We start from the raw sequence: 56649 nt of genomic DNA, 5'->3' as shown, positions 1-56649 counted from the left end.
TATTATTTTTAGTGTCTTTGTGGGTATTTATCTACGTCGTCATGGATCATTTTGGTATTTATTAATTGTTTGGCCACTTATTTTTTGTCTAGGCGTTGTTTTAAATCTATTTCCAGATGCATATGGATACTATTTTGGAATTGTATATTTTATTATTGAACTTTATGCATACACGATGGGACAAGAATCTGAAGTTGATATTGATGACCAAATCCCAATTGATGGGGGAATTAAAGAAGTTAAATAGATGAAAATTAATTATAACAAGATCTGATTCTAAGAAAGAATTAGGTCTTTTTTTGATAAAACGTATAAAAATTAATTGAATATAAATATTCTTAAACGTTTTTTAACATTTGAGCTTAACCGAATTATACGCATAGGAATAGGCTTTTAAAAAAAAATTGCAAAAACTATTCCACTGAATGGTGAATGGCGGTGGTTTAGAGTGGTATTAAGTGGTGTAAAGTGGTAAATTATACATATTGAAAAGCAATTAATAAATTTAAAAATATGCTCTAATTCAAGTGTAAAGAAGGGATAGTTAAATGTTTATGGGAACATACCAACATACGTTGGATTCTAAAAATCGTTTAATTATTCCGGCTAAATTCCGAAATCAATTAGGAAGTGGTTTTGTTATTACCAAAGGGAATGAACATTCTTTACATGCATATAGTCAGGCTGGATGGGAGACCTACCAGAGTAAGTTGAATCAATTACCATCAAATAACGCAAAAGTGCGTCAATTTAAGCGAATTATTTTAGCTGGGGCAACAGAGGTTGAATTTGATAAGCAAGGCCGAATTGTTTTACCTAATAATTTAAAAGAACACGCCTTGTTACAAAAAAGCATCACCATTATTGGTTATGGAGATGATGAATTTGAAATTTGGGATACTGAACGTTTTGAGCAATACAATGCTGATGTTACGGATAACTTTGATGACATTTCAAATGAGCTAGCTGAATTAGGCTTTGATATTTAACTGAATGGATGAAGGGAAATAGTATGACGGAATTTAAACATATCACGGTCCTTTTAGACGAGGCAATTGAAAATCTGGCAGTTCAGCCAACAGGTACCTATGTTGATGCAACTTTAGGCGGAGGTGGACATTCTAAGCTTTTAGCCAGTGAGTTAACGACTGGAAAATTATGGTCATTTGATCAAGATCAAACGGCAATTGATTATAATCAAGAACATTTAAAAAATGAAATTGAAACAAATAAAGTTTCTTTAATTCAAAATAATTTTAGAAATCTAATGACAGCTTTAAATGAGGTTGGTGTACAAAGCATTGATGGAATTGTTTATGATTTGGGTGTCTCATCGCCTCAATTTGATGATGGTCAACGTGGGTTTTCGTACAATTATGATGCACCGTTAGATATGCGAATGAATCAGAAGCAAACTTTGAATGCTCGAACAGTAGTTAATGAATGGTCTTTCAATGATTTGATGCGAATTCTATCACGTTATGGTGAAGAAAAATTTGCTAAAAGAATTGCCCGTGCTATTGAACGGGCTCGTATGGAACAACCAATAGAAACCACGTTTGAATTGGTTGATATTATTAAGTCAGCAATTCCTATGGGAGCTCGGCGAACAGGTGGTCATCCTGCCAAAAAATCATTTCAAGCAATTCGAATTGCCGTAAACGATGAATTAGGGGCAGTTGAAGAATCACTCCAACAAGCATTAGATATGTTAAACGTTAATGGCCGGATTGCAGTGATTACTTTTCATAGTTTAGAAGATCGTTTGGTTAAAACGATGTTTAAAGAAAAAACACAGTTGCCAGATTTACCATCGGGACTACCAGTAATACCAGATGAGATGCAGCCCGATTTTAAATTAGTCAATCGCAAGCCAATTTATGCTAATGAACATGAATTAGAAGAAAACCGTCGAGCACATTCGGCTAAATTAAGAATAATTGAAAGAATTCGCTAAATCGGGTATGAAAGGAATGAGACTATGGCCCAAAATGCGCAACAATGGCAACCGCAACAACCAAATCCAAAGCAACGGCCAAAGAAAATGCCAGCACAACGGGTTCGATATGCTAAAACGCCTTGGCGTAATGAAATAAAACATATTATTTGTGCGATTCTCATTACGATGTGTTTTGGAGTAGCCAGCGTCTGGATTTCTAACCGAGCTACGATTCTAAATGAGGTTGCTCAAGCTAACTCTACGCAACTAGACAATGTTAGAAATAAAAATAATGATACTAAGGAACAAATTAGTAATTTAACGACACAACAACGACTCAATGAAGTCGCACAGAAGGCGGGAATGTCGTTAGAGAATAGTAATATTAAGAATGTTAAATAACAACAGAGGAAAACGGATGTTAAATAAAGGAAACATGAAGCGATCACATGGCGCAATTATTTTTATGCTGTGTATTCTGACAGGAGTGATTTTCTATATTGGCTCCCGTTTTTTTAGTGTTGCCGTAACTCACTCAGTTGATCACGTTAATTTGGAGCAACGAGCCCAAAATCTTTATGAAAATCAAGACCAAGAATCGGTTAAACGAGGACAAATTTATGATTCAATTGGAAATGTGTTAGCCGAAAATTCTTCAGTTTACACGGCTATTATTGTCTTACAAAAAGATCAGCCTAAATATTTAAAAAATAGCCAAGTTAACACTGTTTCAAAAGAGCTTGCGCAAGAATTAGGCGGCGATGCTTCATATTATAAAAAAATAATCAAAAATGGAATTAAACATCATTATTTTCAAGTTCAGTTTGGAAGTAATGGGGTTAATATTTCTCAAGAAAAATATCGTACTATTAAGAAAAAAAATATTCCTGGATTGATTTTTGAAGCCCATCCGGCACGTCTTTATCCAAATGGACAATTTGCTTCAGATTTAATTGGTGAAGCCAGTTCGTCTGGTTCAAATAAGATTAAAGGGGTTTCGGGAATAGAAGGTTCGTGGAACAAACAATTAACAGAACAGTCTGGGGTTAGTGCTAATAATATTAAAAATGGTAATCTTAGTCAAAAAACTAAAAATGTGGAAGCTAAAAATGGTTATGACATATACACAACTCTGAATACTAAACTTCAGTCGACTCTTGAAGATAAAATGAATGCATTGCAAGCCGATATGCAACCAAAACAGGCGTTTGCAGCGATAGTTGATACTAAAACGGGTGATATTGTTGCTGAGACGCAACGACCGACCTATAACGCGACGACTAAATCTGGCTTTGGTAATTTTTGGTCAAATTTGTTAGTACAGGAACCTTATGAACCAGGATCTGTCTTAAAGGGAATTACTTTAGCTTCAGCGATTGATACAAACAATTGGAATGGGGATAATACTTATTCTTCTGGGAAAATTCAAGTTGATGACAAGGTTGTTAAGGATTGGAACAACGGTGATGGTTGGGGAAGAATTTCATATACTGACGGAATTGCACTTTCATCGAATGTGGCAATGGTTTTAACTGAGCAAAAAATGGGTTCTAAAACTTGGGGTAAGTACTTGGATCGTTTCCAATTCTTAAAACCTACTGACATGGGGTTTAGCTCCGAAACATCAGGATCAATGAATTTTCGCTATCCAATTGAACAGGCGAATACTGCATTTGGTCAAGGAATTAAAGTAACGCCGGCTCAGATGATTCAAGCCTATTCAGCAATTGCTGGGAATGGTGAGGAAATTAAGCCCAATATTATTTCTAAGATTGTTGATCCTAACACACAAAAAGTTATCTATAGCGCAAAACGAACAAAAGTGGCTAAGCCAATTAAAGAGTCAACGGCTAAAGCAACTCGAAAAGAATTAGAAAATGTTATTTATAACCCTAAGGGATTAGGTGCAATGTACGCAATTCCGAATGTTAAAACGACTGGTAAGTCTGGAACGGCTCAAATTTCAACATCAGCTGGATATACTCAACCTGGTGATAATACTAACGAAATACATTCTTGGATGGGAATGGCTCCATCTGATAATCCACGCTACATGATGTATATTGTTGTTAAAGAACCACAATCTAATACCGATAATATTTCCAAGGATATGTCGAATGTATTCGTTTCAACGATGGAACAAGCTTTGCAAATGAACACTTCAGATAAAAAAGCAGTGATCAGTGATAAGCAGCAGACGAAAATTCCAGCTGTTAAAAATGAGTCAATGAAAAAAGCTAAATCTGAAATTGAAGCTAACCATTTAAAACCTGAAGTGATTGGTGATGGTAAAGTTGTTAAAAATCAGTACCCATTAGGTGGAGGGAAAACCTTGTTGAATCAACGGGTATTTATTGTATCTGGAGGAAACGTTAAAGTCCCTAATATGCAAGGTTGGTCTAAAAAAGATGTTAAAAATTGGGGACGATTAGTGGATATTAAAATCAATTCAAGTGGTGAAGGCTTCTTAGTAGAACAGTCGGTTTTGCCCGATACTAGAATTGCTGACGGAATCCATGAAATTACTGTTAAATTTAAAACCCCGTGATTAAAGAATGTTAAAATTAATAATAATAATTTTGGAGGAGTATGAATAATGATCGAAAAGTGGTTACCTGAGCTTTTAATTGCCTTTTTAGTTTCCCTAGGAGGAACTTATCTATTAAAGAATTGGTTTAATAAAATAAAGTTTCAACAATTAGTGATTCGAAATTCTGAAAAAGGTCCTGATCATCAAGCTAAGGCAGGAACACCCACAATGGGTGGAGCAGGTTTTATTTTGACGATTACAATTTTATTTGTCATTAAGCAAATTTTCTTTGGATCAATGAACCCTACTAGTTGGGCAATTTTGTTAGCAATTTTATTGTATGCCTTAGTTGGTGGTTTTGATGATAGTGTAAAAATATTTGAAAAACGGGATGAAGGTTTTCGATTTTTGCCAAAATTGTTTGCTGAGATCTTAGCAGCGTTAGTTGCTTTTTCACTTTTGTTATTGGGTAACTTTGATTTTGTCCTACACCTAGGTTTTGTTAATATTCAAAATGTGGTTATTTTTGGATTGTTTACGATTATTTGGTTGGTCGGATGGTCTAATTCAGTTAATTTTTCTGATGGATTAGATGGTTTGGCAACTGGATTAACAGTGATTGCTTATGGTGCTTACTTAATTGTGGCTTTAAAACAAGGAAATTATGACGTTGTGGCATTAAATGCCTTAGTAATTGGAGCTTTGTTAGGCTTCTTCGTTTGGAATCAAAATCCTGCTAAAATTTTCATGGGGGATACTGGATCTTTGGCCTTGGGGGCTGGTTTAGCAATGAATTCTTTAGTTTTAAATATTGAATGGTCATTGCTGATTATTGGATTAGTATTTATGCTAGAAACTTTATCTGTTATGATCCAAGTTGGAACTTATCATTTCTTCAAAAAGCGGGTCTTTTTGATGGCACCGATTCATCACGCCTTTGAAAAAGGTGGTTGGCGAATGGATCCTAAGCATCCTTGGAATGAATGGCAAGTTGACACATTATTTTGGGCAGTTGGTCTTCTAGCAGCAATTTTATATCTTGTGATTTGGTTATAAAGAATAAAAATGTAATTTTAATAGTAAGAAAAGGGGCGTTGATTGATGACTAAGCAAGTATTAATAATTGGATTTGCACGTTCAGGTGCTGCAGCAGCGAAATTATTAAACCGTGAAGGGGCAAATGTACTTGTTTCAGATCCAAATTTGGATTTGGAAGATTCGCATATTCAACAATTAAGAACTCAGGGAATAAAATTCACTCAGCAACAAGGAGTGGAATTGTTGGATAAAATTGATTTAATTATTAAAAATCCAGGAATTCCTCATACGATTCCGATTTTACAAGCAGCCCAAGAACGTGGTATTAAGACTGAAGTTGAAGTAGCAGAAGCTCAAAAATATATCAAAGGTAATTGGATAGCTATCACAGGCTCAAATGGTAAAACGACTACGACAGAGATGATTGCCGCCGTGATGCGAGCAATGCCAAATGCTAAGGGTCACACCTTGGTTGCAGGAAATATTGGGACCCCTGTGAGTGAAGTGACACCAGATTCATCAAAAGACGATGTCATTGTTACTGAATTGTCGAGTTTTCAACTGACTGATACCCCAAATATACATCCGCATTTTGCCGTTATTACCAATATATTTTCGTCTCATTTGGACTGGCATAAAACACGTGAATCATATGTATCAGCGAAAAGAAAGATTACAAGCAACCAAACAAATGATGATTATTTGATTATTAATTGGGATAATGATGAATGGCAGACGCTTGCACGGACTAGTCATGCTCAAATTATTCCATTTTCTCGGAACAATCTAACGCAAACAGGTTCGTATTTGAAAGATGGTTGGCTTTATTTTAAAGATGAACAAATTATGGCTGCTGATCAGATAGGCGTTCCAGGTGATCATAATATAGAAAACGCACTGGCCGCGATAGCGATAGGTCGTTTAAATCAAGTTCCAGCCTCGATTATTGCTAAAGTGTTACATGAGTTTAGTGGAGTTAAGCATCGTTTGCAATTTGTTAGTGAATATAAGAATCGTAAAATTTATAATGATTCCAAGGCTACTGATATTGAAGCCACACAAAAAGCCCTCTCTGGATTTACTCAACCGGTTATATTATTAGCTGGTGGATTAGATCGAGGAGACGATCTATCACGGCTATTGCCAGATATAAAAGAGCACGTTAAAGCAATGGTGACATTTGGTCAAACAGGTTCGAAACTAACAAAGTTGGCGTCTGAATTAGACATTCCGGTGGTTGAAACTGAGAGCGTCAAAGATGCTTTTGTACCTGCTTTTGAGTTTAGTGATGAAGACGATATTATTTTATTTTCACCAGCAGCAGCTTCGTGGGATCAATTTGACAACTTTGAAATTCGCGGTGATATTTTCGTAGAATCGATGCAGGAATTCATTGCGCAAAAGGAGCAAAATTAATGAAAGTTGTATTTTCAGGCGGTGGAACAGGCGGACATATTTATCCAGCATTGGCGACCATTGATGAATGGTCGAAACAGGATTCATCCGTCGAATTTCTTTATATTGGTGGTGAACGGGGGTTGGAAAAAGAAATTGTTCCAGCAGCAGGTATCTCTTTTGAATCAGTTAAAATTCAAGGATTTGTGCGTAGTCTTTCATTGGATAATTTCAAAACCGTTTACTTGTTTTTAAAAGCTGTAACCAAAGCAAAAAAATTGCTAAAAGCCTTTCAACCGGATGTTGTTGTGGGGACAGGTGGATATGTAGCCGGACCAGTCCTTTACGCAGCTCAGTTATTAAAAATTCCGACAGTGATTCATGAACAAAATTCAGTTATTGGAGTTACAAATAAATTTTTAAAACGCAAGGTGAGCAAAGTTGGAATCGCATTTCCAGCGGCAGAACAATTCTTTGATACAGCTACATTAGTTGGTAATCCACGAGCGCAGCAGGTGGTGACTGGTAGTTTGAATTCTAAATTTAATTTTGATGAACTTAATTTATCAAATGATTTACCAACTGTTTTAGTTTTCGGTGGTTCACAAGGAGCACCAAAAATAAATCAAGCTATGGTCGAAGCATTACCAGCATTTAATGAGCAAGATTACCAAATTATTTTTGCTACGGGTAAGAATAGATTTCAACAAGTTCAAGATCAAATCATGTCTGAAAAACTAACAGTAAAGCATAATATTAAAATTGTTCCGTATATTGCAAACATGCAAGATCTTATGCCTCGTGTTGATTTGGTTATCGGGCGATCAGGAGCAACAAGCTTGGCGGAACAAACAGCATTAGGTAAACCAATGATTCTAATTCCTAGTCCGTATGTTACAAATGATCATCAAACGAAAAATGCGCAAAGTATGGTTGATGCTGGTGCAGCGTTGATGATTCGTGAAAATGAATTGACAGGCGGGACGTTAGTTAATAAAGTTAATCAATTAATGTTAAATAAGGATCAACGAAAAATAATGGCTCAGCATGCTAAAGAATTGGGTGTAACAGATTCTGCTGATCAATTTATTACTCTAATTAAGTCAGCTATCTAAATATCAAAAAGGAGGGGAGGAGCACTTATGAATGAAAAAAATAAAAATGATGAATCGAAGCATCAAGAAGATAAATTACAAGATCAAAAAATGTGGAATAGGATCAATAAGTTTTTTTCGAGAAGTATAGGACAATCAGCTAAACGTGCTCCGAAACCTAAGGCTATTTCAAAATCACAATCATTTCGAATATTAAATCGATTTAATGCGATGGAACGAAATAGCATACATATGATCGTGATACTATCAATTATTTCGTTGCTTTTAATCTTGTTATTATCACCTTTGATGCGTTTTCAAAAGGTGGAAATCACGGGTAATCATGACTTAACTAAGGCAGAAGTTTTAGCAGCAAGTGGTATTAATAAAAAAATACCAGCCTGGCAACTTCTCAGTGAACAGCATTATTTTATACAGCGTGCAGAAAAAAATTCACAAATTAAAAAAGTTAAAATTAGTTATTTGAACATGCAAGTTGCTCAAATTAAAATTGAAGAGAATTCCAAGGTGGGGTTAGTCACCAAAAAAGATAAGAATTATTATATTTTAGCTGATGGTAAATTTATCCCTGCTCAATCCGTAGGCGAAAAACCACAACGGCTCCCTAATTATGAGAAATTTCCAAATGACAAAACAATAAAAAGAGTTGCGATGCAATTTAATGGTATCTCTAAGGCATTGCAAAATAGTGTTTCAGAAGTAATCTGGAGCCCAGATCATGAAGATGATGAGAAAGTTATTTTGATCATGGATGATGGTAATAAGGTTTTAATTAAAGCGTCTGATATTAAAAATAAATTAAAATACTATCCAGGTATGGTTGCCCAGATCGATAAAAATGGAACATTTAATTTCCAAGTGGGAACTTATTTTCAGCAATATTAAATGAAAACGCATCATTTGTTTTGAAAAAACATGAATGATGCGTATAATTAATAGGATTTATCCAGTTATGTATGGTATTATTTTAAGTATAAAACTGAAAATAATATAATAAAAAAATAGACGGTAGAGGAGGATCGGCAATGGCTAATCACGGCGTTATTGTTGGTCTTGATGTAGGAACTAGTACAGTTAAGGTTTTAGTTTCTGATGTTAGAGATCAACAAGTGAATGTGATTGCGGTCGGGAGGTCAATTTCCCACGGCGTAAAACGAGGAGTTGTTGTTGATATAGACGCTACGGCGCAGGATATCAAAGCAGCTTTATCGCAAGTTAAAAAACAGACAAATCAAGAATTTACTGAAGTTATTGCAAGTATCCCCGCCAATTCAATTCAAATGAGGTTGGTGCGTGGAACAGTAACAACACAAGATTCACAACATATTTCTTACCAAGATGTAGTAGCTGCAACAAAAGCTGCCGTTAATATCCCATTGGAACATGATCAAACTGTATTAGATTTAACGGCTCAAGAATTCACTGTTGATGATTTAGGTGGGGTTCTTGATCCAAATGATATGGTTGGAACGCATTTAACATTGAGTGCCACGGCCTATATTGGTCCACGTCTATTGGTTTCTAACTTACGCTCGGCAATTCAAAAGGCTGGTCTAAATCTTCGAGATTTGGTTTTGGCCCCCTTGGCTGCAAGCCAGACCATTGCAACAGATGCCGAACAAGAATTTGGCACAATTTTGCTGGATCTGGGTGCAGGTCAAACGACTGCCACAATCGTGCAAAATCATCAAATTAAATTCATTTCAACCTATGGGGCTGGTGGATTTAATATTACTAATGATATCAGTCAGGTCTTGAATATCAGTAATCAAGATGCGGAACAACTTAAACTAGATGCTGGAGTGTCGGCACCACAATATGCTAATGAGGCACATTTACTAACTGTTGAACCAGTTGGTAAAAAGCCGATTCGAATTTCTGAATTAGAATTAAGTGAAATTATCGGTGCTCGGATGCAACAAATTGTAACTAAGTTAGGTGAACGTTTAGATACTATTTCGGCCTTTCAATTACCTGGTGGTATGATCGTGTCAGGAGGGAGTTCTTCCTTGCGATACACCCAAGATATTTTACAAGCAGCATATGGGATTAATGCAAAATTATTTATGCCTCATGAAATTGGTTTGCAGAATCCGGCATACGTTGGGGCTTGGGCTTTAGTGAATTATGCAGCACAACAAAATAAAGTTGCTTTAATTGTAAAACAGGCGATGCTAGGGTTACCATTTACAGTTGAGCCTACAAATGATGAATCTAAGAAATATGAAAAAAATGTTGTTCGAGTTCCAAATGAACAGATTATAGAAGAAGAACAACTGATTCAACCAAGTATTCCAAATAACTCAATAAACAATGATAGTAAACCTGGTATTATGGATAGAATAAAAAATTGGTTTAGTGAGTTGTTTAATTAAAGAATTAATTTATGAAAGAGGATTATCCGAATGGAAATGCAAATCGAAAATCAACCGGTAGGAGCAGCAATTAAAGTAATTGGTGTTGGTGGTGGTGGTGGAAACGCAATCGCTCAGATGGTCGCCAGTGGTGTTAGTGGTGTGCAATTTATTGTTGCCAATACCGACGCTCAAGCCCTCGCTAGTTCACCAGCGGAAATTAAAATCCAAATTGGATCAAAAGAGACTAAAGGATTAGGTGCTGGTGCTCGACCAGAAGTTGGAGCCGATGCGGCATCTGAATCTGAAGCTGAAATTGCAGAAGCTTTAAACGGTGCTGATATGGTCTTCGTTACTGCTGGAATGGGAGGTGGTACAGGAACTGGGGCTGCCCCTATTATTGCCCGTATTGCTAAAGAAGCAGGTGCTTTGACTGTTGGGGTTGTAACCCGACCATTTAGTTTTGAAGGCCCTAAGCGTGGAACAGCAGCAGCAGAAGGACTTGCCAATCTAAAGAAAAATGTTGATTCATTAATCGTTGTTTCAAATAACAACCTTCTTCAAGTTTTGGATCGAAATACTACAATGGTTGACGCCTTTAAAATGGCCGATTCTGTCCTCGTAAATGGAGTTAGTGGAATTTCACAATTGATCACGAATCCAGGACTAATCAACGTCGACTTTGCTGACGTTAAAACGGTAATGGAGAATAAGGGAACTGCTGTCATGGGAATTGCTTCAGCTAGTGGAGAAAGTGCAGCAACCGATGCCACTAAGGCTGCCATTAAGTCACCCTTATTAGAGTCTAAGATCGATGGAGCAACAGACGTCTTGCTCTCTGTTAAGGGAAGCTACAGTATGCCATTGTTTGCGGCTCAGCAAGCAGCTGATGCAATTAAAGAGGCTGCTGGGGATGATGTCAATGTTATCTTTGGTACCACTTTGGATGAAGCTTTGGGTGAAGAAATTGTTGTGACGGTTGTTGCAACTGGAATCGATCGAGAAGCACAAACTAAGCCAGAATTAAATTTAAATCAAGCAAATACTAATAATACTGCAGCAGCGACAGATGGTAATTCTTCTATCAATAATAATGTCAAAACTAATGATCCTTTTGATGGATGGAATGCTTACGATACGAATCAAAATATGAATTCAAATCCAGCGGATGCAACAAAAATGACTGACCCTAATGCTGGGACTCAATCATTTGATACTTTTTCATCAAATGACACAGTAGATGACGAAGAAGTAGAACGTCCACCATTCTTTAACTGGAAAAACCGGGGTAACAACTAACGGAGAATAGGATATGAGCTTTATGCAAAAAGTTTCTAATTTTTTTAATTCTAATGAAGAAGACTATGAATATAATTCATCATCACAAGAGTATTATGATGAATCAAATAATAATGAAGAAGAGCCATCCACTAATACTGGAAATGCTAATACAGCTAATAATGCGGATTCACGACCAAAGCCTAAAGTGCAACGGCCAAATGTGTTAGCTATGGATGCACAATTAGGAGACACAGCTAAAATAGTGGTTTTTGAGCCACGAATTTATTCTGATGTTAAAGAAATTGTAAATGAGATTTTAAATGGTAATGCAGCATTGATCAATTTTAGTTCAATTGATAATTCTCAATCAATGAGGATAGTAGATTATTTAGCTGGAGCTGCACAATCTGTTGAAGGTAGTGTCCAAAGAATTGGAGAATCTATTTTCCTAGCGACACCACATAATTTTGAAATTTCAGGAACGATTTCACAAAATCTAGGAAACTCTTTTGAAAATTAAATAGGGGTATTTATGAATTTAATCTTTGCTTTATTACACTTTGCAATTTCTGGATTAGAATTATTAATTGTAATTACTGCTTTGATGTCATGGTTTCCAGGTGCCTTACAAAGTAAATTTGGTCAATGGGCTACATGGATGAGTGATTTAATTGTTGAACCAGTTCGAAAACTTTTACCTAGAACTGGTATGTTAGATTTTTCACCACTGATTGCAATTTTAATTTTAGAAGCAGCTGAATTCGGATTAAGAATGCTTAGCCAAATGTTTTATTAATTAAAAATGAAATGAGATGAGAAAATGGTTGATAAAATTAAACAACATTTTCGACCTTATGAATCAGAATTTATTGATTTTGCTGAAGGACTTTTACGACAAGCGCATGATGAATATCGACCTATCCTGACCGATTTTTTGAACCCTCGTCAACGTTATATTTTGGAAACGTTGATTAATGGTGATGATGAAATTAAAGTTAATTTTTGGGGCGGTTATGAAGACGCTGAAAGCCAACGTGGTTTATTAGTTCCTAGTTATTATGATTGGAATATTAATGATTTTGATTTGAAAGTTATACAAATTAATTATCCAATCAAATTTGCTGAATTACATCACAGTGATATTTTAGGGGCATTAATTAATTCTGGTTTACAGCGAAATAGAATTGGCGATATTATTACCGACGAACAGAAAAATTGGCAAATTATTGTCACTAATCCAATTGCACAATTTGTTCAACAATCACCTGATTTAGAGCGGATTGGACGGGTTAAAGTTCGATATTTAGAAGTAGATATCAGGGACGTATTACACCCCTTACAGGATTACTTACTAGAAGAAACGTTGGCAGCTTCGTTAAGGTTGGATATTATTGTCGCAAATGGGTATAATATATCTAGGTCCAAAGCAAAAGAGTTGATTGAACATGGTTCAGTTAAAATCAATTGGACCGTAATGGATCGCCCGGATGAGGTCGTAGCAATTAACGATTTGATTTCGGTCCGGCGCTATGGCCGATTAAAAATAACTGAAATAAATGGACAAACAAAAAAAGATAAATGGCGAATTAGCTTAAATGTTATCAAAAAATAGGAAGAGGTTAGAGATATGGCATTAACACCACAAGAAATTCATTCAAAAGATTTTACTAGTCGCGGTCGCGGATTCGATAAAGTTGAGGTTAATGACTTTTTGGATCAAATTGTAATTGATTTTGAAAATTTGATTAATGAGAATCAAACTTTGAAGACTAAGGTGGCTGATGCAGAAGCCAACGCCCAACAAGTAGAGGAAATGAAACAATCAGTTAATTCCTCAATCTTGATTGCGCAAGAAGCTGCCGAACGTTTGAAGAAGCAAACTGAGTCAGAGGTGGAAGCAACTCGTTCACAAGCCGAATCTCAAGCTCAAAAGACTGTTTTGGATGCTACTTCAAAGGCCAATGAAATTATTACTAAGGCCAATGGAGATGCAGATAAAATTAAGAATGATTCACAAGTTGAAATTGATCGTTTGAAAGCCGAGAAAGATGCTTTAACTCAAGAAATGTTATCATTTAAAAGTAAGTTGACAGGAATTCTTAAAAATCAAATTGATTTAGTGAATAATGATAATGGTTGGTCTGAAATTGAAGGCTTAACAGTTGGTTCAGCAGCGAATGAAAAATTAGTAGCCGCATCTTCAGCAGCTACTATGCCAACATCTTCAGCTGCGGTTAATCCAATGTCTTCAGCAGCTACTATGCCAATATCTTCAACAGCTGATTTAGATTTTGAGTCTGCTGTACAAGCAAAGTTAGCAGAATTTTCTGATGAAGCTAAAGCAACGTCTAAATCTGATGACGTTGATACTGTAGTTGTTCTACCTGAAAAAGATCAAAATCGGGATCAATTCTTGAATAAAGATTAATTTTAGTTTATTATAAATAGAGTTTTTTAACCAAACGGTATTAAGAGTACTTTTAAGCGATTTCGGGATGGTGTGAGCCGAAAAAGTTAAACTTAATACTTATCACTAAAAGACCAAATTAAAGATGATAATATTTTGAGGCCTTTTGGCGAACTCGGGTGGTACCACGTTAATAAACTAACGTCCCGCATTGATTATTAAGTTAATCAATGCGGACTTTTTATTTAAAAATACAAAATAGGAGTGCTAAATTAATGAAAATTAAAAATACATTGAATATCGGTAAAACTAAATTTCCGATGCGTGGTAATTTACCCGTCAATGAAGTACGACGTGAAAAGATTTGGGCAGAGAATAAAGTCTATGAAGCTCGTCAGAAATTAAACGAAGGAAAACCTACGTTTATTTTGCATGATGGACCTCCATACGCCAATGGAAATATTCATATTGGACATGCGATGAACAAAATTTCTAAGGATATTATTGTTCGTTACAAGTCAATGAACGGATTCCGTTCACCATTTATTCCTGGTTGGGATACACACGGTTTGCCAATTGAACAACAATTGACCAAGATGGGAAAAGATCGTAAAGCAGTTGGACCAGTAATTTGGCGTAAAATGGCCGATGAATTTGCTCACAAGCAAGTTAAAAAGCAAATGAATGACTTTAAGCGCTTGGGAATTGCTGCCGATTGGGACCACCCATATCTTACCTTAATGCCTGAATTTGAAGCAGCTCAATTGCGAGTCTTTGGTGACATGGCTAAAAAAGGTTATATCTATAAAGGTAAAAAGCCAGTCTTTTGGTCATGGTCTTCTGAATCTGCTTTGGCTCTTTCAGAAATTGAGTATCATGATGTAACTTCACCAACTGCATATTATGCAGAACAAGTGAAGGACGGTAAGGGACTTCTAGATAATGATACTTACTTTGTGGTTTGGACGACAACTCCTTGGACCATTCCTGGTTCTCGTGGAATTTCATTGAATGCTGAATTTAAGTATTCACAAGTAAAGCCATCTGGATCAGATAAGAAGTATATCATTGCTACTGAATTGTTAGCTCATGATGCTGAAATATTTGGTTGGTCAGACTATGAAGTTTTGGCTGAATTTACTGGAAAAGATTTGGAATATATTACTGCACAACATCCATTCTATGATGATGTTGAGTTATTAGTAATGTTGGCAGACTTTGTTACTCTTGATGCAGGGACCGGATTAGTTCATACTGCGCCTGGATTTGGGGAAGATGATTTTTATGTTGGGCAAAAGTACAACCTAGAAATAGCAGTACCGGTAGACTATCAAGGTAAAATGACTGAAGAAGCTGGAGTTGACTTTGCAGGTGTCTTCTATGAGGATGCAAATGCAATCTCATTAAAGAAGTTATCTGATCAAGGGGTTCTCTTAAAGCAAGAAGATATTACGCATTCATATCCGTTTGATTGGCGAACTAAGAAACCAGTTATCTATCGAGCTGTGCCACAATGGTTTGCTTCAGTAGCTGATTTTAGAGATGATTTACTATCTGAATTGGATAATGTTACTTTCTCACCAGCTTGGGGTAAAAAACGCCTTTACAATATGTTGAAAGATCGTGGTGATTGGGTAATTTCACGACAACGTGTTTGGGGCGTGCCTCTTCCAATTTTCTATGCAGAAGATGGAACAGCAATCCTAGACCCAGATATTATTGAACATGTAGCCAAATTAGTGGAAGAGAATGGTTCAACTTATTGGTTTGAAAAAGAACCTAAGGAACTTTTGCCAGAAGGTTATACAAATGAACATTCACCAAATGGTCAATTTACTAAAGAAAATGACATTATGGATGTTTGGTTTGATTCAGGGACTTCTCATCAAGGTGTTTTGGCAACGCGAGATAATTTAGAGTTCCCAGCTGATCTTGTCTTGGAAGGTTCTGATCAATACCGTGGATGGTTTAACTCATCAATTATTACTTCGGTTGCAGCAACTGGTCATGCACCATACAAGAGCGTTCTTTCACAAGGATTCACTTTAGATGCTAATGGTGAAAAAATGTCTAAATCCATTGGAAATACGATTGAACCAAATGAGATTACTGATAGTATGGGAGCTGATATTATTCGTCTTTGGGTATCAACGGTTGATACATCTCAGGATGTCCGTGTTACCATGGATGGGTTTAAGCAAACTTCAGACAGTTATCGTAAGATTAGAAATACAATGCGATTCTTGCTAGCTAATACTAGTGACTTTGATTCTCAGAAAGATCAAGTCGCTTTTGCTGATATGACACCTGTTGATCAATATTTCTATGCGCGTTTTAATGATCTAGTTGCTGAATTGAAGTCTGCATATGATCGTTATGATTTCCAAGCCGTTAATAAATCATTAATGAACTTTATTAATGTTGATTTGTCAGCATTTTACTTGGACTTCAACAAGGATGTTTTGTATGTTGAAGCACCAAATGGTATTTTACGTCGCTCAGTGCAAACAGTTTTGTATAAAATCTTAGTGAGCTTAAATAAACTGATGCTACCAATTTTGCCTCATACAGCAGAAGAAATTTTTGAATATTTGCCTAATGAGACAGGTGAATTTGCTTATTTGACAGATATGCCTGAAGTGGAAGATTTGGATCATGATAGCGAATTGTTAACGCGTTGGACTAAGTTTATGGATATCCGATCAGCGGTCAATAAAGCCTTAGAAGTAGCTCGTAATAATGACTTGATTGGTAAGCCAGCTGAAGCCGCTGTAACTTTGTATCTACAACCAGAACAAAAAGAATTAATCGATAGTTTGGGTCAAGACATTCGAGTTCTTTTGTTGGTATCACAGTTGGAATTGAAGTCAATTGCAGATAAGCCAGACACCGTTGATCAATTTGATGATTACTTTGTTGAGGTGGAACATGCTGCTGGTGAAATGTCACCACGTGATCGAATGTATCACTTGGATCTTGGTCAAGATTCAGACTTCCCAATGCTGTCTAAACACGAAGCACAGATTGTTCGTGATAATTTCCCAGAGGCATTGGATGAAGGTTTAGAATAATTTAATAAATAATTCTATCATTTGATAAATTACTGAATAGAAGAGAAGCGATCGGAATTTTTTTACCCGGTCGCTTTTATCTTTACGATGATATTTGACAAAAAATAAATATCACGTTAAGATGAAGTGTCGAATATTTAGAAGTTCAAATTATCGGATGTTTCTAGATAATTTGATAGAAATAAGGATGGTGAAAATGGCGGATAAAATTTCTTTTGAAGATGTGAATACTTCACTTGTTGATGTTTTTAATAATGCAATGTGGATAGAAGAGGCCTCACTGCGTGACTCTGAGTTTAGTGATATTACACTAAAGGATATGCACATTATTGCGGCGATTGGTGGACAAGGTGAAGTGGCCGCATCAAAACTAGCTCATATTGTACATGTAACACCAAGTACAATGACTAGTTCGATTGATAAATTATTCCGCAAGGGTTATGTTGAACGTCAGCGTGATGATGTTGATCGACGTCTTGTTCTAATCGTTTTAACTGCCAAAGGACAAGCAGTTTGTCGTTCCCATGATGCTTTTCACCGGGGACTTACACATACGATGTTTAGTGACCTTGATAGTGAAGAATCAAATACAGTACAAAATGCTATTTTTAGATTACAAGACTATTTGAAAAATTTAGTTGATTAATTAAAAATATAAAAATACCCTTACCGTTGGAGTTTAACTTTCAATGGTAAGGGTATTTTTATTAATTATATAAAAAATTATATTGTTCTTAGATTGTTCGAGGTACCAACCAATAGTGTTGAATGGTTAAGGCTTTAACTTGAATAGAATACAGTTCCTCGGGTCTTTCTAATTCTATAGGGTCTAATGCCTGCGAAGACAAGTTAAAATTGCTTCCAGCAAAGATAGGGGAAACCAACTGTTGGTTTTCATCAATCATTATAAGTTCAGTCACAGCGTTAGAAATGCATTGATAGGCCTTTGTTGGTTTAAATTGAAGTGGTCGATTTGATATCTTTTGATCTAGCCTGGTCATAATATTATTAAAGATACGTTCAACATCTGTTGGAACACCACGTAATTCGAAGTTGTCAATTAAAGGAACACCAAATTTAATAGCATAACGTCGAGCAGTTAAAACATATTGCGCATTAAAATTTTTGTTGCCTGATCCAATGACGCCTAAAATATTTTTAGTATCAGGTAGATCTTCAAGAAATTCAAAGAGTGGAGTAGTGAGGATCTCTTTCACACCGCTATGAATGCCATTACCACCATCTAAATAGGTTGGGACAAAAACAAAACTTGGGTGATCTAAAGTGTTTAGTTGTGTGTTTGCAGAAATTTCAATAGCTTTAAATTGATAATTAATTTCGTTATGTTGTGAGAATTCAATTAAATTATCAATGAATTTTTTAGTATTTCCAGCAATTGAGGTATAGATTAAGTTGATAATCATTTGAGGCTCCTTGTTAAATATAATAGTATAAAGATACTCCATTTTTAAAAGTTAAACAACTCTTTTGCATAATAAATATAACATTGCGTTAGATTTAGTTTCTCAATAACGTTTGTTGTTAAATGGCTTTAAATAGCTAATTAAAGCGGTTTATTTTATCCTTAACACGAAAATGATTTAATTTCAATATTGCTTTATGTTATTTTCGTAGGTATACTAAAGCACATAAAGCATTCCGAAAAAGGTGCAAATAAAAGAAATAAATTGGAGGATTTTAACCATGTCAGTCACAGTTTATACAAAGAATAATTGTGTGCAATGTATGATGACTAAGAAAACATTAATACAGTACGGGATTGAATTTACTGAAAAAAATGTTGAGGATGATGCTGAAGCAATGAACTTTTTGAAAAGTGCAGGTTATCAAGCTGTCCCAGTTGTTTTTGCAGATCAACAAGAGCCCATTAAGGGATTCCGACCAGATTTATTAAAGAAATTACGTATGGCAATCTAAATTAAGATGCAATTAATACAAAATATTAATTGAGTGGTTGGTTTATAAAGAGGGCCAAAGTTATTTTAACCATTGGTCTTTTTTATTTGATCTGATAATAAGGGAGTATATGAAATGGCATTAGACACGTTGAATCAAGATGAAGTAACTTATTTTGATTTGAATAATGAATTAAATATTCCAAAAAATGGGATGATTCAAATTGACAAAGATCGTGAAGCATTAGAAGCATTTTTAAAAGAAAATGTTATTCCAAATACACTTAAATTTGATTCTTTAAAAGCTAAATTTGATTATTTACTAGAGAACGAGTTTATTGATAAAGATATGTTGAATCAATATGACTTTGCTTTTATTGAACAACTATATGCTTTCCTCAAGTCAGAACAATTTAAATTTAAATCATTTATGGCAGCATACAAATTTTATGCACAATATGCATTAAAAACAAACGACCAACGTTTCTATGTTGAAAATTATATTGATCGTGTGGCCATGAACTCTTTGTTTTATGCCAATGGTGATGAGACATTAGTAATGAATTTAGCTAATGAAATGATTCATCAACGATACCAACCAGCTACTCCATCATTTTTGAATGCTGGAAAGGCACGTCGAGGAGAATTAGTTTCCTGTTTCGTCTTGCAGACGACTGATGATATGAATTCCATTGGACGCGTCATTAATTCAGCATTACAGTTATCTAAAATGGGTGGCGGAGTTGGAATTAATTTATCTAATTTACGAGAAGCAGGTGCAACGATTAAAGGGACTGCTAATGCTGCATCCGGGGTTGTACCAGTGATGAAGTTATTAGAAGATTCATTTAGCTATTCCAACCAAATGGGTCAACGCCAAGGAGCAGGGGTAGTATATTTATCAGTTTTCCATCCAGATATTATGCAATTTTTGTCGACTAAAAAGGAAAATGCTGATGAGAAAATACGGGTTAAGACCCTTTCTTTGGGGCTTACTGTTCCAGATAAGTTTTATGAATTAATCAAAAAAGACGCTATGATGTATCTTTTTTCACCTTACGATGTGGAAAGAGAGTATGGGGAACCTTTCAACTATATCGACATAACTGATGAGTATGATAATTTGGTTGCTAATCCGCGTATTAAAAAAACTATGATTAAGGCCCGTGATTTAGAAAATGAAATTTCAAAGTTACAGCAAGAGTCTGGTTATCCATATATTATTAATTTGGATGTAGTGAATCGCGCTAATCCAATTTCAGGTAAGGTGGTTTCTTCCAATCTTTGTTCAGAAATTTTGCAGGTTCAAACGCCAAGCATTATTAATAATAAACAAGAGTATGAAGAAATGGGGACTGATATCTCATGTAATTTGGGATCAACTAATATCGTTAATATGATGGAGACTAATGATTTTGCTTCATCAGTTGAAACTATGATTCGGGCCCTTTCGTTTGTCTCAGATAATTCAAAATTAGATGTTGTACCATCAGTCCAAAAAGGAAATCAAGCACTACATGCTGTCGGTCTTGGTGCGATGGGATTAGCAGCGTATTTTGCTAAAAATAAGATGTATTATGGTGATGAAGAAGCTTTGGACTTTACCAATATGTATTTCATGATGCTAAACTATTACTCATTATTGGCCTCGAATCAGATTGCTAAAGAGCGGAAAATTACTTTTGATGGGTTTGAAGAATCTGAATATGCTAATGGAAAATATTTTGATAAGTATCTACAAAATAATTTCCAACCTAAGACAGAAAAAGTTCAGGAATTATTCAAGCAACACCATATTCCAGATCAAGCTGATTGGCAGTATTTAAAAGAACAAATACAAAAATTTGGACTTTATAACGCTTACCGGTTAGCAATTGCACCGACTGGATCAATCTCATATGTAAATGATTCAACGGCTTCGTTACATCCAATTATTAATAAGATTGAGGAACGACAAGAGAAAAAGATTGGTAAAATTTATTATCCAGCGCCATATTTGAAAAATGATACACTTCCATATTATGAATCAGCGTATGATCTTGATATGAGGAAAGTAATTGATGTTTATTCAACTGCTCAACAACATATTGATCAGGGGATGGCTTTAACTTTGTTTATGCGTTCTACTTTGCCAGAAGGACTTTATGAGTGGAAAAATGGGCGTACCAATAAGATGACCACTCGTGATTTGAATATCTTAAGGATGTATGCTTATCATAAGAATATTAAATCAGTTTATTATATTCGAACTTATACTGATGATGACGGTGAATTGGGTGTCAATGAGTGTGAATCATGTTCAATTTAAGAAAATGATAGGGAGAATTATTAGATATGGCGGAGAATTATCAAGCAATCAATTGGAACGTTATTGAGGATCAGATTGATAAGGCAACATGGGAGAAATTAACTGAACAATTTTGGCTCGATACCAGAATTCCTTTGTCAAATGACTTGGATGATTGGCGAAAAATGACTGAAGAGGAACATTATTTGGTAGGGCACGTGTTTGGTGGTTTAACCTTATTAGACACACTTCAATCTCAAGATGGGATGACCTCATTAAAGGAAAATATTCGAACACAGCATGAAGAAGCGGTCTTAAATAATATCGAGTTTATGGAATCAGTGCATGCTAAGTCATATTCATCAATTTTTGAAACATTAAATAGTTCAGAAGAAATTGATGAGATTTTTTCATGGACTAATCAAAATGAATATTTACAATATAAGGCAAATAAAATTAATGCTGTCTATCAAAATGGAACAGCCCTTCAAAAGAAGGTAGCATCTGTCTTTTTGGAGACATTCTTATTTTATTCAGGATTTTACACCCCGCTTTACTATTTAGGACATAATAAGTTGAACAATGTTGCTGAAATTATTAAATTAATTTTACGTGATGAATCTGTGCATGGAACATACATTGGATATAAATTCCAACTTGGCTTTAATGAGTTGGGTGAAGGTGAGCAAGCTGAATTTAAGAATTGGATGTATGAATTCTTACTAGATTTATATAATAATGAAGAGCAATTTACACATGAATTATATGACCCAATGGGATGGTCAGAATCAGTCTTAACTTTCATTCGTTATAACGCCAACAAGGCTTTGATGAATTTGGGGCAAGATCCTATTTTCCCAGATAGTGCTGATGATGTTAATCCCATTGTTATGAATGGGATTTCAACGACTACATCTAATCATGACTTCTTCTCACAGGTTGGAAACGGTTATAGACTTGGTCAAGTTGAAGTTATGGATGATAGTGATTACAATTATGGGTTAAATTAATAAGTAAAAAAAGACTAGTTAGAGATTGGTTCTAACTAGTCTTTTAATTTGGAGTTAACATATTAAACAGCATAAATTCCTGAAAATTAAGCTCAATTTTCAGAGTTTACAAGAGATATTATTATATTTTAAATTAATCAATAATTCTAAGATCTTTTGATAGATGAGTAAATGAATCAGCACCTGATTCTGTTAATACGATTGAATCTTCAATCCGAACTCCCATGTCACCAGGAATATAAATTCCAGGTTCAATTGAGAAGGCCATTCCAGGTTCAAGTACTAAATCATTTCCACCCATGATTTGTGGGAATTCATGGACAGAAGAACCAAGTCCATGGCCTAGACGATGGACAAAGTATTCTCCATAACCTGCTTTGGTAATGACATCACGAGCAATACCATCTAATTCACTGGCAGTCATACCGGGCTTAACTTGTGATTGAGCAGCAAGTTGAGCTTCTAAGACGACTTGATAAACATCGCGTTGATGGTCCGAAACATTACCAAAAGCGACTGTTCGAGTTGCATCAGAGACATAACCATCATGAATTGTACCTAGGTCAAAGAGCGCCATATCACCCTTCTTTAATTCAGTTAACCCCGTGGCACCATGAGGATCGGCAGCATGGGCACCAAATTGGACTAATGTCTCAAATGACATTCCAGGAATTCCACGTTTCTTAGTCTCAAATTCTAGACTGGCTGCGACTGATAATTCAGTCGTTCCAGTTTGAAGAGCAGCAAAGCCTGCTTCAAATGCCAAGTCGGCATCATCACCAGCTAAATGCATTTTCTTAATTTCATCGTCTGACTTATGCAAGCGCATATTTTGAATTATTTCTGTCAGATCACCTTCAAATTTAATTTCGGGCAATGCAGATTTAATCAATTCGGCGCGAGCCAATGTTAATTGTTCACTTTCAATCGCCCAATGAGTTAAGTGATTGGTATTTTCTTTAATGTGATTAGCAAGGATTTGCCAACCATTTTCATGGTCTTGGTATCCATAAACTGGGAATTGCCAACCTGTTGATTTAACCGCCTCAACTTCTAGCGCCGGAGCGAAAATAATTGGATCATCTTGAGCAAAAACAACTAATGCTAAAATGCGCTCAATAGGGTCCGACTCGAAACCAGTTAAGTATGAGATAGAATGGAAATCCGAAAAATATGCAACATCTAATTGGTTGGTGTTTAGCCATTGTTGAACTTGATTAATTTTTGAAGACATAATATTACTCCTTATCAATATATTAATGTATATTTTACACTTTTATGATAAAATTTTCATTTGATTTACATAATTTAGTAGTTTTTTTAATAAAGACATTGTGAAAATGTTGCTTAGCCCCTGGTAAATTAGGAATGAAAACGGTTGTATTTATTTTCATAAATTGATATAATAGCCTTTATATCAATTAATTTATCAAAAGGAGGTACTTAATATGGAAAAACAAGCGGTTACAATTTATGATGTTGCACGCGAAGCAGGAGTATCAATGGCTACCGTTTCACGGGTTGTCAACGGAAATACAAATGTGCGTAGCGAAACTAAAGATAAAGTTGAAGCAGTTATTGCTAATTTAAATTATCGACCTAATGCAGTTGCGCGTGGATTGGCATCACGGAAAAGTACAACTGTTGGAATCGTGATTCCTGATGTAACAAATATCTATTTTTCAGAATTATCACGTGGAATTGATGACGTTGCACGAATGTACAACTATCAAATTATTTTAGCTAATTCGGAAGAAAAGAATGCATCTGAAGTAGTGGAATCATTATTAAGTAAACAAGTTGATGGTATTTTATACATGGGAAATATCATTGATGATCGTTTACGAGAAGAATTGGATAAGTCTAATGTGCCAGTTGTCTTATCAGGATCGGTAGATTTAAAAAATCAAAAGCCGTCAGTCAACATTGATTATATTTCTGCTGTGCAAGAAATTACAGAAAAATTAATTGCAAGCGGACATAAAAAAATTAGTTTCATTTCAGGACCACTTAATCAAACAATTAATAGTGATTTTAAATTAAAGGGTTATCAAAATGCATTGGAAGATGCTGGAATTGAATATGATGAAGATTTGATTTTTGCTGGTGAATATGAGTATGAGAGTGGTTACCAATTAGGTGATGAAATTCGTGATTCTGGTGCTACAGCATCTGTAGTAGTAGATGATGAAATGGCTGCTGGAGTACTTAACTATATGACTGATAATAATGTTAAGATTCCTGATAATTTTGAAGTAGTTACTGTGAATAATTCACATATTACTCTTATGACTCGACCACAATTGAGTTCAGTTATCCAACCAATTTATGATATTGGGGCTGTTTCAATGCGGATGTTAACAAAATTAATGAATAATGAAGAATTAGAAACGTCTGAAGTCTTGTTGGCACACGGCTATGCTAAACGTGAATCAACAAAGAATTAAGGGTTCTTTTTTTACTTAAATCACATTTGTAATCCATGTCAAATTTAATTTGATGTGGTTTTTTTAGTTGATTCGCTTAAATATTATGGTTATAATTAACTATAGTATTTGTTGGAGATATGGCAGAGTGGTAATGCAGCGGACTCGAAATCCGCCGAACCGGTGTAGAGCCGGCGCACGGGTTCAAATCCCGTTGTCTCCTTAATATAAAAAAACAAATCCCGTTGTATCGCGATAATCGTTGATATGACGGGGTTTGTTTTTTATACATGTGTTCGTTGAAGTCCCCAAATGTTCGCCGAAGTTCGAATAAAAGGGTACCTGAGTGGGTACTTTTTAGAAATTAACTAAACTGGTAAAGATATCAGCAGTAGTTTCCTTCATTTATTCAGTTACAGCAGTATAAATTGCCAAGGTTGTTTGAACATCATCATGCCCCAATTGATATTGAAGTTGCTTGATATTCATTCCAGCTTGAGCTGAAAGAGTAGCATAGGTATGTCTAAATCCATGAATTTTAATACGAGGTAAATCTGCTTTCTTAGTAATTGTTTCACACCATTTACGTGGCTTTTGAATTTTCATATAAGATTGTAGGTCATTATTCGTAAAGACAAATCCTTTAGCCTTTAGACCACTTTTAAGAATAGATGTGGCTTGAATAGCTTGATAATGTTTTAATATGTTAATGGTAATTTTATCAATTTTGACAATACGATTACCAGCTTTTGTCTTAGGCGTACTCAAAATCGTATTGCCATTCTTGTCTACTGATAAGGCTTTATTAATAGCAATGGTACATCCGTCAAAATTAATGTCTTTCCATTCCAAAGCTAAAGCTTCACCTTTACGCATTCCAGAAAACGCTAAGAGACGGAAGAGAGCATACACATGGTACTTTTTATCAGCATATAAAATTTCAGCTGTATCTAAAAATGATTTTAGCTGATCCTTTTTATAATAATCAACTCGGTCCATAAATACTGGAGCAGGTTTTGCTTTTGGAAAAGTAACTTTATCAAATGGGTTCTTCTGAATTACTTCAAGTGAAACCAATGTACTCATGACCTGTTTAAATGGATAAAATTTTCAGCTTTACGATAAGTTGATGGCAAAACTTTTTTAGAATAAATATCTAACCAAGATTTAAAAGCGTCATTTAGCGTCATGTTTGAATTGAACTTATCAAATTCACCATCATCAACTTTATTTAAGATATCACGTTCCCATTTCTTGGCCAAAGTTAGGGAATTGATACTTTTTTATTTTTCTCACGGCGCTTACCTAAATTATCCGAGAAAGTAACTCGAACATTATAAGTTCCGTTAGATTGTTTTTTAATACTCATCTTATTTCTCCTTTAAGGCCCCTAGCCTAAAAAATCTAATAATGAGTAAGTAGTTTTAAAGATATGCTCGGGTCTGGTATAATAAATACTCGAAAGAGCTTTAACTAGTTACTTTCATTTTTTGACGCATATCCTTACTTTTAGCGGAGTTGGGGATATGCGTTTTTTTATTTGTTGTGTTAATTTTCAGACCAGCTATTAGCCAATGACTTGACCTTAAATGGTTCGTACACTTTTGAATTATTCATAATAGTAGATACATTGTAATCAGTTTTAAGTGCATAATTTCCATTAGAATCTTTTATGCTGATAGAAATAGAATCAAAATTATTTAACTTATCACCAGCATTTTTTTGCATATTTTCAAGAATGGCCGCCATGACTACACGAACATCTTTATCAGAAGTTACGGTTATTACTGCATTATATGGATCAGCAACGTAACTACCATTGACCTTTACCTTCTTAAAATCAGAACTAGTACCAACTAAATCTTTAATTGTACTGTTCATATCAGTAGAAGAGTCTGACGAAGTAGATATTTCTGTGGAACTTTGTTCGGAACTCGAACTAGATGTTTTTACATTTTCAACACTCTCACTATATTCTTTTCTTGCTTTTTCATCTTCAACGCTATTTAGTGAACTAACGTAAGATTCATATAGTGGAGATTTATTTGATAAATCAAATGATTTCTTATTTTTAGGAAGTCCTTTTTGCTTTGCAACTACGATGATGTGAAAGCCACCGCTTTGTTCAAAATCTTTTGTTTTAGATAGATCTAAAGTTATTTCAGAATTATCATATTTTTTAGATTCAAAGATAATTTCTTTATTTTTAACTTCACCATTATAAATTGTCAAATGAGTATTTTTATGGGTTTTCGGTTTGAATTTAAATAATCCATTTTTATCAGTATTATGATATGAAAGATCATCATAAGAGAGCAATTTATCAGATATATATAAATAAGTTTTTTGATCATGTTTATGTTCTGTATTTTGTTTACTAGCTTTATCACTCACAATTAGCATGACAATGCTTAACAATACACAAAGCAATGTTATCAAAAAACTTTTCTTCTTAAATATAGATAATATTTTATCTAAATCCATTTCCTGCTCCTTAAAATAAACAGTTTACCGTGGATATTAAGCACGTATGGACCCTGTCGGACTCGAACCGACGACCGAACGGTTATGAGCCGTTTGCTCTAACCAACTGAGCTAAAGGTCCGTGGCAGTTTAACGACTTGCAGGTCAATAATTCCTTACTTTGGTAGGAATTTTTATTTATTATTTTTTCAAATGTTTTTCATAAAAATTAAGCAATATAATGAAAATTATTACGCATAAAAATGTTAGTAAAGCTGTAATTAACATTATATAGGGTGGAGCTATAGTGTTTGAAAAGTGTGTCATATTAAATCCTTGTTATGCCTTTCAATGTAAATATTTATGTATCCCGCAGAGACGGGATGAGGTTACTAGTATTACATGTTTAAAAGATCGGGAATCAAAATAAAGCGGATGGCTATGTTAATAATAACGGATAAAGCTATGGCTAAAATAAATAAGAACAATCCAGCACGATTCCAAGTAGACTGAACTTTTTTAAATTCATCAACAGATGAATAATTACCTTTTTTCCAAGCCCAATCGTTTCCTTTGAATCCGCAAACGAAACGCCAAATGAAACCAAAGATAGGAATTAATGTAAAAAATGTTAGATAAGACTTGTTTCCAAATCCCCAGATCCAACTAAACATAAAGGCTCCCCAACTCCATCCTTTAACTTCTTGCGGCGTTACTTTACTATTTTCTTCATTCATAACTAACTACTCCTTAAAAAGTTTATCGTGAATTTTAAACACGTATATGTATCCCGCCAGAGGCGGGAAGTGGATTAATCGTTCAAATGTTGAATAGCATAAGCTGCTTCTTCTGGAGTGAATTTTTCTCCAGCGTCAGAAGTTAATTGTTCTTGGATTGCATCTGGAGACATTGACATATCATCTTGGTATGACTTTGCTTTCTTCAGAGCATATTTATTATAATCAGCATCTAAATTATCAATTGCATATTGTGCAGCTTCAGCACTAAATTGTTCACCAGCATCAGCGGTTAATTGGTCGTAAATACCTGCCTTAGACATGTTCATCATAGATGAATACGACTTAGCTTTGTTTAATGCTGATTTATATTCAGTTGGAACTGATGAGTCACTTTCTGATTCTGAACTAGATTCAGAATCATTACTAATACTTGAATCAGCAGCTTGTGATGATCCATTTGAACTATTATCATCTGAATCTCCACCCATACTTGAAGCAATAATTGCTACAACAATGATTGCTAATATCCAGAACCAGACGCGCTTATAAAAAGGCTTCTTTTGAACGTATGTGTTTCCGTTCTCGTCAGTGATCTTCTTACTCATAATACCTACTCCTTGAGCCTTTTATTGTGGATGCTTAGCACATGATATTAACTTATAATTTCAAATATAGATTCAGAAATAAAATCGAATTCAGAACTACCAGCATAATCGATTAAATTATTTATATCCATGTATAACATAGAAGACAACTCATCATAATTACCATTTTCATAGTTTTTAATAATGCGTTGTGATTCATAAAAATCGCACTCTTTTTGAGAAACAAGATAATACATTACTCGATGATAAAGAGCAGTGGAGGACATTTCAAAATATTCTGTTATGTCATCCTAATTGTTTTTGAGAGCGAATGCACGCATAAAAGCATACGGATTAACCATTATATAGCTTACTAACGTATCAGCTTCTTGTTCTTCTAAATTTCGTCCATTAAATTCATCGTTAATCAAACTATTAAAGTTTTGAGATTGAAATAAATTATTATTTATATGTAAAATATAGTGGCTCAATTCGTGAGATAGAGTGAAAGGCTGACGAGTTATAGGCAGGTATGGGTTTATTCCAATTCTTGGTTGACCATTTTTATAGACAGTCTTACCAGATAAAAAGTCTTTAATTTCATATGGGAAATACTCTTCACCTATTTTTATTTCTAAGTTTAAGTTGGACATAGTTTTCCCATGTTATTAAGTCAACTTTTGTATCAGTAAAAATTGCCACTTTTAATGCTAAGGATGCTGATTTATTGAATAATGATTTAAATTGAGTATCTAGCATATATATTATTTCCACATATCATCTAAGAGGAAACGTGTATATTTATCTAACGCTTTTTTAATCGTGTCTCTTTCTGACTTTGGGACACGAGAGAGATCTATTCTGTAAAATTCTTCCATGCCATCCTCATCAGCTCGATGGGGATTTTTTTCATCTGTGGTCCCTAAAAGATAATCGGTAGTTACTCCTAATACATCTGCAACAGCTTTCAAAGTATCAACTTTCGGTGTAACCGTCTTCCATTGATAAATTGATTTTTGTGCAATTCCTGCTTTTGTTGCTACATCTGTAAGGGATAAGCCACGTTCTTTAGCTGTTTTTTTAGTTATATCTAAAAGAGACATTTTTAATTCACTCCGGTATTTCTAATAAAAGTACAATTGATTGAAATTAACCCTTTATAATAATCACAAAAGGTTGTACTATAACGTTTGTTAAGACAATTAATTATTTTGAATAACAAATAAAACCTAGAAATATAACAAGAAAGCTTTAGCTGTCATACTATAAAAAGTGCAAGCGTGTTATATATAGGGTTATTTCGTATGCATTTATAGTACAATGTATTGTACTTTTTGTAAATGAATTTATTAATTCAATTAACAAATTAAACAGAAAAGGAGATGAATATATGGCCTCAAGTTCTTTGTACATTCGCATTGATAATGTACTTAATAAAATTAATGGATCATATGAGTGGTTGGCTGGATAAATTTATAACAGCAAGGGAACAACATTAAAAGGTTTTTATTTGAGTTCATTAATTCAAAAAATTCAAAACGATTCAGAATTTACAAAATATGAAAAGAAATACATTGAAGAAATGAAGAATATTTTAAATTTTGCAGATTAGAAAAGATGTTAGGGCGATGAAATACGCATATAAAAATACAGATGGACTTTACTTTCAAGAATATTATTTTATGAGTGGTAAGCGAAGATGGAAGTTTATAGATGATTTACGTAAAGCCTACATATGATAAGAATAAAGATGCAAACCGTTTTTACACCTAATACAATAAAAGAGGATATAAGGGATTAGAGAAAAGAGGTGATACTATGAATAAATTTAAAGTAATGCCAATAGTTATATCTATATTTATTGGAATATTTATTTATACTTTTAAATTTAATATCTTTTCTATGAGTGGAATTAAAGATGGAATGAATTCTATAGTAACTTTTGTGTCTATCGTTTTTGGATTCTATGTTGGCATGTTTGGAATATTAATATCTATAACAAGTACAAACATTATGAAGCGTATTCTAAATGACAAAAAAAGCAGAAGGGAATTAAATAATGTGATGATGATGGCAATAACCAGCTCTTTAATAGTTCTGGTTGTTACTATAGCGATTCAAATTAGTGGTATAAAATATCCGACTTTTGAAATATATCATATTGGAATTAATATGGAATGAAAGAGTATAGAAAAGGTCGTTCAAAGACAGTTAGACGTAATATATCTATTCCAGAATATTTAAATAACATTGCTAAGAAGCAAAATATTAATGTTTCTAAGGTGACAACTGAAGCCCTTGAAGAATTAGTTTTTAACGAATAATTTGGGAGGTAACCGCAGAAAACGTTGTGAAGATAAGCCAGTTAAAGAACATGATCATAGTATGGATGTAATACGTTACTTTGTATTCATGGTTCTTTATAAGAATAGAACAGTAAAGGTGTCAGACAAACCGTCTGGCCTTTTTGGTTAGGAGGAACATTTTGGGATTTCCAATTGATAGAGAATTGGCAGGGGATGTTAATAATCCTAGTCTTAAATTATTAGACTTTATATTGCGAAAACAAGCTCATAACAAGAAACGATTCGATAAGTTAGATCGTTATTATAACGGCAAACACGATGTGTTGACTCGTAAGTTAAGTAATAATAGTAAAGCTAATAAGGTAGTAATAAATCACGCTAAGTATGTTACTGATATGGCTGTTGGATTTGTTACAGGAAAACCATTTAGCTACACAGCAGCACCAGGAAAGAATATTAAAGCCATTCAAGATTCTTTTGATGAGATGGACAATATATCTCACGATACCGAACTGGAAAAAGATTTGTCTGTATTTGGAGTAGCTTATGAGTTGTTATACCTTAAAGCGATTGATGATAAGAATACTGAAGAACGGATTGAATCGATTGATCCACGAGGTGTTGTTCTGGTTACTGATGATTCAGTAGAAAAGAATCCTTTGTTTGGTATTCATTATCAGAAAAAGTTTGATTTGAATGGACGTGAAAATGGTTATTTAATTAAGGTTTATACTGCTAAAGGAGATCGAACTGTTTCAGGTCTCAGAATGGTTATAACCAATGTAGCTAAGCCGAAGTATAAGCAAAATTATTTTGATGGAGTTCCTATTATCGAGTATCGTAACAATGAAGTAAAAAAACTTGTTAATTTGCTGGATCATGATTCAATATATTGATACTATATTATTATCATTGTTAAACTTAATTTGATATTTTATCAAATGTATTTACTTATATTTTTTCTATATAGATAATAATGATGAAATAATTTTTGTTTTTGGGAGTAGATAATGTTATTTAGGGTATTAGGAACAATAATAGGACTTATTATATTTGCCTATTTAGTAAAAAAATTTACTGAAGGATTTGCTAGTAGGGAAGTTCCTTTAATTGATATATGGTCTTTTTATGGCAAAATTGGTAAATCTATTATTTCATTCATTGCAATAATTATTATTGTAACAATGTTATTTCCGCATAATAAAGAAATATCTAAACCTATTAATAATCATGATGTGGGTATTAGTAAAAAGAATAATGACATAAAAATCACTAAACAAGATTTAATAAATTCATTTGACAATGATTATAAAGAAGCATCTAAAAAATATTTAAACAAACAAATACAATTTACAAGTGAAATAGATGATACTAGTGGAGATACAGATAATTTAAGCGATTTCAATTCAAATGAGAATAATTTTTCATCATATCTAATCGGTAAAACTATTGCAGGGAAACAGGTAGATATTGTTATGACGACTGAATCTCATCAAGATTTAGAATTCAATAAAGAGTATACATGGACAGGAAAATTAAGCAAAGTTTCTCAATATGAGGGGCGTCCTAGTGTTTTTGATTTTATTGATGTAAAAGTAAAATAGATACATCATGTCACATTTATTGTTTGAAATAAGATATTTCAGATATTTATTAAATAATGATGTGTTATCAAGTTTAAACTGTATAGCCAATTGGAACAAAATTATTTACACTTTTGAATCTTTGAATACTTATCTTATGTTATTCTGTAATTCCTTTGTCTAAAAGCGAAACAGTTTTAGATCATATTTAGTTCTGTTATAATTAATACCGGAAAGAGCTAGTAATAGTTATTTTCAGTTTTACACATATCCTAACTTTTTGCGAAGTAGGGGCTATGTGTTTTTTGTTTTGTTTTGCTTATTTAAAGTTAATCATAAACGAAACATAAGTAATTATTAATTTATGCTCATTGTTAGTTATATATTTGTAATTGATTCTCTGTTGAATTAACCTTGGTGTAAGGAGGAATAGCACATGAAAAAAGTATTATTTTGGTTCATAATTTCAATTATTTTAACCATAATGGCGTTGATAGCTGTTTACTTTAATAATGAACCTATTTTGATTGAGATGAGCAATGGTGGTTTTAAATTAGAGGGTTCATATTTCTGGCCAATTGTGTTGGTAAATGCGTGGACTGTACGCAAATTTTATAAGAATAGAAAATTGGAAAAAGATAGGGAAAGTTCAAAATAGTTTTTGATACCATTGGGTACGTCTTAGAATTAAAGCAGGAAATGGTTTAAGAAAATTAAATATCAGAATTAGGTACTAGCGAGGATGTTTTTTATAATTTAATTGTTAGTGCTTTTATATTATTAATTGAATTTAACTTCAAATGATGGATGTATCAATTGTTACATATATTTTTTGATATTTAGTTATTATGGATATTGTGTAGTTTTTAACGAATTCTTTTGATATATTGTACGTGCATTTTTTAACAAGCAATTCAATTCTAAATCATTTGAATCGACATTAATAATTTATGGGGCATATGGGGAGTTTAAGAGAGGTTGAATAGATAGACACTTATGTTTAATTTAAAAAATAAAGGATCAATTAATGAACTTATCAATATGATAGAAACTAGATACAGTATTTTTAATTTGAAAATCGAAAATGAAAAAATTAAAATCGATAAAGATATTGATTGGGATTATATTAATTCGCCAAACTTGTTGATTCAAGGTAAAAGTGGCAGTGGTAAGACATGCTTGATTTTATCTATGTTAGTACAAATATTAACTAAGACTAAATTTGTGAATATATTTTATCCGACTTATTCATATATATCTAATTTTAATGATATAGACAGTTTAAAAGATAAAATATTTAATGATAATTATGAAATTAGTAAGCAAATTCATAATATTTATGAAGGAATGATTCGTCGATCTAAAATAAATATGAAAATGAATATTGAAGACAAATTAAATTCTTATACTGAAGATGATGTGAAGACTCAATTTATTGTATTTGATGAAATTAGTCTGTGGATTTTAGATGGCCAAAAATATTCTGATAATTCTGAGGAACGTCAAGCTTATAATTTAGCGTTATCAAATCTTTTTGAAATTTTGATTAGAGGTCGTGCTTTGGGAATTTATGTAATTATTTCTATACAGGATAGTTTATTAAGTGTATTACCCTCAATAATACGGAGCCAGATAAATTTAAATATTTTCATGGGTATGTTAGATGATAATGGAACTGTTCCTGCTTTGTATTCTGAATTAAAAGGTTGGGGTGCTGTAAAGAAGCATGATGGGTCGATGCATACATTCTACTCACCGGAAATTCCAAAAAATAATAATTTGCATGAATTCATCAAATATATTGGAATCTAAGGAAGTAAAAAAATGAAATCATTAAAAATTCAGTTACATTTGATACATCAAAAAATAATAAGCAGTCTATAATCCATAATAAAAGTGGAAGTGAGGGTATTAGATTATGGATGGGGATAAGGTTAAATTTTTAATTGATAACGATTTACTAGATTTATCTAATACAATTTTAGATGAAGTTAAAAAATTCGATGTTTTTGCATCTCATAATTTAAATGATTTGGGTAAAGAGTTAGTTGATAATATTGGTGGTTTATCAGAATTGGTATTGGAAAATAATGAAGAAGAATTTGATTATTATTGTTTTGCTAGGGACCACTTAGAAGATGGAAATATTTTTAAAATCGGTGATACTTATGTTCGAAAAAATAAATAATGTTTGTTGATAGAGCTTTTAATGTTAGGGCTCTTTTTTTGTTTGTTAAAATATAAGTAGGGAGAGAATAATTAAGAATATGTTTTCCAAAACAGAAAATTATCAGGCAAGTTAACAATTAATATGCAAGTGAACAACTTGAAGAAATATTCATCCTGTACCTATATTAGATCAAGTATAAGACGTAAGGAACTATTAGAAAAAATAAACCCCTTATCTTTTAAATAAGGAGTTTATTTTATGTTTTTTTATAAAAAAATATGGTTGATGTTTAGCTAGCTATTAACTTTTAAGTCTCAAATTTGGTTTAACAGCTACTTTTTATATTTATCTTGAAAAACATCTATTTAATCTAATTTTTATGCTTTGTTAAGTCCTTCAAAATTATTTAAATCATCTAAAATGATCTCTTTAAATTCATCTGAAAAATTAAGCTCTGGGCTATCAAATATTTCATTACCATAGGCTTCGTTAATGTTATTTATTTTCTTTTTGTGCATATAAAACTCCTATATAATATTTAGTACACTTTAATATTAATTTAACAGTACAATGAATATGTCAGACTATGATTGGCGATTTGAATATTCATTATTCACGTGTTTTAACCGTCAGATATCAGATAAAGGTACGTAGTAGTTTAACGACTTACAGGTCGAAGACTATATAAAAAATATTAGTATCCGGCTTGAGGTAGCTGACTTTATTTAAATCTAATAAATTATTTGAGGCCAAAGAGTAGTAGCTTTTGTGGCGAATTCATTGATAGAAGCTAATTTGAAATTTCTTCTTTAAAAATTCCCATGATCAAACTATCATGATAATCACCTTCTGCAAAGAAGTGTTTTCTTAATTTACCTTCTTCAACGAAACCTAATTTTTTGTATATGTGAATAGCTGTGGAATTATCTGCATCAACATATAAATAAACTTTATGCATGTTTAAAACATTAAATGCATAATCAATACCAGCACTCATTGCCATTTGTGCATAGCCATGACCTTGGTATTTTGAATGAATAATAATTTGAATTTCAGTATTACGATGGAGCGAGTCAATTTCCATCAATTCAACTACGCCTATAAATTGAGAATCTTCTTCTACAACAAAACGTCTCTCAGTTTGATCGAGTACATGCTTATCATAGAGAGTTTGTAGTTCATCAAAAGACGTATATGGTTCTTCAAACCAAAGTGCCATAATCTTACGTGAATTTTCTTGCGTATAAATATAACTCAAGTCTTTCTTTTCTAACGGTCTTATTTTCATATATTTATCCTTATATTTTAGGGTGTTTGTTATTTTATATATATACCTTTTGATTCTAAATTCAAAATACAATCTAAATAGTAATTATCATTATGCTCAGGATAGATTGGTGAATCAAGAGATGTTTTTTGTAAATTTGTGTGACGTGAAAGTTTCGATCCTCTATAATTTTGATCTAGCCATAATTCATTAGGTTTGTAACCACGTCTTGCCATCTCGGACATAACCTTTTGATGGTACTGAAATAATTTATAAGGAGAGTAATTAAACACATAATCAACGGTAGAGTGCTTCTTTCCCCATCCGCCACCTCTTAAAGCGCAGCATTCCCTATGTTGGCCTAAAAGCTGCTGTCTTGGTAATTTAGAGATTAAATTTTCATGCCAGAGTCTCATGTTCATAATCCTCAATTATTTATAGATAAATATCTTTATTTATGGACCCTGTCGGACTCGAACCGACGACCGAACGGTTATGAGCCGTGTGCTCTAACCAACTGAGCTAAAGGTCCAAAACAGTTTAACGACTTGTAGGTCAAGTTTTAATTTTAATTATTTTATTAAATTATAGCAGTGATAAATGCTAATAGTCCAAAAATGATTCCAGGGACATTTGCGAAAATAATAGACGCATCGCGAGTATGACCATCTTCACCAAAGATACCATGAATTGTCCAAAAAACACAGTTAATAGTAGCAACTAATGGTTGGATAGGATTACCTTGCTCACCACTCAAGTTAGACATGATTTGAGGAATGTAAGAAACATACATAAGCACAGACATGATAGAAGCAATTACAGCGATCATATGTAGTGTTTTATTCTGGTTATTATTCAATATATTGAAACCTCTACTTTTTATTATTTAAGCAGTTTCGAGAAATGCTTAGGAAACTTTATAACCAATACAATTAATATTGAAAAGAGTTGATTGTATTAGTTATGCATTATTTTACATTTTTTTCTTTTCATGATCAAATATATCTTTATTTAGAATACCAAATCTTTATCACTCAATGTTGTAAAACCTTTGTTGAAGGGATCAATATAATCATTTTTGATCGGTCACAAAATTGGTACATAAAAATGAGCAGCATCAATGATATTTTAAGTCATTATTATTAATTATTAACTGAAAATAATGAGTTTGATATCACTATTTTAACTAAGAGCTTAGATGAAAGGACCCTGTCGGACTCGAACCAACGATCGAACGATTATTGAACCATTCGAACTAACTAACTGAGCTAAGAGTCCGTGGCAGTTTAATGACTTACAGGTCAATTAATCTTCATTGATTTTTTATAACAAAACATTTACTGCAAGTAATCTTTGAACATCTTTCAAATCTCCGCCTTTTTTGAAAGTTAAAATTTCAGATGGCTCAGCTTGACCTGAAATCCAAATTTTAACTTCTCCATCCAAGTCAAAATGTCCAGAAGTTTCAGTAGAAAATTTTGAAATAGAGCGGTAGATAATTGATTTATATTCAACTTTTGAAGCAGTAATTCCTTGCTTATTAACAACAATTAATCGTTTGTTAGTAAATATAAGCATATCCCTAACTAACTTGAATGCATGTTCAATTCCCTCATTTGGAATTAGTAATGGTGCTATTTCTGATCGAACACTTTTAATCGATACTTCCGAAGCATTACCCATCAAACCATTGATTAAGTCCATGTTTCATTCTCCTTTTGTCTTTTAACGTGGTTACTTAGCACGTGTTTCTACCTGCTTTAAAAGCGAGCAATAAATATATTAATTCCGAAAACTTTACCTTGATAAATAAATGATAAGTCATTTTCAATATTCATAAATAAAAGTATATCAAAGATATGTTTGTATGTATGATGATTAAAAAATCCAAGGGATAATGGTTGAAATATAATACGATCTATTTGAAATTTACGGATACATTGATTGAAACGATTGATTTTAGATTTTATTTTAATCGGTATAGATAACAAAATTAGAATAAAAATAAACAGGAATAAAGATTTTTTTGCTATAATTTTTCATTAGAGGTGGGATTATGAGCAATATATATGATAATGAAAAGTTTTTTGATGAATATTCAAAAATGAATAGAAGTAAATATGGATTAAATGGCGCTGGTGAATGGGAGCAGCTAAAAAAAATATTACCTAATTTAAAAAATAAAACTATGTTAGATTTGGGCAGTGGTTATGGTTGGCATAGTTTTTATGCTGCGGAAAATGGAGCTAATAGCGTTTTAGGAATAGATAGTTCAGATAAAATGTTGGCTATTGCAAAGCAAAAAAATAAATTTAATAATGTAGAGTTTAAGAAAATTGATATTAATAATTTGAATTCTATGAATGCTAAATTCGATTTAGTATTTAGTATTTAGTTCTTTAGCTTTACATTATGTAGAAGATTTTGAAAAAGTCGTCGCTAATGTTCAAACATTATTGAATCCAAATGGAGAATTTATTTTTTCAGTGGAACATCCAATATTTACGTCTGAAGGAACGGAACAATGGACGTTAAATGAAGATGGGTCAATTAAAAATTTTCCAGTTGATCGTTATTTTGATGAGTCAGTTAGGGAAACAAACTTTTGGGAGACACCAGTTATCAAGTATCACCGTACGTTGGAAACGTATATTGAAACTTTGATTAAAAATGGATTTATAATTCAACATCTAGTTGAGCCAACACCACCAGATTCAATGCTGGATATTCCTGGTATGAAGGATGAGTTCCGTCGTACAATGATGATGATTTTATCAGCAAGAAAATTATAATTTATAAATTGAAACGTCCGATAATTATTATCGGACGTTTTTTATGGAGGATTATCTTTTTAAATGTTCTTCAAGCAAAAGGAAATTGCAATAAATTATTGTAAAAAAATAAACGTCCAAGACGACGTTTTAGAAGTGATGTTAGCTATTTTATTTTATTTATTAAGTCATATACTAAATTATCAATGTCATCACGGGTAGTTCGAAAAACATTTAATATTTGATCATTTGACCCAGTAGCTTGTGCGGGGTCATTTAATGGCCAGTGTTCTTTTTTAACGCTGGCTGGCGTCATAGGACACTTATCTTTTGCATCTCCGCATAATGTAATGACATAATCGCTTGATTGTAAATAATCATTATTAATTAAATCAGATGTGTTGGCGGAAATATCAATGCCACGTTCAGCCATTACCTTAACAGCAATATTATTTAAACCATGTTGTTCGACACCAGCACTTTTAATAATCCAATTTGAAGGGGCATATTGCTTAGCGAATCCTTCAGCCATTTGGCTTCTGCATGAGTTACCAGTACACAAGAAATATATTTGCATATTTTAATCCTTACTTATTTATATTATTAAGTTAATGATACTATACTTTAGCTTAAATATAACAATTTATCAATAACTTAATAGTAAGATATAAATTAATTTCATCCATAATAATAATTTTTTTAATCTATGTAAATATGTGATCAAAATAATTCATATCCAATAATTGTCTTTAAAGGTCTTTTTAACATTTTCAACTAGCTATCCTTGCTTACTGTATTTGAGTATAATACAGATATTTAAAACATTTAATTAAAGGCGTTATGAGCTTTCCGACTTAGTTTAGCAAATAATTTTTAATAAAAAGGAATTAATTTAATGATTATACGACAATACTCCGATAATGATCTCAAGTCTATAATAGATATATTTTTTACGGCAATTCTTTCCATAGATACATCTTACTCTGTGGAGCAATTGAAAGCATGGGGAAATATAGATAAAAGAGACGAATTAATGCTTATATGGCAATATGAGTTACAAAAAACATATACATTAGTTGCGATTAAAGATGATAAAATAGTTGGTTTTTCGAATATCAAAAATGATGGATACATCGATTTAATGTATGTACTTCCTGAATACCAACATCAAAAAATAGCTACAAAAATTTTAAAAGAACTTGAAATCCATGCTTATGAATTAGAGCTAAAAGAAATGACGGTACATGCTAGTGCCATTGCAAAAAGTATGTTCCAAAATCAAGGATTTAAAATTTTGCTTAAGCAATCGGTTATAAGGGACCATGTAGAATTATATAACTATAAAATGTATAAAAAATTATAGAACATGTTTTTATGGGATGACTTAAATCAGGTCAGACTAAATTTATTGGCTTATTGTTCAATTAAATATATTGTTAATGGTTAATTTGAATGTATGACTTGCAAGGAATATAATGATCCATAAACGGGAGATAATAATATGCCATTAATGAGGATTGACGTGATCAAAGGTCATGATGAAAAATATTTAAAAACATTACTTCAAATTGCTTATGAGGTTCAAGTGGAAACTTTTAAAACACCAGTAGCAGACCGATACCAAATTTTGACGCAACATGAAAAGTTTGAGATGCAAATTTTGGATACAGGTTTGGGGATGGAACGTACTGATGATTTTGTTTTATTCAATCTAGTAACACGACCACGTTCGACGAAGGCTAAACAACAATTTTATAGCAAGGTGGTTGAAAGACTACATAATGAATTAGGTATACGTGAAGAGGACATTATGTTTAGCCTTATTCCTAATAATGATGATGACTGGAGCTTTGGAAATGGGGAAGCACAATTTTTAAACGATAAATTATAATTAAATAATTCATTTAGACCCATGTAAATTTAAAAATTGAGTAATCGATTTTAACATACTGGTTCAATATGATATGTTTAAGTTTCATAGAACAAAAGTGTTATGCTTATAATAACGTCGAATGGATTTGTGTTACCCCTCAAGAGACACATATCTAAAAGTATAATTTGACGTTGCGTGGAATTATTGTTCTACATAAAAGTAATGACTTAGGTCGTTGCTTTTTTTGTATATATAAATGGTATTAAGAATATTAAAGTAGTATAATGATCTTAAAATTTACGGAGGCCTACAAAATGAATGATGAATATATTTTTGATACTCAAGCACTGATTGAAGGATCAACTTTAAATGAAGATGATTTAACTGAACAAATAGAAACTAAATTTCCAGGTAATAGTTTAATCGTTGGTGGGGATGATGAACTAATGAAGGTACATTATCATACTGATAATCCAGGACGTGTTATAGATTATCTAATTACTATTGGGACTGTATTTGATGTAGTGATAGAAAATATGGAACGCCAAGCAAAGGGACTAAAAGGTTAATATTTATTCTAAAGAGTTAATCCTACAGCGGCTAATAATGTTTAAATTTTAAATAAAATAGGTATAAATGAATAAACGTGTTATGCTTGCCCAGACGTCGGACGAATATTATTTCTTTTAACTCTATTAAAAAAATATTCGACGTCAGGGACAGCCGTCCATAATGAAAAGCAATGACTTCGGTTATTGCTTTTTTAAATATTTAAAAAGTATGATGACAGCGCTTTCTTGGCTATGATATAATATTAATGTAAATAACGTAACTATGAATGTAAATTCATTTTTTTATTAGAGGAGGATTCTATATGGCTTTAGATGACAAGTTAGATGGAATGAAGGATCAAGCAACAGGTAAGGTTAAGGAAGTCTCTGGTAAGGTTACCGGTGATTCACAAAAAGAAGCTGAAGGTAAAGCTGAAGGCTTAATGGGTAAAGCTAAAGAGAAGTTAGGTGAGGTTAAAGATTCCGCTTCTGAAATGGCTGAAGATGTTAAGGAAAAATTTAAAAACTAAAGAATTAATTTAGGGGGGGCAATATGGGATTAATTTGGACGTTAATTATTGGAGCGATTATTGGAGCAATTGGTGGTGCTATTACCAAAACATCGATGGGATGGATAAGTAATATTGTCGCTGGATTGATTGGTTCATGGTTAGGTGAAACATTACTGGGATCATGGGGACCACATTTAGCAGGAATGGCACTTTTCCCATCTATTATAGGTGCAGTAATTGTTGTAATTTTAGTTTCATGGTTAATGGGACGTAGTAAAAACTAGTTAAATTTTAAAAAGACATTGAATTAGTATTATATATTTCTTAATAGTATTAATACACCGAGATTTTTTAATGTCACATACGAAAAGCAATGACTTCGGTTGTTGCTTTTTTTAATCTATATTTTTGAAAAAGTTGTATAATTTATTTATAAAATTAGGAGGTAAGCAAATGTATATTACTTTCACTGATGAAGCAATGAAAAAAATAAGTCCCATTTTAAATCAAAAGAATGATCGACGTATTGTACTTATGTATGAAGATGGTGTTTCACCCTATTCAATAACAGCAGAAGGAGCAATGCAAATTTCATTAGTCATATTAATTTTGCGAAATGATCAACCACTATTACCATGGTTTGATATGGAAGTCGATTCTAATTATGGAAAGATTCCAGTTAAAGGCTATGCTAAAGAGTACTTAGCAGAAAATATGAAGGTTGAAGTGTCAACGTTTGGTGGACTAGTTATTACTAGTGAACAAGGTATTTTGGATGATAGTGTTATTGTCCGTGATGGGACCATGATGGCATAATAAAGGAGTGAAGAATGGTATATTCAAAAGAAAAGGTATCAAACTGGATAGAAGATTTACACTTAAGCACATGGGGCCCAACTACTATTGATTGGAATGAAAAAGTCCACCGTGTTCACATTAGTGTTGAATATGGACGCTCAGAAGAAGTGCGCAAAGAAATTGAAAAGTCTGTACAGTCTGAAATTGATAATGAAACTACGGATAAAGATAATGCACAGGATTTTTTGGATCATCTTTATGTCACTGATTATATGGTAGAAGATTAAATAAAAATATTTTATGGACGTCTGATAGTCGTAACATACGTTTTTTAAATTTACCAATAAAATAGGTATAATTAGATAAACGTGTTATGCTTGCTCAGGCGTCGGATATTATTCCTCTTTTTTATGTAAGAAGCACTCTCTTTAAAAAGCTTATCCGGCGTCAATGGACATAGTCCATAATGAAAAACAATGGCCTCGGTTATTGTTTTTTTGTTTTAAGATAACAATGACAGCGGTTTCTTTATCGTGTTATAATATAAATATTAGCAGTATTAACTATGGATGAAAATTCATTTATTCAACTAGAGGAGGAATCTATTATGGCTTTAGATGACAAGTTAGATGGAATGAAGGATCAAGTAACAGGTAAAGTTAAAGATGTAGCAGGTAAGGTCACTGGTGATCATAAAACTGAAGCTGAAGGTATGGCTGAAGAATTGATGGGTAAGACTGAGGAGAAGTGGGAAGTGGTTAAAGATAACGCTTCTCAAATGCCAATAATGACTTCAATCATTGTCGCCGCAGCAGTTGCGGCGGTTACAACCGCTGTTTTGGTACATCATAAAAAGAATTAAATTATAAGTATTATATATTAACGTCTGATCAGGTTCAGGCGTTTTTTAAATTGATTAATGAAATAGGTATATATAGATTAAAGTGTTATGCTTGCGGTGACGCTGGGTAGCCTTCCCCTGTTTATAAGATTGAATTAGTTATTAATCTATAAATAAGCTATTCCAGCGTTACTAGTTTAATTATTTTTACACATTAAAGCAGTGACTCAGGTTATTGCTTTTTTGTTTGTATCACTATCAACTTATCAGTGCATAAAATGATTTATTTTATCAATGGAAGTGAAGCAGGTGTTGTTAAATTGTGACGTTACTCTTAAACGTTCCTCGTGTTTTATTCTTATTCCTCCAAATTAAAGTGTTAGGATTAATTTTAGAATCTGCCATATTAATAAAATATACTAAAAAGGACTTTGTTATATTTAACAAAGTCCTTTTTGATATAAATAAATTTATTTTTTCTAACATTAGGAATTATTAACGGTATATGCTACAAAAACATATATCTTGTTCAATAATCTTTTTATAAATGATATTTTAGTTTAAGTTATTTGTTGAATGGCTAAAATTTGATAATCCTAATAGTAATATTATAACTGGAATAAATTGAATTAAGTATCTACTTCTACCACCTTCAAAAATCAAAAGATAAGCAAAACCACCAAGCAAAGCTACTTTAAATAATAGTAAATATAACCGTGAATTTTCGGAAGATGCCTTGGTTAGTAGCAATATTAATAACGCCAAAATCCACAATATTTGTACGATAACGTAAAAGCTATTTAAATACTTACCATTGGGATAAACCCAATTTTGCACAAAATTACTTGGTTGTTGATCTATAAAGTTACCTTCTTGTAGCCATCCAAACGAACCATCAGCGGTATTATTGTAATTTTTATAAATTAAAAATAAACCATATGTATAAGGTGTATATTCACTAATTCGAGTTTGAATATCTTTTTTTGATATTTTTTTCATTTCATCTGAACTATGAGCCGAGTACATAGGCCCTGCGTCAATCTGAGAAAATCCGCCTTCGTCATGCATACCCATAGAGATAAAGTGAATAGCAGGTACCTTTAATTTTTGATCAATATGTACAAATTTTTGATTATTTGTTTTTATTTGGTAACCAAATTGAACACAAAGTGCAGCTATGATAACTAGTATGCATTTTATTATTAATTTTAGATTATCTTCTTTTTTTGTTCGATTAAAAAATAGGTATAATAATTCAACTACGATAATGGCTATTAAAGGTATGACTGCTGTAGGCTTCATCAAATATCCCAACATTGCAAAAATACCAAGTAAGAAAGCACCGATTATTTGTTGACTACGGCTCGTAGCTTTTTTAAGTAGCGTGTAGCCTAAAATATAAGTGCTAATTAGTGGTAATACTGTAGTATCAGTATAAGGGACAATGATATAAGGAAATACACTTAACCATATAAGGAAAATTGACCAAGTTTTAAATGTCTTAGTTTTATCAATTAAATATATTGATATTAAAGAAGTAACCATGAATAAATCAACGCAAAGAAAAGATAGATAACTAAAAGATAACCATGATGCACCGAAAAGGCTACTCCAAAAATATTCTGTATCTAAACCAGTCATTAATATTACTATGATTTACTACTTCAGAAGCAACGATTCCAGCATCAAAACCAATTCCGGTATTCGCTTTATTTATAAAATATATTTGCCATGAAAAAACAATTACAGATATACATAATAGTAAATATATTTTATGTTTTTTAGATGAATTAAAAATGGGCAATGTTAAGGATTTGAATTTTGAGAATTTAAAAGCACCTAATACAATTAATATTAATGCGACCAAACCAGTTATTGTGGATAATCGATAAGGATTATCTAAAGAAAAAAGATGGTCTGAATATAAAGCCCCGATTAAAATGATAAAAATCCAGATAAAAAATAATGTATTTATTATCTTTTCAATAAGGCTAAATATCGACAATTTATTAATATGCAAGTCAACTACTCCTTAAAAATATAATGTTTATTAAACTAAATACTAAAATTTACTGGGTATTGAGCCTGTTCTATAATATCATAAATCATTAATACGTTGGTTTATATTTAATCGATAAAAATGTCTATTGGGCGACTTCCCAATGATATCCAGCAGGAAGAGCGCCACCAGCCGGAATAATATGAGAATGCCCTTTTCTAGTAGACCAATCATAACCGTCTTTAATTGCCCAATGGCTACCAGTTCTAGAACCACCAGAGCTACTTGGTGTGGATTGAACTTGGACTTGCTTGCTGTACTTGAGATGCAGCTGCAGCAACGCTGGAACTTGCGGCTGATTCCGAATTAACTATTCTTTGTGATTCTTCAGCAGACTCACTAGAAGCAATGGATTCAGACTCTAATTGACTTTCAGACTTAGCTTTGCTTTCTGAGGTGGCTTTGGCTTTGCTCTCAGACCTAGCTTTGCTTTCTGAGCTGGCCTTAGCTTTGCTCTCAGAATTAACTTTGCTTTCAGACTCTGCTTTAGACTTTTTAATAGATGATGAAGACGAGATTGGCTCATTTTGGTTCGTAGTGTCTTTATGAAAAGCAGGATTACTTGAGCCAATGATTATAAAAATTAAACCAGCTAATAAAAGATAGTTTGGATTAAATTTTGTTTTCTTTTTTAATAATAATTTTCGTATATACGAAATAAAAGAATAAATTAAACCTATAAAACCAATAAAGACGGCAAAGCTTGGTAAACTATACGCGATAAAAATTGCAATTAGTATGATAACGACTTTAAACCACAATGTAGTGGTCCATAATTCTTTGATCTTATTCATGACGAATTATCTACTCCTTAAAGGGAACAGTTTAACGTGGATATTCAGCACGTATTTATTAAGTAAATGTATATAAGACATTTTATTGAATATTTATGTTTAGACATGAATGATTTTTAGATCTAAATTTTTATTGTAGATCTTTATCCAGATCTACTAAACAAGTTAATTCGTAATTATAGCTTATAGTAATGGTATATGATTTATTACGTAAGTTTAGGGCAGTAATAAGCCAAAACAATTTAATAATATCAAAAAAATGTTAAGTAATAAATAAAAAAATAATCAATATATATTTTTTTAATATTATTAAGAATAAATTGAATGTTTTACTAATTGAAGTTACGGTTAAAGTTCAAGAATTCATCTATGATAATAATTTATAGTCTCATTTAATCGTATAAAATCATGTTAGATTATTCATGTATCTTAAGTACTTATAAATTAGTAACATGATTATTCATTTCTTGAAAAATAAGAAAATAAATCGTAAACTTATTAGATCAAATACTTTAGGAGATTAGACAATGTTATCTGAAAATGAAGTTATGAAAGAACTACTTGCGTTAGAAGAAAAGTACCAAGATCTTGAAAAGCTTCCAGGAGCTCGTTCAGTTTATTTAGCTCATTCATGGTGGACTGAAACACAAATTGATGCAACTTTAGCTACTTATGAAGCATTATTGCAAAACCCAACAATCGCACATATCCATGTTCCATTGTTACATCAATATAAAGGGTTAGTCTTTGTCGAAGGTGGCGAGTTTGAGCCAGATTTCGAATGGGCAACTATGACGTATAAGGCAGATATTCGAGCAATTAATAATGCTGATTTAGTGGTTGCAACGTATCCTGCTGATGCTCCTGATATGGGTGGAGCCATAGAAATTGGATATGCTGTTGGAACTAATAAACCAGTTGTGATAGGTTATTATGGCGATATTAATGAAAATCCAGTTAATTTGATGGTTAGCTTTAGTGCTGATAATTATGTATATAATCCAGATGAGTTTGAATCATTTAATTTCTTGGATATCGCTTCAAGAGCATATGAGGCAAAAATCATTTAATTTTAAATTATATTTAAAGCAATGACTTATGTTATTGCTTTTTTATTATAAAACGATGGCAATGGTAACGTTTTGTTAATTGTGTTATAATTAAGTACAAACAAATGACGCCCTAAATGAAATATTCGTTTACACAACTACAGGAGGAATCTATTATGGCTTTAGACGACAAGTTAGCTGGAATGAAGGATCAGACAACAGGTAAAGTTAAGGAAGTATCAGGTAAGGTGACTGGTGACACTAAGACTGAAGCCGAAGGAAAAGCTGAAGGATTTATGGGTAAGGTTAAAGAAGTTGTAGGTGACGTTAAGGATGCAGCATCAGACATGGATGATAAATTAAAAGAAAAGATCAAAAAGTAAGCGCTAAAAAATATGTTAGGAGGAGTTCTATTATGGGATTAATTTGGACACTTATTATTGGTGCAATTATTGGAGCTATCGGTGGGGCTATTACAAAGACATCGATGGGATGGATTGCTAATATTATTGCTGGGTTAGCAGGTTCTTGGATAGGCGAGATGTTATTTGGTTCTTGGGGACCACAAGTAGCTGGAATGGCATTGGTGCCATCTATTATTGGAGCCGTTATCATTGTAGCAATTGTTTCATGGCTATATGGACGCAGTAAAAATTAAAGTTACAATATATTTAATAAATTGTTACTATAAATTAAAAAAGAGGGGTGGTCATAATGACACCTCTCTTATTTTTATTTACCTTAAAGTAACTTTCTTAATTCTTCTAAAAATGCCGATGAAATTTCTGATAATTCTTTCCCTTTACTCCAAGTAATATCTAGATGAGAAGTTAGATAGTTAGCGAATGGTTTAAATATTAAGCCATTCATTGCCGTTGATTCGATTAATTTGTCTATACCGATGGCAATCCCGATTTCTTTTTGGACTAAAAGGGCCGCATTAAAAATCAGATTATAAGTACCAGTAATCTGTGAATCTAGCAGCGAGTATCCTAGCCATGATTCTAGTTCACTTCTTGCACTACTTTGATTAGAGATAATTAATTTTCTATTTTCTAACATTTCAGGGGTTATTTCATGTTTATTGGCTAGAGAATCATTGGACTTCATTATTATTCCCCAAGAATCTGCCTTTGGGAGACGGATAAAGTTGGCATTTTGGGTATCGTTATTAAGTGATATTACAAAATCAAGGATTCCATTATTCATTTTGAAATTCAAATCTTCTGCATTTCCACTATATAAATGGACACGAATATCAGGGCTCTTTTTCGTAAGATTGCTGATTGCACTTGCAATTATCTCCATACCTTCAGTCTCTGGGGCACCTATATATAATTCACCTGACAATATTTTAGTTTGATGAACTTCTTTTTCGGCTCTATTTAGTAATAATAGAAGTTCTCTAATTCGTTGATAATATATTGTTCCCGCCTCGGTTAATGAAATTTTCCGACTACCTCGATCGAATAATTTAATATTTATTTCTCTTTCTAGTTCAGTCATTTGTCTTGATAAAGTTGACTGTGAAATGTTATTTATTTTGGCAGCAGCAGATATATTCCCTTCGTTAATAACTGAGATGAAATTTTTCAAAGTTTGAATTTCCATAAAATATCCTTATCTATGTATGCGTTTTTTGCATAATTAGACATGCAATATTGATATTATACATCATTAATGAATGGTAGTAAGATATATTTATTGATAAAACTTAATCTAAAAAGAGGAAAAAAATAATGGCAATCGAAAATAAAGTAGTAGTTATAGTAGGGGCTTCATCAGGGATTGGAGCAGCGACGGCAAAATTACTTGCTAGCAAAGGAGCAAAATTAATTCTAGGTGCTAGGCGTGAAGAACGCTTACAGCAACTCGTGACTGAAATTGATGGCGAGATTGATTATAAGGTTACCGACGTAGCAAGTAAAGAAGACGTAAAAAAGCTAATTGATTTTGCAATGACCAAATATGGTCGAGTAGATGTTTTATATAACAACGCTGGTATTATGCCCCGAGAAAATCTTTCAGATGCAAAATATGAAAATTGGGAAAATGAAATTCAAATAAATATTATGGGAGTTTTACATGGGATTGGGGCAGTTTTGCCAATTATGAAAAAACAAAATGATGGTCTCATTATTACGACAGATTCTGTCGCTGGACATGTCGTCTATCCTGAATCAGCTGTATATAATGGAACAAAATTTGCCGTTCGAGCTATTATGGAAGGTCTTCGTCAAGAAGAACGTTTGCATGGAATTAGATCATCAATCGTATCGCCTGGTGCAGTTAATTCTGAACTAAACTCAACATTAGATAACCCAGCACTAGAAAAAGAAATGGCTAAAATGTTTGCGGGGTCTAACCCTGAAGACTTAAGAATGAATGTTCTCGACCCTGAGGATATTGCTAATGCAGTTGCATACATTATTGATCAACCAAAACATGTCACGATTTCAGATATGATTGTACGACCAACGGCTCAAGAGGTTTAATGGACAGATGGAATTTACAAACAAGATTATTTCTGCTAATAGTTCGGAATTTAATAATATAAATGAAATTAAAACAGATAATGAGATATTAATACAACAATTAAATACTAATGTGCAAAGTCCTAAATCAGTTAGGGAAAAAATTTCGATAATAACTAACTCAAATATTGATGAAACTGTAGAAATTAATTTACCGTTTCAAACGGATTATGGAGCGAATATTAGATTTGGTAAAAATGTTTTTGTTAATAAAAATGCGATGTTTGTTGATGTTGGCGGTATTGTAATCGACGATAATGTTCTCATTGCACCAAATGTAACCATTGTGTCTGTGAATCATGCTAAAGATCCGAATAGACGGCGCGATTTAGAATTAAAACCAGTTCATATTAAAGAAAATGCTTGGATTGGCGCAAATAGTACGATTACACCAGGAGTAACAATCGGTAAAAATGCAATTGTGGGTGCTGGTTCAGTAGTTACTCATGATGTCGCGGATGATAGTACTGTCGTTGGTGTTCCAGCACGTCTTTTATCATAGTTAGTAATTATAAATTAGAAGAAAGAAGTAAGAGGCTTTAAAATGAAAAATAAAATTGCAATTGGAACATGGTCATGGGGGGTCGGCGGAGCAGCTGGCGGTAACGTTGTATTTGGTAATAATTTAGGCGTTAATGAATTAAAATCAGTCTTTGATGCAGCAATAGATAATGATCTTAAATTATTTGATACAGCTTATGCTTATGCGAATGGTCAATCTGAAAAAATTTTAGGGTTATTAGCTAAAAATTATATTCGTAAAGATTTAACTATTTCTGATAAATTTACCCCAGGAATGCAGAATGATAATGCCGAAAACCCAATTATGGACATGTTAAATGGTAGTCTTGAACGTTTGGGTACTGATTACATTGATATGTACTGGATTCATAATGCTGCTGATATTGAACGATGGACGCCATATCTTGTAGATGTTGTAAAGTCAGGTAAGGTTAAGCGGATTGGTGTATCTAATCATGATCTGGAACAAGTAAAAAGAGTTCAAGAAATTTTAGCACCACACGGGATAAAACTTGATGCAGTTCAAAATCATTTTAGTTTGTTATATCCAGCATCAATTGATTCTGGTCTATTAGAATATAGTAAAAATAATGACATTGAGTTTTTCTCATACATGGTTTTGGAGCAAGGAGCTTTGTCTGGAAAGTACAATATTGATAATCCAATGCCAGCTGATTCCACTCGTGGAAAAACATATAATCCAATATTCTCTAAGATGGATAATTTGCTAGATTTAATGAATCAGATTGCAGATGTTCACCAAGTCAATCCTGCGCAGATTGCGGTTGCTTGGGCTATTAAAAAAGGAACAACACCCATTCTTGGTGTGACTAAGTTGCCTCAGGTTTCTGATGCAAAACTGGCATTAAATATTCAATTAAGTGATTTTGAGATGAAGCAATTAGAAACGGCTGCTTTGGAAGCAAACGTTAATACTAAAGGCGGTTGGGAAGGCAAAGCTTAAGTAAGTACCCAATATATTCAAATTTAAGTATGTTTATAAAATGGTTAGTTTACCATCGAATATTTTAATTCCACCCAATTAATTTCATAAAAACGAAGAATATGCCTAAAATTAAAAACGTTATTGCTAGATATTTATTAGTACGACTTTTAGTTTGCTGAAATTGAGGTACTTGCCATATAAATAATACAATAGCCATGGCCAGGTAGAGCCAGTCTGCGTCGTACATGAAATTTAAGGTAATTGTTATAATTAGCATAATTATTAAACTAGTATTGATTATTATTTTCAAAGTAACACCTCCCATATTTGAGTTATTGAAGCAATATTTTAATTATCTAAGATAATATCACAACTTAAATGTTAGTTGAAATTAAAAGGCCTACCGATTGAATTGTCAGTGGCCTTTTTTGATTTAATTCATAATGAATACTGATATTGTTAAATACGTTGCAAATAGTATCCAGACAATATAGGGCAATAGTAAATACTTATGATTGCTTCTATCTTTGTAGAATATTATTAAAGTGAAAACATCCATCAAAACAATGATGATTGATGCTAATAGATAATTACCTGTCCCAAAGAATATAGGGGTCCAAATGAAGTTTAGGATTAGTTGAATGTACATCAGCCAATTAAGCTTGACATTATGCTTATTTGAATTAGCTAGATAAATTCCTAAAAGAATGTAGAGAATAATCCAGACTGGTCCAAAAATCCAATTGGGAGGCGAGATTGCAGGCAATGATAATGAACTGTAAATATCTTTTATCGACATATTAGAAAAGATAGGGACGAGAAAAGATGAGATAGAACCTAGAACAATAATTATTATAGAATATAAGAAACTTTTTGATAGAGTATTAGAATGATTCATTAAAAACCTCCATGTTTGTTTGATTATATAAAGCACATAATTAACTAATTTAATTTTAACAATTACACTTTGACTAATCAATATATCTAACATATTAATTTTTATGCCCATTCTAAATAAAAATGTTTTATACCATATTATTTTTATATATTGATATCAGTTAATAATTAAGGCTAGGATAAAATAATCTTTGGATGCATCATAAAGATAGGTAATAAACAGTAAATTATCAATTTTGCGATTAATTTATTACTTATTTAGTAATAAAGATAAGAAGCATTGTGATCATCGCTGGTAAGGATTGAATAAAGAATATTTTTTTCGTCACGGTAAGTGAACCATAGATCCCAACAACTGAAATATAAAACATTAACAAAATTAAGATGGTTTTTAGTTGAGGGTATGGGATTAGAAAATTAGATAGAATAATGGTTACTGCTAACATTCCATTGTAAATTCCTTGATTTCCCAAAGCACTTTTAGCGTAGGGATTTTCTAAGAATGATGTTGGCAAATCAAACGATTTAGATTGTAATTCAGGCTTAGCAAATATTTCAATAAGCATAAAAATAAGATGTTCTAATGCAATAATAGTGGTCAAGAATAAAATCATGTATTTCTCCTTTTGAATGTATTGCTTCTAAAATAATATTATTAATAGAAACTATTAATATCATTAATTATATAAAATTGAATACGTAAAAACATTGTTATCTTTGATAAAGAATAAAAACCGAGGTTACTTTATAAAAGTAACTTAGGTTTCCAATTCTTACTTTAATTTGCGATTTATTTTTTCGGAAGTGTTTTTAATGCGATTAATTTTAAAAGAATTTTTTTCTTGGTATAAATCAAGTTTATGTTGTAAGTCAACAATCGTTTCTTCTGCTTTTGGAATTTCATGTTTCAAATCCGCTTGAGCCTTTTGAAAGTGGTGATTAGCGTCCTTGGCTTGATTAAAAAGGACTTTCCAACTATTAAATTCTTTTTTTAAGCGGCTTGAAAAATTGTTAATAGGCATAAATTAATCCTCTAATTTTTCAATAATGGAATCTGCAATTGTCTGATATTTATCAGTATCATAAAGGTCAGCGTTACTAAATTCAGTAATATTAAAGTCATCATCTTTATATCGAGGTACAATATGGAAATGAGAATGGGGAACAACTTGACCGGCTCCAGTTCCGTTATTTGAAAAGATGTTAATTCCGATAATATCAGGATTGGAAGCACGAATGGCGCGGGCGATGATTGGTAACTTAGAAAGAACTTTAGCGGCCGTTTCATCATCATAATCAAAGATATCAGTAACGTCATTTTTCGGAATTAGAAGGGTATGTCCAGGTGTGATTTGAGAGAGATCTAAAAAGGCAAGGGCATCATCATCTTCATAAATTTTAAATGATGGAACATCACCAGCAATAATTTTATCAAAAATATCAGGCATGATAGGATTTCCTCCGTAGAATAAAAAATTCAATATACGAATATTGTACCATGTTGTTAATTAAATCAGCATAATATTCAGACTTATTACTATACTTAAATTATCGAATGTTTTTAAAGCACTAGATCGTTCAATAATAAATTTAGGTACCAATCTAGTAATTATCTTGTTATTATTGACAATGTTGTGTTTTAATTGGTTTTAGCTTAAAAGTTAGCCAATTTAGATTTATTAGTGCTTAACTATGGCAATTAATGTTGGTAAGAGTTTATCTTATCTGGGACGTTGAATTTTTCATTAGAATCAATTATTGTTATTTACGTGTTGATTCAATTTTAAATTCAGGAAAAGGAAGAAAAATGAGATTAAGAAATAAAAAATGGGCTGATACTTGGTTAACTAATCATGATGAATTAGTTATTACACAAGATCGAGCAACCGGACTTCAAGGAAATTGGATGAATATTTTTGCTCAAGAAGCCCCAATTCATATTGAAGTTGGAACTGGGAAAGGTCAATTCATTATTGGAATGGCTAAAAAATATCCCGATATTAATTTTATTGGGATGGAAATTCAAGAATCAGCAATTGCTGTTGCAGCACGAAAAGCCGATGAAGATGAAGCTGAACTTCCTAATCTTAAATTTATATATGGTGATGGTGCAGGAGTTGAAACCTATTTCTCAAAGGGTGAAGTAAGTAAAGTTTATTTAAACTTTTCAGATCCATGGCCCAAAAATAAACATGAAACCCGTCGATTAACGTATAAATCATTTTTAGCTGGGTATAAGTCAATTTTACCAGCTGGTGGAGATCTTGCATTTAAAACTGACAATCGAGGACTTTTTGAGTATTCACTATATAGTTTTGCTAATTTTGGTATTAAATTTGATCCAAAGGGAATTTCTTTGAATTTACATGAAGACACTGAAAAGATGGAAGATAATATAGAAACTGAATATGAAGAGAAGTTTTCAAGTGCCGGTTTCCCAATTTATCAATTTTTAGGTCATTTTGAATAACCTTAAAAAAGCTTGAAGCATTTTATGTTTCAAGCTTTTTATATAAGATGTTAAATGAATACTTTTGTATAAAATAAGCAATATATTGTTTCAAAAGTTTCATTAATAAAGTATAGATTTAAAAGGGTGAAATTTAAACTGAATTTATGATTTAAGTATGGTAAATTAAGTTAATGGGATAATATGTTACTTTAAAAAAATTCATAATTGGCATAACATTAGCAAATGTTGAAAAAAATGATTTATTTACAATAGTATGGTAATTTTTTATTTTTTATATTATAGTAAGCAAACATAAAGAATAAAAATATTAAAGAAAAGGGGATGAGTACGTGCCAACAACGACAAAAGATAAACCAAAAACTAAAAAGCGTACCACCGCTAAACGAAAGAAAAATTTAGTAATTGTTGAATCACCATCAAAAGCCAAAACTATTGAAAAATACTTAGGATCTGGATATAAAGTAGTTGCCAGTATCGGACATATTCGTGATTTACCAAAGTCACAAATGGGAGTTGATACTGAAAATGACTATAACCCTAAATATATAAATATTCGTGGAAAGGGGGATGTCATAAAAAACTTGAAAAAAGAAGCTAAAGCAGCTAAACATGTTTATTTAGCATCTGACCCGGATCGTGAAGGAGAATCAATTGCCTGGCATTTGGCGCATATTTTAGATCTTGATACTAGTTCTGAAGAAAATCGAGTGGTCTTTAATGAAATTACTAAAGATGCAGTTAAAGATGCCTTTAAACGCCCACGCCAATTGGATATGAATTTGGTTAATGCTCAACAGGCACGCCGAATTTTAGACCGTTTGGTTGGCTACTCAATCTCGCCTCTTCTATGGAAGAAAATTAAAAAAGGACTGAGTGCTGGTCGGGTTCAATCTGGAGCATTGGGTTTAATTATTGATCGTGAGAATGATATTCAAGCCTTTCAGCCTGAAGAATACTGGGAATTACCAGCTGAATTCAAAAAATCTAATAAGAAATTTAAAGCTGGATTTTATGGGGTAGATGGTCAAAAGGTTAAGCGAATCCCAGACAATGAAATGGTTCAATCAATTTTGAAACGAATCGATCAAAATCAAGAATTTGATATAAGTGAAGTCGTTAAGAGCGAAGGAAAAAACAATCCCAGTCCAGCTTTTACAACTTCAACTTTGCAACAGGCAGCTAACACGCAATTGAGTTTTCAAACTCGGCGTACGATGTCTACAGCGCAACAATTATATGAAGGGATTAATCTGGGTGGTAAAGAAGGTTCAGTTGGGTTAATTACCTATATGCGTACCGATTCCACACGAATATCATCCATTGCAAAAAATGATGCATCTAAATTTATTCATGAAGAATACGGTGATGAATATGCTGCAACTAAACCAGTACAAGGTAAATTGCAAGAAGGGGCACAGGATGCTCATGAGGCGGTTCGACCTACTTCAGTTTTCCGAACACCTAAATCAATTAAGGACAAGTTAACTAATGACCAATTTAAACTTTATCAATTGATTTGGTCACGATTTGTGGCCTCTCAAATGACATCAGAAGTTATTGATCGGGTCCGAGTTACTTTGACACAAAATGGGGTTATGTTCAGAGCTAATGGAGCTACGACTAAATTTGCTGGTTATACAAAAGCTTACCCAGCTGCTAAAGCTAAAGATAATGTTCTACCTGAAATGGTAGAGGGTGGTAATGTTAAGCTGGATAAAATTAATCCTGAACAAAAGTTTACTCAGCCCAAGCCACGTTATACTGAAGCTGCGTTGGTTAAAGCTTTGGAAGAAGCTGGTGTTGGACGGCCATCAACTTATGCTGCTACGATTGAAACTTTGAAATCACGAGCATATGTCAAAATGGACGCAAAGAAATTTATTCCAACTGAAATTGGTAAAATGGTTCAAGACGCCGTTCGAGATTATTTCCCTGATGTAGCTGATCTAAAATTTACTGCCCAAATTGAAGGTGAACTAGATAATGTTGAAACTGGGAATGAAGATTGGGTTAAAGTAGTTGATGAATTTTATAAACCATTTAAAGGTGAGCTAGATATAGCTGAATCAGAAATGGAAAAAATTGTTGTCAAAGATAAGTTAGCCGGTGAAAACTGTGAAATTTGTGGGGCTCCTATGTTGGAACGC

The 56649-nt window shown here is 32.8% G+C and carries 67 protein-coding genes, 3 tRNA genes and 1 pseudogene (2 of these 71 running past the window's edge); 46 read left to right on the top strand and 25 right to left on the bottom strand.

What is annotated here, in order from left to right; translation table 11 throughout:
• The 17 genes from JC2156_RS05025 to JC2156_RS04945 form a co-directional block, all read left to right on the top strand.
• A protein-coding gene (locus tag JC2156_RS05025; RefSeq protein ID WP_006845641.1) for a hypothetical protein crosses the window boundary here: on the top strand, positions 1 to 247 show its 3' portion. 140 nt of this gene lie to the left of the window's left edge; the window shows 247 of its 387 coding nt (coding positions 141-387); the start codon falls outside the window, past its left edge; its stop codon occupies positions 245 to 247.
• A gap of 301 nt (positions 248 to 548) precedes the next feature.
• Complete coding sequence (mraZ, locus tag JC2156_RS05020; RefSeq protein WP_006845640.1) at positions 549 to 989, top strand: division/cell wall cluster transcriptional repressor MraZ; 441 nt, start codon at positions 549 to 551, stop codon at positions 987 to 989.
• A gap of 23 nt (positions 990 to 1012) precedes the next feature.
• Entirely contained in the window at positions 1013 to 1957 is a 945-nt protein-coding gene (rsmH, locus tag JC2156_RS05015; RefSeq protein ID WP_006845639.1) for a 16S rRNA (cytosine(1402)-N(4))-methyltransferase RsmH, read from the top strand.
• A 24-nt stretch (positions 1958 to 1981) separates the two neighbouring features.
• Positions 1982 to 2341 (top strand): hypothetical protein, encoded by a 360-nt coding sequence (locus JC2156_RS05010; protein ID WP_006845638.1) that lies wholly within the window; start codon positions 1982 to 1984, stop codon positions 2339 to 2341.
• A 16-nt stretch (positions 2342 to 2357) separates the two neighbouring features.
• Complete coding sequence (locus JC2156_RS05005) at positions 2358 to 4487, top strand: penicillin-binding protein (RefSeq protein WP_006845637.1); 2130 nt, start codon at positions 2358 to 2360, stop codon at positions 4485 to 4487.
• Positions 4488 to 4535: 48 nt separating this feature from the next.
• Positions 4536 to 5525 (top strand): phospho-N-acetylmuramoyl-pentapeptide-transferase, encoded by a 990-nt coding sequence (gene mraY, locus JC2156_RS05000; protein ID WP_006845636.1) that lies wholly within the window; start codon positions 4536 to 4538, stop codon positions 5523 to 5525.
• A gap of 45 nt (positions 5526 to 5570) precedes the next feature.
• On the top strand, positions 5571 to 6923 hold the full coding sequence (gene murD, locus JC2156_RS04995; protein WP_006845635.1) for a UDP-N-acetylmuramoyl-L-alanine--D-glutamate ligase: 1353 nt from the start codon (positions 5571 to 5573) through the stop codon (positions 6921 to 6923).
• Positions 6923 to 8017 (top strand): undecaprenyldiphospho-muramoylpentapeptide beta-N-acetylglucosaminyltransferase, encoded by a 1095-nt coding sequence (gene murG, locus JC2156_RS04990; protein WP_006845634.1) that lies wholly within the window; start codon positions 6923 to 6925, stop codon positions 8015 to 8017. The genes murD and murG overlap by 1 nt, the downstream gene beginning before the upstream one ends.
• Before the next feature lie 27 nt (positions 8018 to 8044).
• Positions 8045 to 8902 (top strand): cell division protein FtsQ/DivIB, encoded by an 858-nt coding sequence (locus JC2156_RS04985; RefSeq protein ID WP_006845633.1) that lies wholly within the window; start codon positions 8045 to 8047, stop codon positions 8900 to 8902.
• Between the two features lie 140 nt (positions 8903 to 9042).
• On the top strand, positions 9043 to 10392 hold the full coding sequence (gene ftsA, locus JC2156_RS04980) for a cell division protein FtsA (RefSeq protein WP_006845632.1): 1350 nt from the start codon (positions 9043 to 9045) through the stop codon (positions 10390 to 10392).
• A 30-nt stretch (positions 10393 to 10422) separates the two neighbouring features.
• Positions 10423 to 11670: a cell division protein FtsZ gene (ftsZ, locus tag JC2156_RS04975; protein ID WP_006845631.1), complete on the top strand. Its 1248-nt coding sequence runs from the start codon at positions 10423 to 10425 to the stop codon at positions 11668 to 11670.
• Positions 11671 to 11683: 13 nt separating this feature from the next.
• Complete coding sequence (locus JC2156_RS04970) at positions 11684 to 12172, top strand: cell division protein SepF (protein WP_006845630.1); 489 nt, start codon at positions 11684 to 11686, stop codon at positions 12170 to 12172.
• Positions 12173 to 12184: 12 nt separating this feature from the next.
• Positions 12185 to 12448 (top strand): YggT family protein, encoded by a 264-nt coding sequence (locus JC2156_RS04965; protein ID WP_006845629.1) that lies wholly within the window; start codon positions 12185 to 12187, stop codon positions 12446 to 12448.
• Positions 12449 to 12472: 24 nt separating this feature from the next.
• Positions 12473 to 13264 (top strand): YlmH family RNA-binding protein, encoded by a 792-nt coding sequence (locus tag JC2156_RS04960; RefSeq protein WP_006845628.1) that lies wholly within the window; start codon positions 12473 to 12475, stop codon positions 13262 to 13264.
• Between the two features lie 15 nt (positions 13265 to 13279).
• Positions 13280 to 14080, top strand: coding sequence for a DivIVA domain-containing protein (locus JC2156_RS04955; protein WP_006845627.1), 801 nt, complete (start codon positions 13280 to 13282; stop codon positions 14078 to 14080).
• Between the two features lie 254 nt (positions 14081 to 14334).
• Positions 14335 to 17130 carry an isoleucine--tRNA ligase gene (gene ileS, locus JC2156_RS04950; protein WP_006845626.1) on the top strand — a complete coding sequence of 932 codons (2796 nt, stop codon included), beginning with the start codon at positions 14335 to 14337 and terminating at the stop codon, positions 17128 to 17130.
• A gap of 196 nt (positions 17131 to 17326) precedes the next feature.
• Positions 17327 to 17776 (top strand): MarR family winged helix-turn-helix transcriptional regulator, encoded by a 450-nt coding sequence (locus JC2156_RS04945; RefSeq protein ID WP_006845625.1) that lies wholly within the window; start codon positions 17327 to 17329, stop codon positions 17774 to 17776.
• A gap of 88 nt (positions 17777 to 17864) precedes the next feature.
• On the opposite strand, the gene JC2156_RS04940 is transcribed toward JC2156_RS04945, so the two are convergent.
• A complete protein-coding gene (locus JC2156_RS04940) occupies positions 17865 to 18554 on the bottom strand; it encodes a class Ib ribonucleoside-diphosphate reductase assembly flavoprotein NrdI (RefSeq protein WP_006845624.1) in 690 nt (229 codons plus the stop codon).
• Positions 18555 to 18834: 280 nt separating this feature from the next.
• Here JC2156_RS04940 and nrdH point away from each other — a divergent pair, with 280 nt between their 5' ends.
• From nrdH to nrdF, 3 genes are all read left to right on the top strand, one after another.
• Complete coding sequence (gene nrdH / locus JC2156_RS04935; protein ID WP_006845623.1) at positions 18835 to 19068, top strand: glutaredoxin-like protein NrdH; 234 nt, start codon at positions 18835 to 18837, stop codon at positions 19066 to 19068.
• 114 nt (positions 19069 to 19182) lie between these two features.
• The gene (gene nrdE, locus JC2156_RS04930; RefSeq protein WP_006845622.1) at positions 19183 to 21354 is read left to right on the top strand and encodes a class 1b ribonucleoside-diphosphate reductase subunit alpha; all 2172 of its coding nucleotides are present in this window, start codon (positions 19183 to 19185) and stop codon (positions 21352 to 21354) included.
• Between the two features lie 26 nt (positions 21355 to 21380).
• On the top strand, positions 21381 to 22343 hold the full coding sequence (nrdF, locus tag JC2156_RS04925) for a class 1b ribonucleoside-diphosphate reductase subunit beta (protein ID WP_006845621.1): 963 nt from the start codon (positions 21381 to 21383) through the stop codon (positions 22341 to 22343).
• Positions 22344 to 22476: 133 nt separating this feature from the next.
• Here nrdF and JC2156_RS04920 read toward each other — a convergent pair whose 3' ends face one another.
• The gene (locus tag JC2156_RS04920; protein WP_006845620.1) at positions 22477 to 23577 is read right to left on the bottom strand and encodes a M24 family metallopeptidase; all 1101 of its coding nucleotides are present in this window, start codon (positions 23575 to 23577) and stop codon (positions 22477 to 22479) included.
• A 214-nt stretch (positions 23578 to 23791) separates the two neighbouring features.
• Between JC2156_RS04920 and ccpA the strand changes: the two genes are divergently transcribed.
• Positions 23792 to 24790: a catabolite control protein A gene (gene ccpA, locus JC2156_RS04915; RefSeq protein WP_006845618.1), complete on the top strand. Its 999-nt coding sequence runs from the start codon at positions 23792 to 23794 to the stop codon at positions 24788 to 24790.
• A gap of 113 nt (positions 24791 to 24903) precedes the next feature.
• Positions 24904 to 24992: transfer RNA gene (locus tag JC2156_RS04910), tRNA-Ser, on the top strand.
• Positions 24993 to 25174: 182 nt separating this feature from the next.
• On the opposite strand, the gene JC2156_RS04905 is transcribed toward JC2156_RS04910, so the two are convergent.
• From JC2156_RS04905 to JC2156_RS04870, 8 genes are all read right to left on the bottom strand, one after another.
• A complete protein-coding gene (locus tag JC2156_RS04905) occupies positions 25175 to 25855 on the bottom strand; it encodes a site-specific integrase (protein ID WP_006845617.1) in 681 nt (226 codons plus the stop codon).
• Positions 25852 to 26031: a hypothetical protein gene (locus tag JC2156_RS04900; RefSeq protein ID WP_006845616.1), complete on the bottom strand. Its 180-nt coding sequence runs from the start codon at positions 26029 to 26031 to the stop codon at positions 25852 to 25854. Before JC2156_RS04900 ends, JC2156_RS04905 begins: the two co-directional genes overlap by 4 nt.
• Before the next feature lie 286 nt (positions 26032 to 26317).
• Positions 26318 to 27253, bottom strand: a complete 936-nt coding sequence (locus JC2156_RS04895) for a hypothetical protein (protein WP_006845615.1) — start codon at positions 27251 to 27253, stop codon at positions 26318 to 26320.
• 47 nt (positions 27254 to 27300) lie between these two features.
• Positions 27301 to 27374 (bottom strand) — tRNA-Ile (locus JC2156_RS04890).
• A gap of 256 nt (positions 27375 to 27630) precedes the next feature.
• Complete coding sequence (locus tag JC2156_RS04885) at positions 27631 to 27969, bottom strand: hypothetical protein (protein WP_006845614.1); 339 nt, start codon at positions 27967 to 27969, stop codon at positions 27631 to 27633.
• A gap of 74 nt (positions 27970 to 28043) precedes the next feature.
• Complete coding sequence (locus tag JC2156_RS04880; RefSeq protein WP_006845613.1) at positions 28044 to 28577, bottom strand: Ltp family lipoprotein; 534 nt, start codon at positions 28575 to 28577, stop codon at positions 28044 to 28046.
• A 290-nt stretch (positions 28578 to 28867) separates the two neighbouring features.
• Positions 28868 to 29209, bottom strand: a complete 342-nt coding sequence (locus tag JC2156_RS04875; protein WP_006845611.1) for an ImmA/IrrE family metallo-endopeptidase — start codon at positions 29207 to 29209, stop codon at positions 28868 to 28870.
• Between the two features lie 111 nt (positions 29210 to 29320).
• Entirely contained in the window at positions 29321 to 29659 is a 339-nt protein-coding gene (locus tag JC2156_RS04870) for a helix-turn-helix domain-containing protein (RefSeq protein ID WP_006845609.1), read from the bottom strand.
• Between the two features lie 715 nt (positions 29660 to 30374).
• Between JC2156_RS04870 and JC2156_RS04865 the strand changes: the two genes are divergently transcribed.
• The 7 genes from JC2156_RS04865 to JC2156_RS04840 all read left to right on the top strand — a co-directional run bounded on the left by JC2156_RS04865 (position 30375) and on the right by JC2156_RS04840 (position 34633).
• Positions 30375 to 30737: a hypothetical protein gene (locus JC2156_RS04865; protein WP_006845608.1), complete on the top strand. Its 363-nt coding sequence runs from the start codon at positions 30375 to 30377 to the stop codon at positions 30735 to 30737.
• Positions 30734 to 30880 (top strand): hypothetical protein, encoded by a 147-nt coding sequence (locus JC2156_RS08995; protein WP_006845607.1) that lies wholly within the window; start codon positions 30734 to 30736, stop codon positions 30878 to 30880. The genes JC2156_RS04865 and JC2156_RS08995 overlap by 4 nt, the downstream gene beginning before the upstream one ends.
• Before the next feature lie 161 nt (positions 30881 to 31041).
• Positions 31042 to 31758, top strand: coding sequence for a phage portal protein (locus JC2156_RS04860; RefSeq protein ID WP_006845606.1), 717 nt, complete (start codon positions 31042 to 31044; stop codon positions 31756 to 31758).
• 114 nt (positions 31759 to 31872) lie between these two features.
• A complete protein-coding gene (locus JC2156_RS04855) occupies positions 31873 to 32466 on the top strand; it encodes an OB-fold protein (RefSeq protein WP_006845605.1) in 594 nt (197 codons plus the stop codon).
• A 415-nt stretch (positions 32467 to 32881) separates the two neighbouring features.
• Positions 32882 to 33103: a hypothetical protein gene (locus JC2156_RS04850; RefSeq protein WP_013989167.1), complete on the top strand. Its 222-nt coding sequence runs from the start codon at positions 32882 to 32884 to the stop codon at positions 33101 to 33103.
• 338 nt (positions 33104 to 33441) lie between these two features.
• Positions 33442 to 34257, top strand: coding sequence for an FtsK/SpoIIIE domain-containing protein (locus JC2156_RS04845; RefSeq protein WP_006845604.1), 816 nt, complete (start codon positions 33442 to 33444; stop codon positions 34255 to 34257).
• A gap of 106 nt (positions 34258 to 34363) precedes the next feature.
• Complete coding sequence (locus tag JC2156_RS04840) at positions 34364 to 34633, top strand: hypothetical protein (RefSeq protein ID WP_006845603.1); 270 nt, start codon at positions 34364 to 34366, stop codon at positions 34631 to 34633.
• A 359-nt stretch (positions 34634 to 34992) separates the two neighbouring features.
• Here the strand turns inward: JC2156_RS04840 and JC2156_RS08990 are convergent, their stop codons facing one another.
• The 6 genes from JC2156_RS08990 to JC2156_RS04815 all read right to left on the bottom strand — a co-directional run bounded on the left by JC2156_RS08990 (position 34993) and on the right by JC2156_RS04815 (position 37586).
• A complete protein-coding gene (locus JC2156_RS08990) occupies positions 34993 to 35133 on the bottom strand; it encodes a hypothetical protein (RefSeq protein ID WP_006845602.1) in 141 nt (46 codons plus the stop codon).
• 272 nt (positions 35134 to 35405) lie between these two features.
• Positions 35406 to 35903 (bottom strand): GNAT family N-acetyltransferase, encoded by a 498-nt coding sequence (locus tag JC2156_RS04835; RefSeq protein WP_006845601.1) that lies wholly within the window; start codon positions 35901 to 35903, stop codon positions 35406 to 35408.
• 29 nt (positions 35904 to 35932) lie between these two features.
• Complete coding sequence (locus tag JC2156_RS04830; RefSeq protein ID WP_013989165.1) at positions 35933 to 36298, bottom strand: TIGR02328 family protein; 366 nt, start codon at positions 36296 to 36298, stop codon at positions 35933 to 35935.
• A gap of 42 nt (positions 36299 to 36340) precedes the next feature.
• A tRNA-Ile gene (locus tag JC2156_RS04825) sits at positions 36341 to 36414 on the bottom strand.
• 48 nt (positions 36415 to 36462) lie between these two features.
• Positions 36463 to 36711, bottom strand: coding sequence for a SemiSWEET family transporter (locus JC2156_RS04820; protein WP_038241142.1), 249 nt, complete (start codon positions 36709 to 36711; stop codon positions 36463 to 36465).
• A 494-nt stretch (positions 36712 to 37205) separates the two neighbouring features.
• Positions 37206 to 37586: a PH domain-containing protein gene (locus JC2156_RS04815; protein WP_006845599.1), complete on the bottom strand. Its 381-nt coding sequence runs from the start codon at positions 37584 to 37586 to the stop codon at positions 37206 to 37208.
• A 352-nt stretch (positions 37587 to 37938) separates the two neighbouring features.
• On the opposite strand from JC2156_RS04815, the pseudogene JC2156_RS04810 reads away from it, so the two are divergent.
• A pseudogene (locus tag JC2156_RS04810) lies at positions 37939 to 38674 on the top strand (class I SAM-dependent methyltransferase).
• A gap of 145 nt (positions 38675 to 38819) precedes the next feature.
• Here the strand turns inward: JC2156_RS04810 and arsC are convergent.
• Positions 38820 to 39230, bottom strand: a complete 411-nt coding sequence (gene arsC, locus JC2156_RS04805; RefSeq protein ID WP_081482761.1) for an arsenate reductase (thioredoxin) — start codon at positions 39228 to 39230, stop codon at positions 38820 to 38822.
• Between the two features lie 318 nt (positions 39231 to 39548).
• On the opposite strand from arsC, the gene JC2156_RS04800 reads away from it, so the two are divergent.
• The 8 genes from JC2156_RS04800 to JC2156_RS04765 all read left to right on the top strand — a co-directional run bounded on the left by JC2156_RS04800 (position 39549) and on the right by JC2156_RS04765 (position 43249).
• Positions 39549 to 40016, top strand: a complete 468-nt coding sequence (locus JC2156_RS04800; RefSeq protein ID WP_006845593.1) for a GNAT family N-acetyltransferase — start codon at positions 39549 to 39551, stop codon at positions 40014 to 40016.
• Between the two features lie 138 nt (positions 40017 to 40154).
• Positions 40155 to 40544 (top strand): tautomerase family protein, encoded by a 390-nt coding sequence (locus JC2156_RS04795; protein WP_006845592.1) that lies wholly within the window; start codon positions 40155 to 40157, stop codon positions 40542 to 40544.
• A gap of 296 nt (positions 40545 to 40840) precedes the next feature.
• Positions 40841 to 41095 (top strand): hypothetical protein, encoded by a 255-nt coding sequence (locus JC2156_RS04790; RefSeq protein WP_006845590.1) that lies wholly within the window; start codon positions 40841 to 40843, stop codon positions 41093 to 41095.
• Between the two features lie 305 nt (positions 41096 to 41400).
• A complete protein-coding gene (locus JC2156_RS04785) occupies positions 41401 to 41607 on the top strand; it encodes a CsbD family protein (protein WP_006845589.1) in 207 nt (68 codons plus the stop codon).
• 23 nt (positions 41608 to 41630) lie between these two features.
• Complete coding sequence (locus tag JC2156_RS04780; RefSeq protein ID WP_006845588.1) at positions 41631 to 41873, top strand: GlsB/YeaQ/YmgE family stress response membrane protein; 243 nt, start codon at positions 41631 to 41633, stop codon at positions 41871 to 41873.
• A 169-nt stretch (positions 41874 to 42042) separates the two neighbouring features.
• Positions 42043 to 42405: an iron-sulfur cluster biosynthesis family protein gene (locus tag JC2156_RS04775; protein ID WP_006845587.1), complete on the top strand. Its 363-nt coding sequence runs from the start codon at positions 42043 to 42045 to the stop codon at positions 42403 to 42405.
• 14 nt (positions 42406 to 42419) lie between these two features.
• The gene (locus JC2156_RS04770) at positions 42420 to 42674 is read left to right on the top strand and encodes a hypothetical protein (RefSeq protein ID WP_006845586.1); all 255 of its coding nucleotides are present in this window, start codon (positions 42420 to 42422) and stop codon (positions 42672 to 42674) included.
• Positions 42675 to 42952: 278 nt separating this feature from the next.
• The gene (locus JC2156_RS04765; RefSeq protein ID WP_420794673.1) at positions 42953 to 43249 is read left to right on the top strand and encodes a CsbD family protein; all 297 of its coding nucleotides are present in this window, start codon (positions 42953 to 42955) and stop codon (positions 43247 to 43249) included.
• Between the two features lie 534 nt (positions 43250 to 43783).
• On the opposite strand, the gene JC2156_RS04760 is transcribed toward JC2156_RS04765, so the two are convergent.
• The 3 genes from JC2156_RS04760 to JC2156_RS04750 form a co-directional block, all read right to left on the bottom strand.
• Positions 43784 to 44869 carry a glycosyltransferase family protein gene (locus tag JC2156_RS04760; protein WP_006845584.1) on the bottom strand — a complete coding sequence of 362 codons (1086 nt, stop codon included), beginning with the start codon at positions 44867 to 44869 and terminating at the stop codon, positions 43784 to 43786.
• Positions 44835 to 45248 (bottom strand): hypothetical protein, encoded by a 414-nt coding sequence (locus JC2156_RS04755; protein WP_006845583.1) that lies wholly within the window; start codon positions 45246 to 45248, stop codon positions 44835 to 44837. Before JC2156_RS04755 ends, JC2156_RS04760 begins: the two co-directional genes overlap by 35 nt.
• A gap of 260 nt (positions 45249 to 45508) precedes the next feature.
• Positions 45509 to 46081, bottom strand: a complete 573-nt coding sequence (locus tag JC2156_RS04750; RefSeq protein ID WP_006845582.1) for a hypothetical protein — start codon at positions 46079 to 46081, stop codon at positions 45509 to 45511.
• 527 nt (positions 46082 to 46608) lie between these two features.
• Here JC2156_RS04750 and JC2156_RS04745 point away from each other — a divergent pair.
• The 3 genes from JC2156_RS04745 to JC2156_RS04735 all read left to right on the top strand — a co-directional run bounded on the left by JC2156_RS04745 (position 46609) and on the right by JC2156_RS04735 (position 47788).
• Positions 46609 to 47151, top strand: a complete 543-nt coding sequence (locus JC2156_RS04745) for a nucleoside 2-deoxyribosyltransferase (protein WP_006845581.1) — start codon at positions 46609 to 46611, stop codon at positions 47149 to 47151.
• A gap of 155 nt (positions 47152 to 47306) precedes the next feature.
• Positions 47307 to 47513, top strand: coding sequence for a CsbD family protein (locus JC2156_RS04740; protein WP_006845580.1), 207 nt, complete (start codon positions 47307 to 47309; stop codon positions 47511 to 47513).
• A gap of 32 nt (positions 47514 to 47545) precedes the next feature.
• The gene (locus JC2156_RS04735; protein WP_006845579.1) at positions 47546 to 47788 is read left to right on the top strand and encodes a GlsB/YeaQ/YmgE family stress response membrane protein; all 243 of its coding nucleotides are present in this window, start codon (positions 47546 to 47548) and stop codon (positions 47786 to 47788) included.
• Between the two features lie 83 nt (positions 47789 to 47871).
• On the opposite strand, the gene JC2156_RS04730 is transcribed toward JC2156_RS04735, so the two are convergent.
• Positions 47872 to 48741, bottom strand: coding sequence for a LysR family transcriptional regulator (locus tag JC2156_RS04730; protein ID WP_006845577.1), 870 nt, complete (start codon positions 48739 to 48741; stop codon positions 47872 to 47874).
• A gap of 128 nt (positions 48742 to 48869) precedes the next feature.
• Here JC2156_RS04730 and JC2156_RS04725 point away from each other — a divergent pair, with 128 nt between their 5' ends.
• Genes JC2156_RS04725 through JC2156_RS04715 form a run of 3 tightly spaced genes read left to right on the top strand, consistent with a single transcriptional unit; the run spans position 48870 to position 51150 of the window.
• Positions 48870 to 49625 carry an SDR family oxidoreductase gene (locus tag JC2156_RS04725; RefSeq protein WP_006845576.1) on the top strand — a complete coding sequence of 252 codons (756 nt, stop codon included), beginning with the start codon at positions 48870 to 48872 and terminating at the stop codon, positions 49623 to 49625.
• Positions 49626 to 49632: 7 nt separating this feature from the next.
• Positions 49633 to 50166, top strand: a complete 534-nt coding sequence (locus tag JC2156_RS04720) for a DapH/DapD/GlmU-related protein (protein ID WP_006845575.1) — start codon at positions 49633 to 49635, stop codon at positions 50164 to 50166.
• Positions 50167 to 50208: 42 nt separating this feature from the next.
• Entirely contained in the window at positions 50209 to 51150 is a 942-nt protein-coding gene (locus JC2156_RS04715; RefSeq protein ID WP_006845574.1) for an aldo/keto reductase, read from the top strand.
• 415 nt (positions 51151 to 51565) lie between these two features.
• Here JC2156_RS04715 and JC2156_RS04705 read toward each other — a convergent pair whose 3' ends face one another.
• The 4 genes from JC2156_RS04705 to JC2156_RS04690 all read right to left on the bottom strand — a co-directional run bounded on the left by JC2156_RS04705 (position 51566) and on the right by JC2156_RS04690 (position 53477).
• Entirely contained in the window at positions 51566 to 52030 is a 465-nt protein-coding gene (locus JC2156_RS04705) for a TspO/MBR family protein (RefSeq protein ID WP_006845573.1), read from the bottom strand.
• A 253-nt stretch (positions 52031 to 52283) separates the two neighbouring features.
• The gene (locus tag JC2156_RS04700; RefSeq protein ID WP_006845572.1) at positions 52284 to 52643 is read right to left on the bottom strand and encodes a DUF1304 domain-containing protein; all 360 of its coding nucleotides are present in this window, start codon (positions 52641 to 52643) and stop codon (positions 52284 to 52286) included.
• A gap of 159 nt (positions 52644 to 52802) precedes the next feature.
• A complete protein-coding gene (locus JC2156_RS04695; protein WP_006845571.1) occupies positions 52803 to 53051 on the bottom strand; it encodes a hypothetical protein in 249 nt (82 codons plus the stop codon).
• Between the two features lie 3 nt (positions 53052 to 53054).
• Entirely contained in the window at positions 53055 to 53477 is a 423-nt protein-coding gene (locus tag JC2156_RS04690) for an HIT family protein (protein WP_006845570.1), read from the bottom strand.
• A 359-nt stretch (positions 53478 to 53836) separates the two neighbouring features.
• On the opposite strand from JC2156_RS04690, the gene trmB reads away from it, so the two are divergent.
• Both trmB and topA read left to right on the top strand, forming a co-directional pair.
• The gene (gene trmB, locus JC2156_RS04685) at positions 53837 to 54499 is read left to right on the top strand and encodes a tRNA (guanosine(46)-N7)-methyltransferase TrmB (protein WP_006845569.1); all 663 of its coding nucleotides are present in this window, start codon (positions 53837 to 53839) and stop codon (positions 54497 to 54499) included.
• A 332-nt stretch (positions 54500 to 54831) separates the two neighbouring features.
• A protein-coding gene (gene topA, locus JC2156_RS04680; protein WP_006845568.1) for a type I DNA topoisomerase crosses the window boundary here: on the top strand, positions 54832 to 56649 show its 5' portion. It continues 324 nt past the right edge of the window; the window shows 1818 of its 2142 coding nt (coding positions 1-1818); it begins with the start codon at positions 54832 to 54834; its stop codon lies beyond the right edge, outside the window.

It is taken from the genome of Weissella koreensis KCTC 3621 (assembly GCF_000277645.1).
The sequence above is the reverse complement of the archived record's forward strand: the minus strand, read 5'-3'. Positions and strand labels throughout refer to the sequence as shown.

Coding starts and splice junctions, on each gene's coding strand:
- mraZ (WP_006845640.1), top strand. CDS start 549: ATGTTTATGGGAACATACCAACATACGTTGGATTCTAAAAATCGTTTA.
- rsmH (WP_006845639.1), top strand. CDS start 1,013: ATGACGGAATTTAAACATATCACGGTCCTTTTAGACGAGGCAATTGAA.
- JC2156_RS05010 (WP_006845638.1), top strand. CDS start 1,982: ATGGCCCAAAATGCGCAACAATGGCAACCGCAACAACCAAATCCAAAG.
- JC2156_RS05005 (WP_006845637.1), top strand. CDS start 2,358: ATGTTAAATAAAGGAAACATGAAGCGATCACATGGCGCAATTATTTTT.
- mraY (WP_006845636.1), top strand. CDS start 4,536: ATGATCGAAAAGTGGTTACCTGAGCTTTTAATTGCCTTTTTAGTTTCC.
- murD (WP_006845635.1), top strand. CDS start 5,571: ATGACTAAGCAAGTATTAATAATTGGATTTGCACGTTCAGGTGCTGCA.
- murG (WP_006845634.1), top strand. CDS start 6,923: ATGAAAGTTGTATTTTCAGGCGGTGGAACAGGCGGACATATTTATCCA.
- JC2156_RS04985 (WP_006845633.1), top strand. CDS start 8,045: ATGAATGAAAAAAATAAAAATGATGAATCGAAGCATCAAGAAGATAAA.
- ftsA (WP_006845632.1), top strand. CDS start 9,043: ATGGCTAATCACGGCGTTATTGTTGGTCTTGATGTAGGAACTAGTACA.
- ftsZ (WP_006845631.1), top strand. CDS start 10,423: ATGGAAATGCAAATCGAAAATCAACCGGTAGGAGCAGCAATTAAAGTA.
- JC2156_RS04970 (WP_006845630.1), top strand. CDS start 11,684: ATGAGCTTTATGCAAAAAGTTTCTAATTTTTTTAATTCTAATGAAGAA.
- JC2156_RS04965 (WP_006845629.1), top strand. CDS start 12,185: ATGAATTTAATCTTTGCTTTATTACACTTTGCAATTTCTGGATTAGAA.
- JC2156_RS04960 (WP_006845628.1), top strand. CDS start 12,473: ATGGTTGATAAAATTAAACAACATTTTCGACCTTATGAATCAGAATTT.
- JC2156_RS04955 (WP_006845627.1), top strand. CDS start 13,280: ATGGCATTAACACCACAAGAAATTCATTCAAAAGATTTTACTAGTCGC.
- ileS (WP_006845626.1), top strand. CDS start 14,335: ATGAAAATTAAAAATACATTGAATATCGGTAAAACTAAATTTCCGATG.
- JC2156_RS04945 (WP_006845625.1), top strand. CDS start 17,327: ATGGCGGATAAAATTTCTTTTGAAGATGTGAATACTTCACTTGTTGAT.
- JC2156_RS04940 (WP_006845624.1), bottom strand. CDS start 18,554: ATGATTATCAACTTAATCTATACCTCAATTGCTGGAAATACTAAAAAA.
- nrdH (WP_006845623.1), top strand. CDS start 18,835: ATGTCAGTCACAGTTTATACAAAGAATAATTGTGTGCAATGTATGATG.
- nrdE (WP_006845622.1), top strand. CDS start 19,183: ATGGCATTAGACACGTTGAATCAAGATGAAGTAACTTATTTTGATTTG.
- nrdF (WP_006845621.1), top strand. CDS start 21,381: ATGGCGGAGAATTATCAAGCAATCAATTGGAACGTTATTGAGGATCAG.
- JC2156_RS04920 (WP_006845620.1), bottom strand. CDS start 23,577: ATGTCTTCAAAAATTAATCAAGTTCAACAATGGCTAAACACCAACCAA.
- ccpA (WP_006845618.1), top strand. CDS start 23,792: ATGGAAAAACAAGCGGTTACAATTTATGATGTTGCACGCGAAGCAGGA.
- JC2156_RS04905 (WP_006845617.1), bottom strand. CDS start 25,855: ATGAGTACATTGGTTTCACTTGAAGTAATTCAGAAGAACCCATTTGAT.
- JC2156_RS04895 (WP_006845615.1), bottom strand. CDS start 27,253: ATGGATTTAGATAAAATATTATCTATATTTAAGAAGAAAAGTTTTTTG.
- JC2156_RS04885 (WP_006845614.1), bottom strand. CDS start 27,969: ATGAATGAAGAAAATAGTAAAGTAACGCCGCAAGAAGTTAAAGGATGG.
- JC2156_RS04880 (WP_006845613.1), bottom strand. CDS start 28,577: ATGAGTAAGAAGATCACTGACGAGAACGGAAACACATACGTTCAAAAG.
- JC2156_RS04875 (WP_006845611.1), bottom strand. CDS start 29,209: ATGTCCAACTTAAACTTAGAAATAAAAATAGGTGAAGAGTATTTCCCA.
- JC2156_RS04870 (WP_006845609.1), bottom strand. CDS start 29,659: ATGTCTCTTTTAGATATAACTAAAAAAACAGCTAAAGAACGTGGCTTA.
- JC2156_RS04865 (WP_006845608.1), top strand. CDS start 30,375: ATGAATAAATTTAAAGTAATGCCAATAGTTATATCTATATTTATTGGA.
- JC2156_RS08995 (WP_006845607.1), top strand. CDS start 30,734: ATGAAAGAGTATAGAAAAGGTCGTTCAAAGACAGTTAGACGTAATATA.
- JC2156_RS04855 (WP_006845605.1), top strand. CDS start 31,873: ATGTTATTTAGGGTATTAGGAACAATAATAGGACTTATTATATTTGCC.
- JC2156_RS04850 (WP_013989167.1), top strand. CDS start 32,882: ATGAAAAAAGTATTATTTTGGTTCATAATTTCAATTATTTTAACCATA.
- JC2156_RS04845 (WP_006845604.1), top strand. CDS start 33,442: ATGTTTAATTTAAAAAATAAAGGATCAATTAATGAACTTATCAATATG.
- JC2156_RS04840 (WP_006845603.1), top strand. CDS start 34,364: ATGGATGGGGATAAGGTTAAATTTTTAATTGATAACGATTTACTAGAT.
- JC2156_RS08990 (WP_006845602.1), bottom strand. CDS start 35,133: ATGCACAAAAAGAAAATAAATAACATTAACGAAGCCTATGGTAATGAA.
- JC2156_RS04835 (WP_006845601.1), bottom strand. CDS start 35,903: ATGAAAATAAGACCGTTAGAAAAGAAAGACTTGAGTTATATTTATACG.
- JC2156_RS04830 (WP_013989165.1), bottom strand. CDS start 36,298: ATGAGACTCTGGCATGAAAATTTAATCTCTAAATTACCAAGACAGCAG.
- JC2156_RS04820 (WP_038241142.1), bottom strand. CDS start 36,711: ATGATCGCTGTAATTGCTTCTATCATGTCTGTGCTTATGTATGTTTCT.
- JC2156_RS04815 (WP_006845599.1), bottom strand. CDS start 37,586: ATGGACTTAATCAATGGTTTGATGGGTAATGCTTCGGAAGTATCGATT.
- arsC (WP_081482761.1), bottom strand. CDS start 39,230: ATGCAAATATATTTCTTGTGTACTGGTAACTCATGCAGAAGCCAAATG.
- JC2156_RS04800 (WP_006845593.1), top strand. CDS start 39,549: ATGATTATACGACAATACTCCGATAATGATCTCAAGTCTATAATAGAT.
- JC2156_RS04795 (WP_006845592.1), top strand. CDS start 40,155: ATGCCATTAATGAGGATTGACGTGATCAAAGGTCATGATGAAAAATAT.
- JC2156_RS04790 (WP_006845590.1), top strand. CDS start 40,841: ATGAATGATGAATATATTTTTGATACTCAAGCACTGATTGAAGGATCA.
- JC2156_RS04785 (WP_006845589.1), top strand. CDS start 41,401: ATGGCTTTAGATGACAAGTTAGATGGAATGAAGGATCAAGCAACAGGT.
- JC2156_RS04780 (WP_006845588.1), top strand. CDS start 41,631: ATGGGATTAATTTGGACGTTAATTATTGGAGCGATTATTGGAGCAATT.
- JC2156_RS04775 (WP_006845587.1), top strand. CDS start 42,043: ATGTATATTACTTTCACTGATGAAGCAATGAAAAAAATAAGTCCCATT.
- JC2156_RS04770 (WP_006845586.1), top strand. CDS start 42,420: ATGGTATATTCAAAAGAAAAGGTATCAAACTGGATAGAAGATTTACAC.
- JC2156_RS04765 (WP_420794673.1), top strand. CDS start 42,953: ATGGATGAAAATTCATTTATTCAACTAGAGGAGGAATCTATTATGGCT.
- JC2156_RS04760 (WP_006845584.1), bottom strand. CDS start 44,869: ATGACTGGTTTAGATACAGAATATTTTTGGAGTAGCCTTTTCGGTGCA.
- JC2156_RS04750 (WP_006845582.1), bottom strand. CDS start 46,081: ATGAATAAGATCAAAGAATTATGGACCACTACATTGTGGTTTAAAGTC.
- JC2156_RS04745 (WP_006845581.1), top strand. CDS start 46,609: ATGTTATCTGAAAATGAAGTTATGAAAGAACTACTTGCGTTAGAAGAA.
- JC2156_RS04740 (WP_006845580.1), top strand. CDS start 47,307: ATGGCTTTAGACGACAAGTTAGCTGGAATGAAGGATCAGACAACAGGT.
- JC2156_RS04735 (WP_006845579.1), top strand. CDS start 47,546: ATGGGATTAATTTGGACACTTATTATTGGTGCAATTATTGGAGCTATC.
- JC2156_RS04730 (WP_006845577.1), bottom strand. CDS start 48,741: ATGGAAATTCAAACTTTGAAAAATTTCATCTCAGTTATTAACGAAGGG.
- JC2156_RS04725 (WP_006845576.1), top strand. CDS start 48,870: ATGGCAATCGAAAATAAAGTAGTAGTTATAGTAGGGGCTTCATCAGGG.
- JC2156_RS04720 (WP_006845575.1), top strand. CDS start 49,633: ATGGAATTTACAAACAAGATTATTTCTGCTAATAGTTCGGAATTTAAT.
- JC2156_RS04715 (WP_006845574.1), top strand. CDS start 50,209: ATGAAAAATAAAATTGCAATTGGAACATGGTCATGGGGGGTCGGCGGA.
- JC2156_RS04705 (WP_006845573.1), bottom strand. CDS start 52,030: ATGAATCATTCTAATACTCTATCAAAAAGTTTCTTATATTCTATAATA.
- JC2156_RS04700 (WP_006845572.1), bottom strand. CDS start 52,643: ATGATTTTATTCTTGACCACTATTATTGCATTAGAACATCTTATTTTT.
- JC2156_RS04695 (WP_006845571.1), bottom strand. CDS start 53,051: ATGCCTATTAACAATTTTTCAAGCCGCTTAAAAAAAGAATTTAATAGT.
- JC2156_RS04690 (WP_006845570.1), bottom strand. CDS start 53,477: ATGCCTGATATTTTTGATAAAATTATTGCTGGTGATGTTCCATCATTT.
- trmB (WP_006845569.1), top strand. CDS start 53,837: ATGAGATTAAGAAATAAAAAATGGGCTGATACTTGGTTAACTAATCAT.